This window comes from Roseateles puraquae, from assembly GCF_002205845.1.
In the GTDB taxonomy this organism is placed as follows: Bacteria; Pseudomonadota; Gammaproteobacteria; order Burkholderiales; family Burkholderiaceae_C; genus Pelomonas; species Pelomonas puraquae.
In genome coordinates this window covers 282,226-339,103 of the sequence record NZ_NISI01000005.1, presented here as the reverse complement: position 1 = coordinate 339,103, position 56,878 = coordinate 282,226, and the positions used below count along the sequence as shown (strand labels likewise).

At 69.8% G+C, this 56,878-nt stretch carries 47 protein-coding genes (2 of these 47 running past the window's edge); 25 read left to right on the top strand and 22 right to left on the bottom strand.

Annotation, left to right across the window (positions count from 1 at the left end; genetic code table 11):
• The 12 genes from CDO81_RS14060 to CDO81_RS14005 all read left to right on the top strand — a co-directional run.
• On the top strand, positions 1-46 hold the end of the coding sequence (locus CDO81_RS14060) for a cell division protein FtsI (RefSeq protein WP_088483847.1). The gene continues 491 nt to the left of window position 1, outside the view; the window shows 46 of its 537 coding nt (coding positions 492-537); its start codon lies beyond the left edge, outside the window; it ends in the stop codon at positions 44-46.
• Positions 47-71: 25 nt separating this feature from the next.
• On the top strand, positions 72-770 hold the full coding sequence (locus CDO81_RS14055; RefSeq protein WP_088483846.1) for a flagellar basal body L-ring protein FlgH: 699 nt from the start codon (positions 72-74) through the stop codon (positions 768-770).
• A gap of 122 nt (positions 771-892) precedes the next feature.
• Positions 893-1,657, top strand: coding sequence for a Crp/Fnr family transcriptional regulator (locus tag CDO81_RS14050; RefSeq protein WP_088483845.1), 765 nt, complete (start codon positions 893-895; stop codon positions 1,655-1,657).
• Between the two features lie 169 nt (positions 1,658-1,826).
• Positions 1,827-2,651 (top strand): MipA/OmpV family protein, encoded by an 825-nt coding sequence (locus CDO81_RS14045; protein ID WP_158218279.1) that lies wholly within the window; start codon positions 1,827-1,829, stop codon positions 2,649-2,651.
• A gap of 21 nt (positions 2,652-2,672) precedes the next feature.
• Positions 2,673-3,728, top strand: coding sequence for a sterol desaturase family protein (locus CDO81_RS14040; RefSeq protein WP_088483843.1), 1,056 nt, complete (start codon positions 2,673-2,675; stop codon positions 3,726-3,728).
• 75 nt (positions 3,729-3,803) lie between these two features.
• On the top strand, positions 3,804-4,355 hold the full coding sequence (ssuE, locus tag CDO81_RS14035; RefSeq protein ID WP_088483842.1) for an NADPH-dependent FMN reductase: 552 nt from the start codon (positions 3,804-3,806) through the stop codon (positions 4,353-4,355).
• Positions 4,356-4,488: 133 nt separating this feature from the next.
• Positions 4,489-5,445 carry a sulfonate ABC transporter substrate-binding protein gene (locus CDO81_RS14030; protein ID WP_088483841.1) on the top strand — a complete coding sequence of 319 codons (957 nt, stop codon included), beginning with the start codon at positions 4,489-4,491 and terminating at the stop codon, positions 5,443-5,445.
• On the top strand, positions 5,442-6,383 hold the full coding sequence (locus CDO81_RS14025; protein WP_088483840.1) for an aliphatic sulfonate ABC transporter substrate-binding protein: 942 nt from the start codon (positions 5,442-5,444) through the stop codon (positions 6,381-6,383). The genes CDO81_RS14030 and CDO81_RS14025 overlap by 4 nt, the downstream gene beginning before the upstream one ends.
• Positions 6,380-7,552, top strand: a complete 1,173-nt coding sequence (gene ssuD / locus CDO81_RS14020; protein WP_088483839.1) for an FMNH2-dependent alkanesulfonate monooxygenase — start codon at positions 6,380-6,382, stop codon at positions 7,550-7,552. Before CDO81_RS14025 ends, ssuD begins: the two co-directional genes overlap by 4 nt.
• Before the next feature lie 4 nt (positions 7,553-7,556).
• Positions 7,557-8,321 carry an aliphatic sulfonate ABC transporter permease SsuC gene (ssuC, locus tag CDO81_RS14015; protein WP_088483838.1) on the top strand — a complete coding sequence of 255 codons (765 nt, stop codon included), beginning with the start codon at positions 7,557-7,559 and terminating at the stop codon, positions 8,319-8,321.
• A gap of 1 nt (position 8,322) precedes the next feature.
• Positions 8,323-9,105 (top strand): ATP-binding cassette domain-containing protein, encoded by a 783-nt coding sequence (locus CDO81_RS14010; protein ID WP_088483837.1) that lies wholly within the window; start codon positions 8,323-8,325, stop codon positions 9,103-9,105.
• Between the two features lie 26 nt (positions 9,106-9,131).
• Positions 9,132-10,283 (top strand): serine hydrolase domain-containing protein, encoded by a 1,152-nt coding sequence (locus CDO81_RS14005; RefSeq protein ID WP_088483836.1) that lies wholly within the window; start codon positions 9,132-9,134, stop codon positions 10,281-10,283.
• Positions 10,284-10,287: 4 nt separating this feature from the next.
• On the opposite strand, the gene CDO81_RS14000 is transcribed toward CDO81_RS14005, so the two are convergent.
• A complete protein-coding gene (locus CDO81_RS14000) occupies positions 10,288-10,869 on the bottom strand; it encodes a hypothetical protein (protein ID WP_088483835.1) in 582 nt (193 codons plus the stop codon).
• Positions 10,870-10,969: 100 nt separating this feature from the next.
• On the opposite strand from CDO81_RS14000, the gene CDO81_RS13995 reads away from it, so the two are divergent.
• Entirely contained in the window at positions 10,970-11,308 is a 339-nt protein-coding gene (locus tag CDO81_RS13995) for a thioredoxin family protein (protein WP_241517000.1), read from the top strand.
• A 17-nt stretch (positions 11,309-11,325) separates the two neighbouring features.
• Here the strand turns inward: CDO81_RS13995 and CDO81_RS13990 are convergent, their stop codons facing one another.
• Positions 11,326-12,825 (bottom strand): tripartite tricarboxylate transporter permease, encoded by a 1,500-nt coding sequence (locus CDO81_RS13990; RefSeq protein ID WP_088483833.1) that lies wholly within the window; start codon positions 12,823-12,825, stop codon positions 11,326-11,328.
• Between the two features lie 137 nt (positions 12,826-12,962).
• Between CDO81_RS13990 and CDO81_RS29220 the strand changes: the two genes are divergently transcribed.
• Positions 12,963-13,184: a hypothetical protein gene (locus CDO81_RS29220; RefSeq protein WP_158218278.1), complete on the top strand. Its 222-nt coding sequence runs from the start codon at positions 12,963-12,965 to the stop codon at positions 13,182-13,184.
• Between the two features lie 251 nt (positions 13,185-13,435).
• Entirely contained in the window at positions 13,436-21,952 is an 8,517-nt protein-coding gene (locus CDO81_RS13980; RefSeq protein WP_088483832.1) for a GH36-type glycosyl hydrolase domain-containing protein, read from the top strand.
• A 68-nt stretch (positions 21,953-22,020) separates the two neighbouring features.
• Here CDO81_RS13980 and CDO81_RS13975 read toward each other — a convergent pair whose 3' ends face one another.
• Positions 22,021-22,224 carry a hypothetical protein gene (locus CDO81_RS13975; protein WP_088483831.1) on the bottom strand — a complete coding sequence of 68 codons (204 nt, stop codon included), beginning with the start codon at positions 22,222-22,224 and terminating at the stop codon, positions 22,021-22,023.
• A gap of 131 nt (positions 22,225-22,355) precedes the next feature.
• Between CDO81_RS13975 and CDO81_RS13970 the strand changes: the two genes are divergently transcribed.
• The 3 genes from CDO81_RS13970 to CDO81_RS13960 all read left to right on the top strand — a co-directional run bounded on the left by CDO81_RS13970 (position 22,356) and on the right by CDO81_RS13960 (position 25,572).
• Positions 22,356-23,867 (top strand): glycine betaine ABC transporter substrate-binding protein, encoded by a 1,512-nt coding sequence (locus tag CDO81_RS13970; protein ID WP_162293494.1) that lies wholly within the window; start codon positions 22,356-22,358, stop codon positions 23,865-23,867.
• The gene (locus CDO81_RS13965; RefSeq protein WP_144397247.1) at positions 23,864-24,688 is read left to right on the top strand and encodes a substrate-binding periplasmic protein; all 825 of its coding nucleotides are present in this window, start codon (positions 23,864-23,866) and stop codon (positions 24,686-24,688) included. Before CDO81_RS13970 ends, CDO81_RS13965 begins: the two co-directional genes overlap by 4 nt.
• 95 nt (positions 24,689-24,783) lie before the next feature.
• On the top strand, positions 24,784-25,572 hold the full coding sequence (locus CDO81_RS13960) for a glycoside hydrolase family 19 protein (protein ID WP_088484053.1): 789 nt from the start codon (positions 24,784-24,786) through the stop codon (positions 25,570-25,572).
• On the opposite strand, the gene CDO81_RS13955 is transcribed toward CDO81_RS13960, so the two are convergent.
• Together CDO81_RS13955 and CDO81_RS28820 are read right to left on the bottom strand one after the other, a co-directional pair.
• Positions 25,569-27,851 carry a DEAD/DEAH box helicase gene (locus CDO81_RS13955; RefSeq protein ID WP_088483829.1) on the bottom strand — a complete coding sequence of 761 codons (2,283 nt, stop codon included), beginning with the start codon at positions 27,849-27,851 and terminating at the stop codon, positions 25,569-25,571. The two genes, CDO81_RS13960 and CDO81_RS13955, sit on opposite strands and share 4 nt — an antisense overlap.
• A 30-nt stretch (positions 27,852-27,881) precedes the next feature.
• Positions 27,882-28,058: a carboxymuconolactone decarboxylase family protein gene (locus CDO81_RS28820; protein WP_241516999.1), complete on the bottom strand. Its 177-nt coding sequence runs from the start codon at positions 28,056-28,058 to the stop codon at positions 27,882-27,884.
• A 49-nt stretch (positions 28,059-28,107) separates the two neighbouring features.
• On the opposite strand from CDO81_RS28820, the gene CDO81_RS13950 reads away from it, so the two are divergent.
• Positions 28,108-28,485, top strand: a complete 378-nt coding sequence (locus CDO81_RS13950; protein WP_241516998.1) for a LysR substrate-binding domain-containing protein — start codon at positions 28,108-28,110, stop codon at positions 28,483-28,485.
• 84 nt (positions 28,486-28,569) lie between these two features.
• Here the strand turns inward: CDO81_RS13950 and CDO81_RS13945 are convergent, their stop codons facing one another.
• The 7 genes from CDO81_RS13945 to CDO81_RS13910 all read right to left on the bottom strand — a co-directional run bounded on the left by CDO81_RS13945 (position 28,570) and on the right by CDO81_RS13910 (position 36,650).
• A complete protein-coding gene (locus CDO81_RS13945; RefSeq protein ID WP_088483828.1) occupies positions 28,570-29,211 on the bottom strand; it encodes an RpiB/LacA/LacB family sugar-phosphate isomerase in 642 nt (213 codons plus the stop codon).
• 264 nt (positions 29,212-29,475) lie between these two features.
• Entirely contained in the window at positions 29,476-29,949 is a 474-nt protein-coding gene (locus tag CDO81_RS13935; RefSeq protein WP_088483826.1) for a PaaI family thioesterase, read from the bottom strand.
• Between the two features lie 18 nt (positions 29,950-29,967).
• Positions 29,968-30,759 carry an SDR family oxidoreductase gene (locus tag CDO81_RS13930; protein WP_088483825.1) on the bottom strand — a complete coding sequence of 264 codons (792 nt, stop codon included), beginning with the start codon at positions 30,757-30,759 and terminating at the stop codon, positions 29,968-29,970.
• Positions 30,760-30,774: 15 nt separating this feature from the next.
• On the bottom strand, positions 30,775-32,571 hold the full coding sequence (locus tag CDO81_RS13925) for an acyl-CoA dehydrogenase (protein WP_420893063.1): 1,797 nt from the start codon (positions 32,569-32,571) through the stop codon (positions 30,775-30,777).
• A 128-nt stretch (positions 32,572-32,699) separates the two neighbouring features.
• Positions 32,700-33,875: an acetyl-CoA C-acyltransferase gene (locus tag CDO81_RS13920; protein WP_088483823.1), complete on the bottom strand. Its 1,176-nt coding sequence runs from the start codon at positions 33,873-33,875 to the stop codon at positions 32,700-32,702.
• A gap of 174 nt (positions 33,876-34,049) precedes the next feature.
• The gene (locus tag CDO81_RS13915; protein WP_088483822.1) at positions 34,050-36,143 is read right to left on the bottom strand and encodes a 3-hydroxyacyl-CoA dehydrogenase NAD-binding domain-containing protein; all 2,094 of its coding nucleotides are present in this window, start codon (positions 36,141-36,143) and stop codon (positions 34,050-34,052) included.
• 126 nt (positions 36,144-36,269) lie between these two features.
• Positions 36,270-36,650 carry a hypothetical protein gene (locus CDO81_RS13910; protein ID WP_088483821.1) on the bottom strand — a complete coding sequence of 127 codons (381 nt, stop codon included), beginning with the start codon at positions 36,648-36,650 and terminating at the stop codon, positions 36,270-36,272.
• Between the two features lie 127 nt (positions 36,651-36,777).
• Here CDO81_RS13910 and CDO81_RS13905 point away from each other — a divergent pair, with 127 nt between their 5' ends.
• The 4 genes from CDO81_RS13905 to egtD all read left to right on the top strand — a co-directional run bounded on the left by CDO81_RS13905 (position 36,778) and on the right by egtD (position 41,704).
• Positions 36,778-39,081: a hypothetical protein gene (locus CDO81_RS13905; protein WP_088483820.1), complete on the top strand. Its 2,304-nt coding sequence runs from the start codon at positions 36,778-36,780 to the stop codon at positions 39,079-39,081.
• A 22-nt stretch (positions 39,082-39,103) separates the two neighbouring features.
• Positions 39,104-39,490 (top strand): VanZ family protein, encoded by a 387-nt coding sequence (locus CDO81_RS13900; RefSeq protein WP_088483819.1) that lies wholly within the window; start codon positions 39,104-39,106, stop codon positions 39,488-39,490.
• A 100-nt stretch (positions 39,491-39,590) separates the two neighbouring features.
• Positions 39,591-40,733 (top strand): ergothioneine biosynthesis protein EgtB, encoded by a 1,143-nt coding sequence (gene egtB / locus CDO81_RS13895; RefSeq protein WP_088483818.1) that lies wholly within the window; start codon positions 39,591-39,593, stop codon positions 40,731-40,733.
• On the top strand, positions 40,730-41,704 hold the full coding sequence (egtD, locus tag CDO81_RS13890; protein WP_088483817.1) for an L-histidine N(alpha)-methyltransferase: 975 nt from the start codon (positions 40,730-40,732) through the stop codon (positions 41,702-41,704). The genes egtB and egtD overlap by 4 nt, the downstream gene beginning before the upstream one ends.
• Here egtD and urtE read toward each other — a convergent pair.
• From urtE to CDO81_RS13840, 10 genes are all read right to left on the bottom strand, one after another.
• A complete protein-coding gene (gene urtE / locus CDO81_RS13885; RefSeq protein ID WP_088484051.1) occupies positions 41,682-42,374 on the bottom strand; it encodes an urea ABC transporter ATP-binding subunit UrtE in 693 nt (230 codons plus the stop codon). The two genes, egtD and urtE, sit on opposite strands and share 23 nt — an antisense overlap.
• Before the next feature lie 126 nt (positions 42,375-42,500).
• Positions 42,501-43,334, bottom strand: a complete 834-nt coding sequence (gene urtD, locus CDO81_RS13880) for an urea ABC transporter ATP-binding protein UrtD (protein ID WP_088483816.1) — start codon at positions 43,332-43,334, stop codon at positions 42,501-42,503.
• Positions 43,331-44,377 (bottom strand): urea ABC transporter permease subunit UrtC, encoded by a 1,047-nt coding sequence (gene urtC, locus CDO81_RS13875; protein WP_088483815.1) that lies wholly within the window; start codon positions 44,375-44,377, stop codon positions 43,331-43,333. Before urtC ends, urtD begins: the two co-directional genes overlap by 4 nt.
• Before the next feature lie 121 nt (positions 44,378-44,498).
• The gene (gene urtB / locus CDO81_RS13870; RefSeq protein WP_088483814.1) at positions 44,499-46,040 is read right to left on the bottom strand and encodes an urea ABC transporter permease subunit UrtB; all 1,542 of its coding nucleotides are present in this window, start codon (positions 46,038-46,040) and stop codon (positions 44,499-44,501) included.
• Positions 46,041-46,214: 174 nt separating this feature from the next.
• Positions 46,215-47,468, bottom strand: coding sequence for an urea ABC transporter substrate-binding protein (gene urtA, locus CDO81_RS13865; protein WP_088483813.1), 1,254 nt, complete (start codon positions 47,466-47,468; stop codon positions 46,215-46,217).
• Between the two features lie 257 nt (positions 47,469-47,725).
• Entirely contained in the window at positions 47,726-48,955 is a 1,230-nt protein-coding gene (gene fahA / locus CDO81_RS13860; protein ID WP_088483812.1) for a fumarylacetoacetase, read from the bottom strand.
• A gap of 159 nt (positions 48,956-49,114) precedes the next feature.
• A complete protein-coding gene (gene hmgA / locus CDO81_RS13855) occupies positions 49,115-50,401 on the bottom strand; it encodes a homogentisate 1,2-dioxygenase (RefSeq protein ID WP_088483811.1) in 1,287 nt (428 codons plus the stop codon).
• The gene (locus CDO81_RS13850; RefSeq protein WP_088483810.1) at positions 50,394-50,603 is read right to left on the bottom strand and encodes a DUF2783 domain-containing protein; all 210 of its coding nucleotides are present in this window, start codon (positions 50,601-50,603) and stop codon (positions 50,394-50,396) included. The genes hmgA and CDO81_RS13850 overlap by 8 nt, the downstream gene beginning before the upstream one ends.
• Positions 50,596-52,179, bottom strand: coding sequence for an FAD-dependent oxidoreductase (locus tag CDO81_RS13845; protein WP_088483809.1), 1,584 nt, complete (start codon positions 52,177-52,179; stop codon positions 50,596-50,598). Before CDO81_RS13845 ends, CDO81_RS13850 begins: the two co-directional genes overlap by 8 nt.
• A gap of 3 nt (positions 52,180-52,182) precedes the next feature.
• Entirely contained in the window at positions 52,183-53,151 is a 969-nt protein-coding gene (locus CDO81_RS13840) for an MBL fold metallo-hydrolase (protein WP_088483808.1), read from the bottom strand.
• Positions 53,152-53,219: 68 nt separating this feature from the next.
• On the opposite strand from CDO81_RS13840, the gene CDO81_RS13835 reads away from it, so the two are divergent.
• Complete coding sequence (locus tag CDO81_RS13835) at positions 53,220-53,936, top strand: IclR family transcriptional regulator (protein WP_088483807.1); 717 nt, start codon at positions 53,220-53,222, stop codon at positions 53,934-53,936.
• A gap of 503 nt (positions 53,937-54,439) precedes the next feature.
• Positions 54,440-56,878, top strand: the 5' portion of a protein-coding gene (locus tag CDO81_RS13830; protein WP_158218277.1) for a TonB-dependent receptor. It continues 261 nt past the right edge of the window; the window shows 2,439 of its 2,700 coding nt (coding positions 1-2,439); its start codon is at positions 54,440-54,442; its stop codon lies beyond the right edge, outside the window.

The window sequence follows — 56,878 nt, the reverse complement described above, 5'->3', positions numbered from 1 at the left end:
GATCGCGCCCGTCGTGAAGGCGCTGATCACCGGCTTCGAGACCTGAAGCCCCGTTTTCTGGAGCCCCTGCCATGACCCTCCCGCCTTCCCTGCCGGGCCGCCTCGCGCTGGCCGCTTGCCTGATGCTGGCTGCCTGCGCGTCCGCGCCGCCGAGCCTGGTCACGTTGCCGGTCACGGCCGCCGCCCAGCCGGCGCCGATGTTCCTGGAGCAGCCGCGCAACGGCGCCATCTACCAGGCCCACATGGGCACGGCCACACTCTTCTCGGCGGAGCGCCGGCCCCGCGCGCTGGGCGACACCCTCAAGGTGGACATCGCCGAGACCCTGCGCGCCGCCCAGAAGCACAGCGCCGACACCAGCCGCGACAGCAAGCTCGCCTCCAAGGGCCCGGGCGGCGCCAAAGCCGGCACGGCCCTGGCCAAGCTGATCAACATCGACGCCAGCGCCTCGGGCAGCGACAGCTTCAGGGGCGCCGGCAATGCCGAAACCAGCAGCAGCTTCAACGCCCAGTTGGCGGTCACCGTCATCAATGTGCTGCCCAACGGTCACCTGCTGGTGGCCGGCGAACGCAGCATGGGCCTGAACGGTGGCGTCAGCACGCTGCGCTTCTCCGGCATCGTCAACCCGCGCGACATCGGGCCCGGCAATGTGGTGGCCTCGGCCGACGTGGTGAATGCCAACCTCGAGAGCGTCGCCCAGGGCGATGTGTCAGACGCCGCCTCCCGCAGTTGGCTGCAGCGCGTGCTGGCGCGCAGCCTGTCCATCTGGTGACGTCAAGTGCTTTACACGGCGCGGGCCGGCGTTCATCCGCCGACCACGCGGCCCGCTAACGCCCTACAAGACCGCACCCGCGGCCCGCGCCAGCCGCGCCGACAAGAACCCGAAAGTCGTTGATGAAGAACCGCCGCACCGCCGCGCCCCTGGACGAACACGACACCCGCTGGCTCAGCAGCGCCGAGGTGCGCACCTACCGGCGCGGCCAGCGCATCATCAAGGCCGGCAGCCCGCTCGGCGAGTGGGTCGCCATCAGCCGGGGTGCGGCGTATCTCGTCTCGCAGGTGGCGCCGGGCACGCGGGTCGCGGTGGCGGCACTGTGGCTGGGTGACGTCATCGGCGGCGAATCGCCGCTGGGCAAGCTGGCCGCGCGCTACGACGTGACGGCCCTCGTGGACGTGACCACCATCCACATTCCGCTGGCGCAACTGCAGTCGGCAGACGCCCCGCCCCTGGCCAGCCAGACGGGCGAGCTCTACAACGCCACTGCGAGCCGGCTGCAAGGGCAGATCTCCATGCGCCTGGCCGGCAACGGCCTGCAGCGGCTGGTGAGCGTGATGGCCACCCTCGCCACGGCGCTAGCACCGGATGAGGCGGCCCGGCGCGCCGACCGTATCGCGCTGCCGGTGGCGCAGCGCTGGATCGGGCAGCTGTCGGGCCTGTCGCGGCGGCAGGCGTGGCTTTACCTCGGCCAGTTGCGCGAGCACGGCTGGCTGGTCACCTCGCGCAGCCAGGTCACGCTGGAAGGCCTGCGCGCCTGGCTGGCGCTGATGCCGGAGGTCGAGACCGCCGGCCTGGATTGCATCGCCACCTTGGCGCAATGCCATGAGACGCTGATGCGGTTGAGCGCACGCGCGCTGCAACGGGGCGGACCCGTGGGCTGAAACGGCCCGTGCGCATCGACCCCGCCTTGCGCCAGACTTTCCCGAGCCTGACGCCGCACTGTGCGGGGCCGCCTGCCGGATCGACAAACCTTCGACGGCCCCTACAGTGGCGCCGCCCGGCCCACGCCCCCGGCGGCGTGACGGGCCTGCCATGCCCGCGCCTCGTCCCATGTTCCGCCGTCGCTTGTCCTTGTTGCGCAGTGCGCCGCTGATGCTGCTGGCGCTCGCCGGCTTGGCACGCCACGACGCGGCGCGCGCCGCCGGCAGCCTGTTGCTGCTGGACGACCCGCCCGAAGCCGCCACCTGGCAAGGCGGGCTGTCGGTGCGCGGCTGGCCCAGCGCGCCGGGCAGTGCACGCCAGCGCGAGGCCTTGCTGCCGGCGCTGAGCTACGAATCGCCCGACGGCCTGTTCGCCGCCACCGACACCGGCCTGGGCTGGAACCTGGCCCCGGCGCTGCTCGGCCATGACAGCGCCAAGGCCTGGCAACTCGGCGCACGGCTGTGGCCGCAGTCGGGCCGCTCGCGGCGCGAATCGCCACCGGGCGTGGACCGGCTGGGCTCGCGCCTCATCACCCAGCTCTTCGCCAATGCCCAGCCGGTGCCGGAGCTGCTGCTGCAGTCAGGCTTGTCCTGGGGGAGCGGGCGGCATCACAACGGCAATCAGCTGGAGCTCGGGGCCACCAGTGGCATCCCGGTGGGCGCCGACCTCATCGGCATCAGCCTGGCAGCCACCTATGCCGACGCCGCCCACCTGCGCGGCAGCTTCGGCATCGGGCCGCGCGAGTCCCAAGCCAGCGGCCTGCCGGTGTTCCGACCGCACGCCGGCTGGCAGGACTGGAGCGTGGCGGTGAGTGCCGAGCACAAGTTCTCCGCCGACTGGACCGTCAACGGCCAGTGGCTGCATGCGCACCTTGTCGACCAGGCCGCCGCCTCCCCGCTGGCCCACAGCCACGACCAACCCAGCTTCCTGATCAGTGTCTGGCATCGCTTCTGAGCCCAGACGCCCGTTTTCCGCATGCATGACGTCCTGCTTTACGCGCTGCCGCTGTTCGGCCTGTGCCTGGTGGCCGAACTGGCCTGGGGCTGGTGGCGCGGGCACCAGACCTACCGGCTGGCCGACACCCTCAGCAGCCTCAGCCAGGGTCTGCTGAGCCAGGCGGTGGCGGTGGTCACGCCGCTGTTCCAGACCGGGCTCTACGCCAGCGTGCACCGCCACCTGGCCCTGGTCTCGCCCGGCCTCTGGCATGGCGCTCTCGGTGTGGCGGGCAGCATCGTGTTCTATGACTTCTGCGACTACTGGCTGCACCGCGCCAGCCACGAAAGCGCCCTGCTCTGGGCCGCGCATGCGGTGCATCACCAAAGCGAGCACTTCAACCTGAGCACCGCGCTGCGGCAGGAGAGCTTCTACACGGTGACGGGCGCGCCGTTCTTCCTGCCCATGGCGCTGGCCGGGGTGCCAACCGCGCACTTTGCGCTGGCGGGCACGGTGGTGCTGTTCTATCAGTTCTGGATCCACACCGAGCACATCGGCCGCCTGGGCTGGCTGGACCGCATCGTCTCCACGCCCTCCAACCACCGGGTGCACCATGCCGTGAACCCGGCCTACCTGGACCGCAACTACGGCGCCATCCTCGTGCTGTGGGACCGGCTCTTCGGCACCTTCACCGAAGAGCGCGAACCCTGCGTCTACGGCACGGTCAAGCCGCTGCACAGCTGGCGGCCGTTGGCAGCCGTCGGGCAGGTGTATGCCGAACTGTGGCGGCGCATGCGGGCTACACCGCGCTGGGCCGACAAGCTGCGCGTGCTGGTGAAGTCCCCCGGCTGGGCGCCACCGGGCGTCGCGCTGCAAGCGATGCCCACGGCCGAGCGCCTGGCCCAACCCCGCTTCGACCCGCCGTCGCCGCCCGGCAAGCGCCGCCTCGCGGTGGGCTTGTTCGCGGCGACGGCCGTCGCCAGTGGTGGCTGGCTGGCCATGGCCGATGACCTGCCCCTGCTCGCCAACCTGGCCATCGCCGCCGGCACCACGGCAGCGCTGGCCGTCATCGGATGGCTAATCTCGCCGCGCGCATAAGCAGCGCCGCTTTCCTTCGTTCCTCGAAGGAAGCCCCCTCCGTATCGTGCAAGGCCTGAACCGACACCGGCCGCCATGCACATCACCAGCCTCTCCGCCAGCCCCAGCGAACGCTCACGCTCCGCCTGGCTCACGCAGTTCGCGCTGACCCGCCTGGAAGGCCGCGCCGGCCGACACCACGACATCCTCGTGCGTGCGTTGCCTGCCGAGGCGCTGTTGTCCGCCGACGTGCAGGACCCTGCCATTGCCGCCGCCGTGCAAGCCGTCGAGGCTGCCGAGCTCGTCATCGTCAGCACACCCATCTACAAGGCTGCCTACAGCGGATTGCTGAAGGTCTTCCTGGACCTGCTGCCGCCGGACGCCCTGCGCGGCAAGCTGGTGCTGCCGCTGGCCACCGGCGGCAGCCCGGCCCATTTCCTGGCGCTCGACTACGCGCTCAAGCCCGTGCTGTCGGCTCTGGGCGCGCGCCATGTGCTGGACAGCGTGTTCGCGACTGACGCTCAATTGCGCCGTCATGAGGCTGGCGGCTATGTGCCCGAGCCTGATCTCATTGCCCGGCTGGACCGCGCGCTGGCCCCTCTCACGCCGCGAATGCGGGCCTCGCAGGAAGACACCGCCACCTGTTGACGCGGCACCTCGCTCACCTCACCACCGCTTGTCTCCTCGCCCCCCGTTGCGGGATCGGCGACTTGTCCCGGCGCCGTTCAGGCGCGGATCGGGTGCGCCCTGGCGCCGGGACTTTTTTTGAAGGACGAACAACATGACTCTGCGCTCCCTGCTCCGCTGGACCGCCCCGCTGCTGCTGGCCGCCAGCCTCCATGCCCACGCCGAGACCACCCTGCGCATCGGCTTCCAGAAATCTGCCAGCCTCCTCACCCTGCAGAAGTCCAGCGGCTCGCTGGAGAAGAAGCTCGCGCCGCTGGGCGTGAGCGTGAAGTGGGTGGAGTTCCCCGCCGGGCCGCAACTGCTGGAAGGCCTGAACGTCGGCGCGGTCGACGTGGGCTTCGTGGGCGAGGCGCCGCCCATCTTTGCGCAGGCCGCGGGCGCCCGCTTCGTCTACATCGGCTTTGACCCCGCCGCCCCCGAAGCCGAGGCCCTGGTCGTGCCCAAGGACTCGGTCGTCAAGACCGTGGCCGACCTCAAGGGCAAGAAGGTCGCGCTCAACAAGGGCAGCAATGTGCACTACCTGCTCGTGAAGGCGCTGGAGAAGCAAGGCCTGAAGATCACCGACATCCAGCCCGTCTACCTGCCACCGGCCGATGCGCGGGCCGCCTTCGAGCGCGGCGCGGTGGACGCCTGGGTGATCTGGGACCCCTTCCTCGCCGCGGTTGAGCAGCAAAGCAGTGCCCGCCTGCTGGCGGATGGCCGTGGCCTCGTCAACAACTACGCCTACTACCTGGCCGAGCGCAGCTTTGCCGAGAAGCAGCCCCACGTCATCCAGGCCCTGTTCGAGGACACCCAGGCACAGGCGACCTGGCTCAAGGCCAACCTTAAAGCCGCGGCGGCCGTCATCGCGCCGCTGCAGGGCCTGCCGGTCGAGGTGGTCGAGAAGAGCCTGAGCCGCTACCAGTTCGGCGTGAAGCCGCTGACCGCCGCGGTCGCCGCGGAGCAGCAGAAGATTGCCGACACCTTCCATGCGCTGGGCCTCATCCCCAAGCCCATCCGTGTGGCGGATGCGCTGCCCGGCAACACCAAGCTCGCCGAGGCTGCGCGATGAGCGCCACCACCACTCGCCGCGCCGCGGTCGCCATTCTGGCCACCACCGCGGCCGTCTGGACGCGCGCCCAGACGCCGCCGCAACTGCGGATCGGCTTCCAGAAGGGCAGCTTCAATCTCGCGCTGCTCAAGAGCTACGGCCTGCTGGAGCAGCGCCTGACGGGCACGCGCATCCAGTGGACCGAGTTCCCGGCCGGCCCGCAGCTGCTGGAGGCGCTGGCCCTGGGCAGCGTGGAGATCGGTGCCACCGGCGATGCGCCGCCAGTGTTCGCGCAGTCGGCCGGCAAGGACGTGGTCTATGTGGGCGCCGAGCCGCCCAAGCCCGACAGCTCGGCCGTGCTCGTCAAGCCCGACTCTCCGCTGCGCAAGCTCGCCGACCTGAAAGGCCGGCGCATTGCGTTGCAAAAGGGCAGCAGCGCCCACTTCCTGACCGTGCAGGCCGTGAAGAAGGCGGGCCTCGCCTGGAGCGACATCCAGCCCGTCTACCTGCCGCCCGCCGAGGCGCGCGCCGCTTTCGAGCGCGGCTCGGTGGACGCCTGGGCCGTGTGGGACCCCTACTACGCCGCCGCCGAAATCTCCGGCGAACTGCGCGCCCTGGCCACCAGCCGGGGTCTCAGCAACAACAACACGTTCTACCTGGCCTCCCGCGCCCTGAGCCGTGACGGCGCGCTGCTCAAGACCCTCTTCCAGGCGCTGACCGACACCGATGCCCGCGTGCAGGCCGATCGCCGCGACGCGGTGCAGCGCTATGCCGAATTCGCCGGACTGCCGGCCGCCACCGTGCAGCGCATGGTGGAGCGCCGTGGCGTGGCGCCTGTCGGCCCGCTCACCGCCGCGCTGGTGCGCGAGCAGCAACAGGTGGCCGACGCCTTCACGGAGCTCGGCCTCATTCCCCGCGCCATCCAGGTGGCCGACGCCGTCACACAGGTCAAAGCATGAAGATCTTCTGGTTCATTCCCACCCACGGCGACAGCCGCTACCTCGGCAGCTCACGCGGCGCGCGCGTGGCCGACCATGCCTACTTCAAGCAGATCGCCATCGCGGCCGACAGTCTCGGCTACGAAGGCGTGCTGCTGCCCACCGGCCGCAGCTGCGAAGACTCCTGGGTCGTGGCCGCCAGCCTGATCGACGCGACGAAGCGCCTCAAGTTCCTGGTCGCGCTGCGCCCCGGTCTCGTGGCGCCCGCCCAGAGCGCCCGCATGGCCGCCACGCTGGACCGCCTCTCGGGCGGCCGGCTGCTGGTGAACCTCGTTACCGGCGGCGACCCCGACGAGCTGGCGGGCGACGGTCAGTTCCTGGATCACAGCGAACGCTATGCGCAGTCGGCCGAGTTCATCCGCATCTGGCGCGAGCTGCTGACCCGCTCGCACACCGGCGAGACGCTGGACTTTGACGGCGACCACCTCAGCGTCAAGGGCGGCAAGGTGCTCTACCCGCCCATCAACCGCCCTTACCCGCCGGTGTACTTCGGCGGCTCCTCCGGCCCGGCGCACGACCTGGCAGCCGAGCAGGTGGACACCTACCTGACCTGGGGCGAGCCGCCGGCCGAGGTCGCCAAGAAGCTGGCCGACGTGCGCGAGCGCGCCGCCGCCCGCGGCCGCACGCTGCGCTATGGCATCCGGCTGCACGTCATCGTGCGCGAGACCGAGGACGAAGCCTGGCGCGCCGCGGGCGAGCTGCTCTCGCAACTCGACGAAGCCACCGTGGCCGCCGCCCAGGCCAAGTTCCGCGCGATGGACTCGGTGGGCCAGCGCCGCATGGCCGAGCTGCATGGCGGCCGCTTCAACAAGGCCGACGTGCGCCAGGGGCTGGAGATCTCGCCCAACCTGTGGGCCGGCGTGGGCCTGGTGCGGGGCGGTGCGGGCACGGCCCTGGTGGGCAACCCGCAGCAGGTGGCGGAGCGCATCCGCGAGTACGCGGACCTCGGCCTGGAATCCTTCATCCTGAGCGGCTACCCGCACCTGGACGAGGCTCACCGGTTTGCCGAGCTGGTCTTCCCGCTGCTGCCGCTGGACACACGCGAGAAGCTCACCGCACCGGCGCTCACCGGCCCCTTCGGCGAAGTGGTGGCCAACCACATCGTGCCCAAGGCCGCGGCTGCCAGCTGACGCCATGATCAAGCGCATCACGCCCTGGTTGCTGCCCGCGGCGCTCATCCTGGCCTGGGAACTGGCTTCGCGCAGCGGCCTGCTGTCGGCCCGCATCCTGCCTGAGCCCGCCGCGGTGCTGGCGGCCTTCTGGCAGCTGCTGCGCTCGGGCGAGCTGGCCCACCATGTGGGCGTGAGCGCCGCGCGCGCATTTTCGGCGCTGGCCGTCGGCGGCGGCCTGGGCCTGCTGCTGGGCCTGCTCACCGGCACCTGGCGACAGGCCGAGGCACTGCTGGACACCACGCTGCAGATGCTGCGCAACATCCCGGCCCTGGCACTCATCCCGCTGGTGATCCTGTGGTTCGGCATCGACGAGGCCGCCAAGCTGGTGCTGGTGGCGGTAGGCGTGTTCTTCCCGGTCTACCTGAACACCTTCCACGGCATCCGCAATGTCGACCGCGACCTCATCGAGATGGCACGCAGCTACGGCCTTACGGGCTGGCGGCTCTACACGCAGGTCATCCTGCCGGGCGCCCTGCCGTCCATCCTCGTGGGATTGCGTTTCTCGCTGGGGCTGATGTGGGTGCTGCTCATCGTGGCCGAGACGCTGTCGGCCCAGGCCGGCATCGGCTACCTGACCATGAATGCGCGGGAGTTCCTGCAGACCGACATCGTGCTGGTCGGCATCCTGCTCTATGCCCTGCTGGGCAAGCTGGCCGACGTACTGGCCCGCGCGTTGGAGCGCGCCTGGCTGCCCTGGCACAAGGGCTATGCCGCCACGGGAGATTGAGATGTGGGTGAATGAGTTCGATATCCCCGTGATCACGCGAGAGCCCCGCCCCGAGCCGGTGCCCGAGCCCGCCCCGGGGGCACCAGGCCTGGCACTCACGCTGCGCGGCGTGGCCAAGTCCTTTGGCGCCCGCCATGTGCTGCAGGGGCTGGACCTGGACGTGGCACCCGGCGAGTTCGTGGCGCTGGTGGGTCGCAGCGGCTGCGGCAAGAGCACGCTGCTGCGGCTGATCGCCGGGCTGGATGCACCGACCGCAGGCCACGTGCAGGCCGGCGAGGCGCATGAACGCCGGCTCATGTTCCAGGATGCCCGGCTGCTGCCCTGGAAGCGCGTCGTGGACAACGTGGCCCTGGGCCTGCCCGGGCGCGATGCCCGCGACCGCGCGATGGAGGCTCTGGCGCAAGTGGGGTTGGCGGGCCGCGGCAAGGACTGGCCCGCCACGCTCTCGGGCGGCCAGCGCCAGCGCGTGGCCCTGGCCCGCGCGCTGGTGCACCAGCCGCGCCTGCTGCTGCTGGACGAGCCGCTCGGTGCGCTCGATGCGCTGACGCGCCTGGAGATGCACCGGCTGATCGAGCAGCTCTGGCGCCGCCATGGCTTTACCGCCTTGCTGGTCACGCACGACGTCACCGAGGCGGTCGCCTTGGCCGACCGCGTGCTGCTCATCGACCGCGGCGGCCTGGCGCTGGACGCGACGGTCGCCCTGCCGCGCCCGCGCGCCCGCACGGCGGCCGGCTTTGCCGAGCTGGAAGACCGGGTGCTGCGACACATCCTCGGCGCGGGCTGAACCGCGGTGTCGGGCACACTGGCCCGATGCGACACCTGCTGCTGCCGGCCGCGCTGCTGGCCTTGATCACGGGATGCGCCCCGGTCCCGCAACTGCCCACCGCTCCCCTGGTGCGGGCCGACGCGGCCGTGCAGGCCTTCATCAACGACCGCCAGCTGCCAGGCGCCGCGCTGTGGATCGAGCGCCTGGACCACGGCGCCTACCACCGCGCCTACGGGCAGCGCGCCGTCGAGCCCACGCCCGAAGTACTGGACGAGACCACCGTCTTCGACGCCGCCTCGCTGACCAAGCCCGTGGTCACCGCCACGTTGGCGCAGTGGCTGCGCGAGCGCGGCCAGCTCGACATCGACGCGCCTCTGCAGCGCTATCTGCCCGACTGCGGTGGCCCTGACAAAGCCGGCATCACGCTGCGCCAGCTGCTCACGCACAGCTCGGGCCTGCCGGCCAGCCTGCCCGGCAATGGCGCAGGGGACTGGGTCGGGCCGGCGGCGGCTGAGCGCATCGCCTGCAGCCTGCCGCTGACTGCGGCGCCCGGCACGCGGTTTCGTTACTCCGACGTCAACTTCATCCTGCTCGGCCGCGTCATCGAACGCGTGTCGGGCCAGCCCCTGGCGCCACTCGCCCAGCAGGCGGTGTTCCAGCCCCTGGGCATGCAGGACAGCGGCTATCTGCCGCTGCAGCGCCTGCCGCCCGGGCGCATCGCACCCACCGAGCGGCTGAGCGACGGCCGGGTGCTGCGCGGCGAGGTACACGACCCCACGGCCCGCAAGATGGGCGGCGTGGCCGGGCATGCCGGCCTGTTCACAACGACGGCCGACCTCGCCCGCTTCGCACGCATGCTGCTGCGCGGCGGCCTGGCCGACGATGGCCGTCGCCTGCTGTCCGCCGAGAGCATTGCGCAGCTCACCACCGTGCAGTCGCCGTCCGGCATCCCTGAACAGCGCAGCCTAGGGTGGGACCTGACCTCACCCTACGCCCGACCGCGGGGCACCCTCTACCCGGTCACCAGCTTCGGCCACACCGGCTTCACCGGCTGCGCCTTCTGGCTGGACCCGGCCAGCCGCAGCTTCTATGTGCTGCTGTCCAACCGCGTGCATCCCCAGGCGGGCACCAACGTGCTGCCGTTGTATGGCGAACTCGGCACGCTGGCGGCGCAGGCCGCGGGCCTGGGCCCTTGAACCCTCAGGCGTTGGTGCTGAGCGAGCCGGGGTAGGTGAGCGAGCTGCCGGCGGCCGACACCGAAAAGGTGACGCTGGCCGACGCGCTCTGTTGCATGAGGGAGTTGTAGAGCGACATCACGCCGCCCGGGCTCTTGGCCAGCTGGGCAGCCTGCGAGATGGCCGCACTCTGCTGGATGGTGCTCGACAGCTTGAGGGCGTCCTGCGCCTGGCTGGCGATGCGCTTGGCAAAGCTTGGCTGGCTGGTGTCGGCGGCGAAGAAGGCCTTCACAGCGGCCTTGTCGGCCTCCGACCCCTTGGTCTCGACCGTGCCGTCGCTCTTGACCGTGAACTCCACCGCGCCGCCGAGCTTGACCCCGGCCTTGGCCATGGCGGCGCGCAGGTCGGTCGCCAACGTCTTCTGCGCCGTCTCCAGCGCCTTCGCCGCCGTGGCCGACTTGGCCATGCCGGCCGCGCGCTCCAGCGCCGCCTTGGACACGGTCACGCTGCCCGCCTTGAGCCCGGCGGTCTGCGCCGTCGTGGCCGCCCCGTCGGACGTCTTCGACGACAAATAGTTCAGCAAGGCGTTGTTCAGTGGCGCAACCATGCCCGCATGGTGCCGCCCTGCAGCCGCGCCTAAGGCCGCATCTGCGGCTGATTTCCCGCCCAACTCGGCCCTTGGTGCCGCTCGTGGCACCATGCCACCCATGAGCCTGCTTGTCGCCTGCCTGTGTGCGGCCTGGTGCCGAACCTGCGAGTCCTACCGAGCCACCTTCGAAGCCGCCTGCGCGGAACTGCCGCAGGACGGCCTGCAGGTGCGCTGGATCGACATCGAGGACGAGGCCGATCTCATCGGCGACCTCGACATCGAAACCTTCCCGACCCTGCTGATTGCCGACGACACCGCAGTGCGATTCGCCGGGCCCCTGACGCCGCAGCCCGAGACGCTGCGGCGTGTGCTGCGGGCTCACCTGGCCGACCCCACGCCAGCGCGCGTCGACGCCGAGCACGAGGCCCTCGCGGCGCGGCTGCGGGCGCTGGGCTGAGCGGCGAACGCTGCGCGTCAGGCCGCCACAGGCTCGCCCGCCACTCGCCGGCTGCGCAGGAAGCCCCAGATCTGCCAGGCCACGAACACCCCGATCAAGCCCAGCAATGAGGCGCTGATCGGCCGGGTCACGAACGTCATGAAGCTGCCGCGGCTGAGCAGCATCGCCCGGCGGAAATACTCCTCCAGCATCGGGCCCAGGATGAAGCCGAGCATCAGCGGTGCGGCATCCAGGTCCAGCCGCATGAACACATAGCCCAGCAGCCCGAAGGCGGCGGTGATGTAGATGTCCTGCAGGTTGTTGTTGACGCTGAAGGTCCCGACGCAGCAGAAGAACAGGATGGCCGGGAACAGCACGCTGTACGGGATCTTGAACACCGACAGCCAGTAGCGCACCAGCGGCACGTTCAGCACGACGAGGAAGACGTTGCCCACCCACATGCTGGCCACCAGGCCCCAGAACAGGTCGCCGTGCTGCGAGATCATGTTGGGCCCGGGCTGGATGCCCTTGATGACGAAGGCGGCCATCATCAGCGCCATCACCGGGTTCTCCGGAATGCCAATGCTCATCAGCGGAATGAAGCTGGTGCGCGCAGCCGCCTCATCGGCCGCCGCCTGCCCGGCCACGCCCTCGATGGCACCGCTGCCGATCTCGTCGCGATGCTTGCTGACCTTCTTGTCCAGCGCATACGCCGCAAACTGCGCGATGACCGGCCCGCCCCCGGGCAGGATACCCAGCACAGAACCCACCGCGCTGCCGCGCAGGGCGCTGGGCAGGATGCGCTTGAACTCCGCCCAGGTCGGCATCAGGTGGATGACGCCGCTGAACGGGGTGCGCTCCTCCCGGGCGTCGAGGTTCTTGGTGATCTCGGCAATGCCGAAACAGCCCAGGGCCACGCTGACCAGGCCGATGCCATCGGCCAGGAAGGGCAGGTTGAAGGTGTAGCGCTCCAGCCCGCTGTTCACGTCGGTGCCGATCTGCCCGAGCAGCACGCCCACCAGGCACATGGCCAGCCCGTTGAGCAGGCTGCCCGTGGTCACGAAACTCACGCACAGGAAGCCCAGCAGCATCAGCGAGCAGTAGTCCGCCGGCCCGAACATCAGCGACACCTCGCCCAGGCTGGGTGCCAGCCCCGCCAGCACGAAGATGGCCACCGTGCCCCCGATGAAGCTGGAGATACCGGCGGTGAACAAGGCCAGGCCGGTCTTGCCCTTGAGGGTCATCTGGTAGCCATCGATGCAGGCCACGATGGAGCTCGCATGCGGGATCTTCATCGTGATGGCGCTGACGCTGTCGCCATACTGAGCCCCGTAATAGATGCCGGCCAGCATGATCAGCGCGCCACCCGTCGGGATGGAATAGGTCAGCGGCAGCAGCATGCTGATCGTGGCCAGTGGCCCGAGCCCTGGCAGCAGGCCGACGAGGGTGCCGACGATGCAGCCAATGGCGCAGAACATCAGGTTCTGCCAGGTCAGCGCATGCTCGAAGCCGAAGGCGAGGTTGTGCAACATCTCCATGACGGCAGGCCCTCAGAGCAGCGGCAGGTTCAGGCCCAGCAGCTTCTGGAAGCCGAAAGCCAGCACGATCAAGCCGAGCACGATCTTCAGGTTGCGCGCCCACGAAAGATGACGCCGCCAGCGAGGCGACGAACACCATGAACACGATGCCCGCCAGCATCTTCAAGTGCTGGCTCACCAAGGCGAAGCCGCACAGGGCGAGCAGCAGCAAGCCGATGTTGCGCCAGCGCCAGTCCAGCGGCACGCGCGCCACGAGCCGGGCACGCACCAGGCTCACCACCGCCACCAGCAGCAGCAGCGAGCTGACCAGCAGCGGGAACAGGCCTGGCCCGGCATGGGCGAAGCTCCCGATGGGATAGCGCAGCGCACCGAGGCCAAAGCCCAGAGCCAGCGCCGCCAGGAAGAGGCCGCGCACCAAGTTGCGATCGTTCATGAGATGTCTCCTCTCCCACCACTCTCCGGGCCGCTGAGGCGCGCGGCCACCGCGCTTTCCTGGAGAGGACAGATTGCCGACAGCACGCAAAGATTTGTTGCCGGGTAGGACACCACCGACAGCCGCACGCGCCCCGTGCCGCTGTCATCGCCCGGGGCGGGCACCCACAGTGCGGGCATGACCGCCTCGAACCGTGCCCAGCCCGCTGACTTGACACCGCCCGGCCCTTCGCAGGCCTTTGTTCGTCTGGCCCAAGGCGCTCAGGCGGCCGCCGCGCCGGTCCGGGCGGTGCAGTTCGGTGCCGAGCGGTTTGCCGAGCATGGCCGCAGCCTGGCCGCCGCGCAGCGGGTGGATGACCTCGGCGCGCAGCCGCGGCCCTTCTCGCCTCGGCTGCGCAGCAACCTGAAGGTCTGGGCTGCGGCGCTGGCGGTGCTGTCGGAGGAAGGCCTGCAGGCGGACATCGACCCGGCCCACGCCTGGCTGCTGGACAACGCACGCATCGTGCAGCAGCAGCTCGATGAGGTGCTGCACGACCTGCCGCACAGCTACTTTCAGCGCCTGCCCCGTCTGGCAGACGAACCGCTGCAGGGCCTGCCGCGGGTCTATGGCGTCGCGTGGGCCTGGGTGGCCCATGCGGACAGTGCGCTGGAATTGCCGCTGCTGCACCACTTCCTAGGCGGTCACCACGAAGTCGAGGCGCTGACCCTGCGTGAACTCTGGGCCCTGCCCTCCACCTTGCGCGTGGTGCTGGTGGAAAACCTGCGCCGGCTGGCGGAACGCGCCGCCTGGCGCCACCTCGGACGCCGCGCGGCGCAGCGCCTCTTTGAGGCCCTGCCTCAACTCGATGCCGGCGCGGTGACGTCACAGCTCCGGCAGTGGCAGGCCGCCTGGCCGCAGGACCCCGCCGTGCAGGCACTGGCCCTGCGGCTGCATGAACGACTCACCGACCACGCGCTGGGCCGCCCGGACTCGGAAGAGGACGCCGGCCCCGCCTGGCAAGCCACGCGCGACTGGCTCCAGCAGGCCCTGCCCGACGCGGTGGCCGCCCAGGCTGCCGAGCAGGCCGAAAGCGCGGCCGACCATCAGAGCATCCGCAACGCCATCGGCAGCCTGCGCAACCTGGGCGCTGCCGATTGGGCCGGGCTCTTCGACGAAGTGCACCCGACGCTGCGCGCCCTGAGCAGCATCGACGTCTACCAGCAGGAAGACGAGGCCACGCGGGGCCTGACCCTGCATGCGATCGAGGCCCTGACCGAGCGCCACGGCCTGCCCGAGGCCGCGGTGGCCGAGGCACTGCAGCGGCTGTGCAACGACCCGAGCTGGCCCGACGACGCCGAGGAGACCGCGCCACTGCACTGGCTCAGCGGCCCGGGCTGGCGGCGGCTGCTGGATGAACTTCAACGCAAGCCCACTGCCGGCGAGCGCTGGCGCGCCGCCCTGCGGCGGCATCGCGGCGGGCTCTACCTCGGCAGCCTCGCGCTGCTGCTGGGCATCACGGAAGTCGGCCTGCTGGTGCTGGGGCTCCCGCCCGCGGCGCACTGGCCGATGGTGGTGGCCGCCGTACTGCTGTCGCTGCTGCCGGCCAGCGAGGCCGTGGTGGCCCTGGCCAACCGGCTGATCAGCGAATCGGCCCCACCCGCGCGACTGCCTCGGCTGAACTGGCCCCGTGGCCTGCCGCGCACGGCACGCACGCTCGTCGTCATCCCCTGCATGCTCACGCGGCCGAAGGGCATTGCCACGCTGCTGGCGCAGCTGGAGCGCCACCACCTCGCCAACCAGGAGGACGAAGCCCAGTTCGCGCTGCTCAGTGACTGGGGCGATGCCAAGACCGAGCACCAGCCGCAGGATGAGGCGCTGCTGAACGAAGCGCGCCGGGGCATCGAGGCACTCAACGAGCGCTACGGCAGCGCCTGCGGTGGCCGGCCGCGCTTCCTGCTGCTGCACCGCGCACGCCGCTGGAGCGAGACCGAGCAGCGCTGGATCGGCTGGGAACGCAAGCGCGGCAAGACCGAGGCCCTCATCTCGCAGCTGGCGGGCGAGCCGGCCGAGCGCTGGCCCGACCGTTTCATCGACCTCGGCGAGCTGTCGCAACCGGCGCCGGGCACGCGCCACCTCATCACGCTGGACGCCGACACCGCCCTGCCCCCCGGCGCCTTGCGGGCGCTGGTGGCCGTGGCGGCGCATCCGCTGAACCGGCCTCGCGTGGCCCGCCATGCGCAGGGCGCCGTCACCGTGGTGCGCGGCCACGGCATGCTGCAGCCCCGAATCGCCACGCCGCTGGCCACCGCGGCGGGCAGCTCCACGGTACATGGCACCTGGTTTCACAGCCTGTTCGCCGGCCAGCCGGGGCTCGACCCCTACAGCGCCGCCAGCTCCGAGGTCTACCAGGACCTGTTCGACGAAGGCAGCGCCACCGGCAAGGGCTTGATCGACGTGCAGGCCGCCGCGCAGGTGCTGGCGCACCGGCTGCCCGAAGGCCAGGTGCTCAGCCACGACTTGCTGGAGGGCTCGCTGATGCGCTGCGCCGGCGTCAGCGACGTGGTGCTCGTGGAGGCCGCGCCCATGCATGCCGACGTGGCCGCCTCGCGCATCCACCGCTGGACGCGCGGCGACTGGCAACTGCTGCCCTTCATCACCCAGCCCCGCCGCTGGGGCCTGCGGGCCATTCACCTGTGGAAGATGCTGGACAACCTGCGCCGTTCCCTCGTGCCGCCGGCAGCCTTGCTGCTGCTGGTGGGCTCGTGGCTCGGCGTGGGCCTGACACCGGCCTATGCGCTCGGCCTGGTCTGCGCAGCCTTCGGGGCGGGGCCGCTGATGGGGGCCCTAGCGGCCAGCGCGCCCTCGGGCGAGCCGGTGTCGCTGCCGCGCTTCTACCGCCAGGCCGCGACCGAGCTGGGCCGCGCCCTGGGCGGCATGGCCTGGCACGTGGCCATGCTGCCCCAGGCGACCTGGCTCAGCGTCGATGCCATCGTGCGCGCCCTGTGGCGCCAGCGCGTGAGCCGCCGCCACCTGCTGGAGTGGACCACCGCCGACGCTGCCGAAGCCGCCGCCCGCACCGACTGGCGTTCACTGCTGCAGCAGCACCGGCGCCTGACGCTGGCCAGCGGCGTGCTGACCCTGCTGCTGATGACACCGGCGCTGGTGGGTCGCCCGATCGACTGGCGCATCGCCCTGCCGATGCTCGCCATCTGGGCCCTGGCGCCGCTGTGGATCGGGCTGGCCAGCCGGCCACGCACCCGGCCGCGCCGGGAGGCCATCGGCGATGACGAGCGCCAGTACCTGCTCAGCGTGGCGCGTGACACCTGGCGCTGGTTCGAGCGCTGGGTGACCGCCGACGACCATGACCTGCCGCCCGACAACGTGCAGTTCGACCCCGACGTGGCCGTGGCCCACCGCACCTCGCCCACCAACATCGGCCTGTACCTGCTGTCAGCCTGCTGTGCGCGCGAGTTCGGCTGGCTGCACGACGTCGGCCTGGCCGAGCGCGTCGGACGCACGCTCGACACCCTGGAGCGGCTGCCCCGTCACCGCGGCCACTTCTACAACTGGATCGACACCCAAAGGCTGACGGTCCTGGAGCCGCCCTATGTCTCGGCCGTGGACAGCGGCAACCTGTGCGCCCACCTGCTGGTGGTGGCGTCGGCCTGCGAGGGCTTCGCCCGCGGGGGCGAAGGCATGCCACCGCCGCCGGCCGTCGCCGAGGCCCTGCAGGCCGTCGCGGCGCGCGCCCGGGCGCTGGCGCTGGCGCATGACTTCCGCTGGCTCTACGACCCGCAGCGCCGCCTGCTGCACATCGGCGCGATGGCGGCCCCGGGCTGCGAGCACGGCACCGAGAAGCTCGATGCCAACCATTACGACCTGCTCGCCTCCGAGGCACGGCTGGCCAGCCTGGTGGCCATCGCCAAGGGCGACCTGCCCCCTGCGCACTGGGGGGCGCTCGGCCGCCCCTTCTTCTCGCGTGGCCGCCTCACCGGCTTGAAGAGCTGGTCGGGCTCGATGTTCGAAATGCTCATGCCTTCGCTGGTGCTCGACGAACCCGCAGGGAGCGCACTCGAAGAGGCGGCACGAGCGACCGTGATGGAGCAGATCCGCGCCGGCCGCGCGGCCGGTCTGCCCTGGGGCGTGTCGGAAAGCGCCTATGCGCGACGCGACCAGAGCCTGGCTTACCAGTACGGCCCGCAAGGCGTGGCGGCGCTCGCCCTGCGTGACACGCCGCCGGATGAAGTCGTCATCGCCCCCTACGCCACGCTGATGGCCACCATGGTGATGCCGCGCGCGGCGGTGGCCAACCTGCGGGCGCTGCAGGCCCTCGGCGCCCGCCATGACGGCGGCTTCGTCGAAGCGCTGGACTACACCGCCAGCCGCCAACCCGAGCCGCCGGCTGATGCGCCGACGCCCCAGCGCCGGGAACGCTTCCAGCGCATCGGCACCGCCATGAGCCACCACCAGGGCATGTCGCTCGTGGCCTTGACTGAAGTGCTGTGCGGCGGCGCCCCCCAGCGCTGGGCCGATGCCGAGCCGCGGCTGGGTGCCGTGCGCTGGCTGCTGCATGAGCGCGCGCCGCACCGCGTGCCACCACTGCGCGAGCCCGCGCCCCGCACGGTGCGCAGCGCACCCCGGCGGGCGCGCATCTCGCTGGTCGTGCCGGACCTGCATGGCCGCGCCCTGCCCGCCACCACCTGGCTGGGTCATGCGCGGCTGGGCGCCATGCTGCGAGAGCACGGCGGCGGCACGCTGGTCTGGGGCGAGCCGGGCCAGCCGGTGCTGATCAGCCGCTGGCGCGACGACCTGCCCCAGGATCTGCTCGGTCACCACCTGCACCTGCGCGACCTGGACCTCGCCTGGAACGGCGCACCCGACACCAGCCCATGGCGCTCGCTCACCTTCAAGCCGACACCCGGCCCGCAATGGCGCTACGGCTGCCGGCTGCATCCCGCCAGCGCGCAGTTCACCGCAGAAGGCGAAGGCCTGCACGCCCAGACCGAGGTGTGGGTGGCGGTGGAAGACGATGTGGAGCTGCGCCGCATCACGCTGCGCAACCTCTCGCAGCGGGCGCGCCGGCTGGCGCTGGTGTCGAGCTTCGAGCCCGTGCTAGCGCCGGCGCGTGCCGACCTGGCCCACCCGGCCTTCGGCAAACTCTTCCTGCAGGCCCGCTGGAACCCGGCCCAGCAGGCCCTGCACTGGCAGCGACTGCCGCGCAGCCCCGGCGAGGCGGCCGTGCACGCGATGCATGCGCTGGTGGGCGCCGAGCTGGACGGAGGCGCGCGGCTCGACGCCGTGCGCGCCGCCGCTGACCGGGCCCACTGGCTGGCCCGCGGCGGTGCGCCCGGGCAGCCGGGCGGCGTCATCGCGCATGCCGGCGTGCAGGCCCTGCTCGGCACCGACGTCGCCGGCCTGCATACCGCAGCCGGGGCGCTGGACACCGGCAATGACCCGCTGTCGCTGCTGCACCTGGTCATGCACCTGCCGCCGGGTGCCAGCGTGACGCTCACCTTCGCCACGGCCGCCGCCCACGAGGCGCAGACGCTGGAGCATCTGCTGGACAAGCACCGCCAGCCGGCCTTGTGCGAACGCGCCCTGACGCTGGCCCACACCATGGCCGCAGTACGCACCCAGGGCGCTGCGCTGGCGCCCGGCGCCTGGCGGGCGGGCCTGTTCCTGCAGACCCTGCTGACGGCCCAGGCGGCACGCGACGCCATGCCGGTGCCCGAGACCGGGTTCGAGCGCGACGCCCTGTGGCGCCACGGCATCTCGGGCGACGACCCCATCCTGCTGGTGCGCGTGGCCGATGCCACGGGCGTCGTCATGGTCAGGGAGCTGTGCGCGCTGCTGCAGGCCCAGGGCAGCCCGATGCCGGTGGATGTGGTGGTGCTGGATGCCGAGCCGCCGTCCTATCTCGCGCCCGTGTCGCGCGCGCTGCGCTCACTGGCCGAGCAGCAGGCCCACGCCATGGGCGGGCGCTGCCGGGTGCATGTGCTGGCCGACGAGACCGTCGGGCCCGACACCCGCCTGGCACTCAACCTGCTGGCACGGGTACGCTGGTTTGCCGATGGCCGGCCGCTGGCCCAGCAGCTGGAGCGACTGGGCATCGTGCACGAGCAGGCCGCCAAGGCGCGGCGCGCGGCGGGGGCCACCCGGGTCTCAACCGCGCCGGCCCTGCCGGGACTGCCGGCGCCCGAGCACCGCTTCGACACCGGCAACGGCGCCTGCCGCTTCATGCTGAGCCCTCAGGCGCAGCCGCCGCGACCCTGGGTGAACGTGATCGCCAACGAGCAGTTCGGCTGCCAGGTGTCCGAACGCGGCGCTGGCATGAGCTGGGCCGGCAACAGCCGGCTGCATCAGATCACCCCCTGGTCCAACGACGCCCTGCTCGACTCGCCGGGTGAATGGCTCATCCTGCATTGCCTGGCCAGCGGCAAGGCCTGGCTGCTGGGCCGCGCGAGCGACACGCAGATGGCGGCCCACGTGCCGGGCGCCACCGCGCTGGCGTTCCAGCTGCCAGGCCTGGTGGTGAGGCTGCGGTGGACGGTCGATGCCGAGACGGCCGTCAAGCAGTGCCAGGTGGAGCTGCATGCCGCACCCGGCAAGCCGCCGCGGCCGATGCGGCTGCTGGCAGCGGCCCAGTGGCAGCTGGGCATGGACGGCAACGCGCGGCGCAGCGTGGTCACCCGGCTGGAAAAGCTGCCGGGCGATGGGCCGCTGCTGGCGCTGGGCACGCAGGCCGACGGGCTGAACGGCTTCGGCGGCCACACCGCCTGGCTCGCGCTGCGGCCCCCGCGCGCGGAGGACCAGCCCCGCGAGCAGCTGCCGGCGCTGGCTGATGACGACGCGCTCTGGCCCTGGCCCGAGGACGCCGGTTTCAGCCCCGACCTCAACCTGCCGCGCCCCTGGACGGCCACGCCTGAGGCGAGCGGTGACCGCCGCCTGCTGTTCGACGACGAAGGCCGGCTGGTGGCCCCCCACGCGCTGGACGGCCTCGCCGGCCCGGCCACCGACCCGGCTGCGCTGCTCGCCGTGCCGCTGCGCCTGGAGCCGGGCCATGCCTGGCATGCCACCGTGCTGCTCGGGCATGCGCCGAGCCTGGCCGAAGCCCGTGAACAGGCGGGCCTGGCGTGGCGGGCCGACCCGCTGCAGCGCCTGGCCGGCCAGCGCGACGTCTGGCGCGCGTTGAGCCGACCGGTGCAGGTCGACACGCCCGACCCGGCCTTCGATGCCCTGGTCAACCACTGGCTGCCCGCCCAGGTGCTGGGCTGCCGCATCTGGGCGCGGGCGGGCTTCTACCAGGCCGGCGGCGCCTTTGGCTTTCGCGACCAGCTGCAGGATGCAATGGCCCTGGTGCAGCATGCGCCGCAGCGCCTGGCGGCACAGATCCGCCGGCATGCGGCTCGGCAGTTCCCGCCGGGTGATGTGCAGCACTGGTGGCACGAGCCGGCGGGGGCCGGCGTGCGCACCCATTTCGCCGACGACCGGCTCTGGCTGTCGCTGGCGCTCGCGCTGTATGTGGAGCGCACGGGCGACACCGCGCTGGCCGACGAGACCTTGCCCTTCCTGCACGGCCGGCCGGTGCCCGAGGGGCAGGAAGATGTGTACGAGATACCCGCCATCAGTGACGACCTCGCCACCGTCTACGAACATGCCGCGCGCGCCATCGACGTGAGCCTGCCCGTGGGTGCGCACGGGCTGCCGCTGTTCGGCACCGGCGACTGGAACGACGGCATGAACCGGGTCGGGCCCGAAGGCCGCGGCGAGTCGGTGTGGATGGGCTTCTTCCTGTGCGCGGTGATCGATGCGCTGGAGCCGCTGGCCCGCGCCCGTGGCGACGCGGCGCGTGCCGATCGCTGGCGCGAGGCCCGCAAGGCGCTGGCCGCGGCCCTGGATGCCCACGCGTGGGACGGCCACTGGTACCGCCGCGGCTGGTTCGATGACGGCAGCGTGCTGGGCACGCACAGCGCCAGCGAATGCCGCATCGACCTCATCGTGCAGGCCTGGGCCGTGCTGACGGGCGCGACGCAGCCTGAGCGCGCCGCCCAGGCGCTGGACAGCGCCTGGCGCGAGCTGCATGACCGTGACGCCCACCTGCTGCGCCTGCTGTGGCCGCCGCTGAAAGACCACCAGCCGCCGGCCGGCTACATCCAGGCCTACCCGGGTGGCGTGCGCGAGAACGGCGGCCAGTACAACCACGGCGCCACCTGGGCGCTGATGGCCAGCGCCCATCTCGGCCAGGCAGAGCGCGCCTGGGCCGCGTTCACCGCGATCAGCCCGGCCCACCGGGGCGCCCACGGCGAGCCCTATGGGCTGGAGCCGTTTGCGGTGGCTGGCGACATCGAGACCGCATCCCCGCACGCGGGCCGTGGCGGCTGGAGCTGGTACACCGGCGCCGCCGGCTGGCTGCTGCGCGCCGCGGTGGAGTCGATCTGTGGCGTGAAGCTGGCCGGCGGCGTGCTGCGCGTGCAGCCTTGTCTGCCGCCGCACTGGGCCAGCGCCCGCGTGCGGCTGCAGCAGCAGGGGCGGCGCGTGGAGGTGTTGGTCGAGCGGGCACCGCGCGGTGCAGGCAAGGCGGCGCCGGCTGGACACCAGACCCTGGTGCCCGGCGTGGCACTGCCGCTGGACGCGTCGGCCGAGCCGCTGCGGCTGTGGGTGCCGGTGGCGGAAGGCGTCGCGGCCCGTGGCGTGGAGACGGCGGCCGTGCTGTGACCGCGGGGCGGTTCGCCCCAATGACAACGGCGGCCCGCAGGCCGCCGTCGTCACCGGGCAAGAGCCGATCAGACCACCAGACTCAGCACCGCGGCCATCAGCGTGCTACCCAGCACAACGGTCGTGAACACGCGCTCGCTGATGGCGGCATCCATCGCTTCCAGCGAGCACAGCAGGCGCAAGCGAAGGTCCGACAGGTTGCGGCACTGGCGCAGGTGAAGGTCGAGACTGTCGGTGTGCTGACGCAGCATCGGATCGGTGACGCGGGACATGACGGACTCCTAGTGAACGATGCCGACAACTCTAGGCAGCACCGCTCGCGGTTGCATTCGGACACCGCGGCAACGTCTTGTAGGGCTTGTCCGACATGCGCGGCTTCGCGCGCCTCAGGCACCATGCAGCCATGACGACCCGCCTGCTGCTGCGCCTGGCGCTCCTGTGCATCGCCGCCTGGGCCGGCGTGGCCACGGCGTCCCCCGCGCTGCAGGTGGGCTCCAAGCGCTTCACGGAAAGCTATGTCCTGGGCGAAATCGTCACCCAGACCCTGAGCCGCGCCGGCATCGCAGCGGAACACCGCCAGGGCCTGGGCAACACCGCCATCCTGGCGGCCGCGCTCCAGAAGGGCCAGATCGACCTCTACCCCGAGTACACCGGCACCATCGTGCGCGAGCTCCTGCAGCGCACCGCGCCGGCCGACGCCCAGGCGCCCCTGAGCCAGATCAACGCCTGGCTCGCGCCGCTCGGGCTGAAGGCGGCCGTGCCGCTGGGCTTCAACAACAGCTACGCGCTGGCCATTCGCGAAGCGGATGCCACCCGGCTGCGGCTGGCGACGCTGTCGGACCTGGCACGCCTGGCGCCCGCGCTCAAGCCCGGGCTGTCGCATGAATTCCTCGCACGCGCCGACGGCTGGCCGGCGCTGCAGCGCGCCTATGGCCTCAAGCTCACCCCCGGCGCCGGCCTCGACCACGGCCTGGCCTATGCCGCGCTGGCCCGGGGCGAAGTGGACCTGATCGACGTCTACACCACCGATGCGCAGCTCGCCCGCCAGCCGGTGCGGGTGCTGCGCGATGACCTGGGCTTCTTCCCGCGCTACGACGCGGTGCTGCTGATGCGAACCGGCGTGGATGAGCGCCCTCTGCAGGCCCTCGCCGGCCGCCTGCCCGAGGCCGAGATGACACGGCTCAATGCCGCCGCCGAGTTGGATGGCCGGCCGTTTGCCGACGTGGCGCGCAGCTTTCTCGGCCAGGCGGCGCCCACCGCTGCGCAGGGCTTGACGGCACGACTGATGGCGCCCGACCTGCCGCGCCTGCTGGCCCAGCATCTGCTGTTGGTGTTGGCCTCACTCGCGCTGGCTGTGACAGTGGCCGTGCCGCTCGGCCTGGCCGCTCACCGCCTTCCGCGGTTGGCGGGGCCGGTCATGGCCGCCGCGGGCTTGCTGCAAACGCTGCCGTCGCTGGCCCTGCTGGCCTTCCTGATCGCCTGGGTCGGGCGCATCGGCTTCGTGCCGGCGCTGCTGGCGCTCTTCGTCTACGCCTTGCTGCCCATCGTGCGCAACACACATGCCGGGCTGCAGGCCGTGCCGCGCGGCCTGGTGGACGCCGCCCTGGCGCTGGGCCTGACCCGCGGGCAGACGTTGCGCAGCATCGAGCTGCCCCTGGCCCTGCCCACGCTGATGACGGGGGTGAAGATCGCGGCCGTGACGAACGTTGGCACCGCCACCGTCGCAGCCTTCGTCGGCGCGGGCGGCCTGGGCGAGCGCATCGTGGCCGGTCTGGCCGTCAACGACACCGAGCTGATGCTGGCCGGCGCCCTGCCGGCGGCGGTGCTGGCCGTCCTCGTGCAAATCCTGTTCGACACCCTGGAACGCCGCCTCGCGCACAATCGGCACCACAAGAACAAGGATGTTCAGGCATGAGGACGAGGACTCGACAGGCCATCAGCGCAGTCTGCGCCGCATGGAGCCTGGCCGCCATGGCCCAGGCGAGCGCGACCTGCAGCCGCGCGATGACGGTGCCGCTGGCCGCCATCGGCCTGAGCGTGAGCTTTGAAGACGACGGCTTCGGCGGCGTCTATCCCACCCTGCTGCGCGAGATGAGCGCCCCCACCGGCTGCGAGTTCCAACTGCAGCGCGTGCCACGGGCGCGGCTGCAGAAGATGTTCGAGACCGGGCAGGCCGACCTGCTCATCCCGGCCTCGGTCTCCCCGGCCCGCAACCAGCATGGCGAGTTCGTGCCGCTGGTACAGGTACGCGCCAGCCTCATCACGCTGGGGGGCGACCGTGCCCTGCCCCGCTCGATGACCGAGCTGATGGCGCAGCCGGACTTTCGGCTCGTCGTGGTGCGCGGCTTCAGCTTCGGGCCGGCCTACGACAGCGCGATCACGCAGCTGCGCGCCCGCAAGCGCCTGGTGGAGGAGGCCGACGTGAGCGGCGTGGTGCGCGCCCTGCGCCAGGGCCTGGCCCAGGGCACGGTGATGACCGCCTCCATCCTGATCAGCACCCTCGTGCAGGAGGCCGAGCTCGCGCCGCTGGTCAAGCAGCTGCGCACCGAAGCGCTGGAGGAGCTGGGCTGGTCGGAGAGCGGCGTCTACCTGTCGCGGCAGGCCCTGAGCGAAGCTGACCGCCGCACCTTGCGCGCCGCCTTCCAGCAGCAGGCCCGCGCGGGCCGGGTGTGGCAGCTCTTCAACGATTTCCATCCGCCGGGCAGCCTGGCCGGCAGCATCCGGCCCCTGCCCTGACGCCCTGCCGCCGGCGCCCGCCTCCTTTGCGTTGAGGATGAGCGCCGGGCCGCAATGGCCCTATGGTGCCGGGCACTGACTGCCAGGAGCCCCCCATGTGCATTGCCAAGAGCGTCGGGCTGGCGGCCCGCAACGACGTCGCCGACGTCCGCATCGTCCAGGTCCTGCTCAACCTGAACAGCGAAGCCTGGCGCGCCGACAACCGCCCACCGCTGAGCGTGGACGGCCAGATCGGCCCCAACACCATCGACGCCATCCGCGCCTTCGAGACCCGCGCGATGGGCCTGCGCGAGTCAGACGGCCTCGTCACGCCGGGCGACGCCACCATGGCCCGCCTGCTGGCCGGCCTGCCGCCCGGCCCGACCAAGGACAAGCTTGGCCTGGTCATGCCGCGCGCGATGCCCAAGCGCATCGACCTCTACTACGAACCGCTCGTGAAGGGCATGACGCGCTACGGCATCGACACGCCGCGCCAGATTGCCCACTTCATCGCCCAACTGGCCCACGAGTCGGGCTCGCTGCTGTATGCCGAGGAACTGGCCAGCGGCAGCGCCTACGAAGGCCGCGTCGACCTGGGCAACACCCAGCCCGGCGACGGCCCTCGCTTCAAGGGACGCGGCCTGATCCAGCTCACCGGCCGCGCCAACTACCGCGACTACAGCGAGTTCACCGGCATCGACTACGTCAGCGACCCCAACCGCATCGCACTCGACCCGGTCGCCTGCGTGGACGTGGCCTGCTGGTTCTGGCAGCACAACGGCCTGCCCCCCCTCGCCGAAGCCGACGACGCCCGCGCGGTGACCAAGCGCATCAACGGCGGCTACAACGGCCTGGACGACCGGCTGGAGCACCTGGCGCGGGCCAAGGCGTTGCTGGGGCTCTAACCGTCCGCGTCCTCACCCAGCGGCGCCAGCAGCCGCTCGATCTCGGGCAGGCTGAACTTGGCCAGGGCGGAGCCGTCGTCGTGGCCGAGCAGGCCGTCGGCCAGGGCACGCTTGCGGGCTTGCAGCTCCAGCATGCGCTCTTCAATGCTGCCTTCGGCCACGAGCTGGTAGACGAACACCGGCTGGCTCTGCCCGATGCGGTGCGCTCGCGCGCTCGCCTGGGCCTGCACGGCCGGGTTCCACCAGGGGTCGACGTGGATGACGGTGTCGGCCGCGGTCAGGTTCAGGCCCACGCCGCCGGCCTTGAGGCTGGCCAGCAGCAGCGGCACCTCGCGCGCCTGGAAGCGCCGCACGATGTCGCCGCGCTGAGCGGCTGGCGTCTGGCCGGTAAGGCTCAGGTGGGGCAGCCCGAGCGCCTGCAGTTCGGCGGCGATCAGGTCCAGCATCTCGGTGAACTGCGAGAACACCAGCATCCGGCGCCCCTCGCTGACCAGGTCAGGCAGGTGTACGCGCAGCCAGTCGAGCTTCGCGCGCTCGGTGTGCGGCGCCATGGCCATGCCCTTGACCAGCCGTGGGTCACAGCACACCTGGCGCAGCTTGAGCATGGCGTCGAGCACGCTGATGAGGCTGGTGGGCGTGAAGCCGTCGCGCTCCAGGATGCGGCGCACCAGGTGGTCCGCTGCCACGCGCACGCTTTCGTAGAGCTGCTTCTGATGGCCCACGAGCGGCACGCGGCGCACCAGTTCGGTCAGCGGCGGCAGCTCGGTGGCCACCTCGGTCTTGAGCCGGCGCAGGATGAAGGGCCGAACCCGTGCGGCCAGCAACCGGGCGCGCGGGCCGTCGCGGTTGACCTCGATGGGCTTGCGCCAGTGCCGCGCGAAGCTGCGTGAATCGCCCAGGAAGCCGGGCATCAAGAGGTCGAACAACGACCACAGCTCGCCCAGGTGGTTCTCCAGCGGCGTGCCGGTGAGGGCGAGGTGGTGGCGTACGTTGAGCCGGCGCAAGGCGCGCGCGGCGCGGGCCTGGGCGTTCTTGACGGACTGGGCTTCGTCCAGGATGAGCAGATGCCAGGGCTGCGCGGCGAGCGTGCGCAGGTCGCGCCAGACGAGGGCGTAGGTGGTCAGCACGACGTCGGCATCAGCGAGCTGGGCGGCGGTGCGGTCCGCGCCATGCCAGGTGGTGACGCGCAGGCCCGGGGCGATGCGCGCGGCCTCTTGTTGCCAGTTGAAGAGCAGCGAGGTAGGCACGACGACCAGTGCGGGCTGGTCGAGCCGGCCCGCGGCCTGCTCGCAGACGATGTGGGCGAGGGCCTGCGCCGTCTTGCCCAGGCCCATGTCGTCGGCCAGGATGCCGGCCAGACCTTGCTCGCGCAGATGCTGCAGCCAGGCCAGGCCATGGAGCTGGTAGGGCCGCAGCGCGAGCGCCACGCCGGCAGGCTGGGCCACCGCAGCCGGGCGGCCGGCAGCCAGCAGCTGCTGGCCGATGGCGCGCAGGCCGGCATCGCCGTGGACCGTCCAGCGGCTGCGCTCGTCCTCCTGCAGGCCGCGCAGGCGCTCGGCGTCCCAGGCATCGAGCTTGAGGGGCTTGCCCTTCTCCAGTTCGGCAGGCTTGAGCAGGTCCAGCAGCGCCAGCATCATGAGCTTGAGCGGCGCGGCAGGCGTGTGATAGCGACGGCCGCCGGGGGCGCGCAGCGAGATGACGGCGTCGTCTTCGATGGCGGCGATGGCCACGGCGTCCAGCCAGCGCTTGTCGCGCCGCAGCAGGTTGGCGATCAGCGGCGCCAGGTCCAGCGGCTTGCCTTCGACCTCGATGCCCAGGCTCACCAGCCAGGCGCCGCGGCGGCGCTCCAGGCCCAGGCCCTGCACGCGGCGGCTGGGCTTGGGGGCGGCCTCGTCCACCGCTTCGGTCAGGCCGAGCTGCCAGCCGCTGACGAACTGGCTGTGGTGCGCAAAGCCGGGCTCGGTGCGAACCTGCCAGCCCAAGGCCTGCAGGGCAGGCACCTGCTCGGCGTGGAAGTCGCCGAAGAACTCTTCCTGCGGCGTGGTCCACAACGACGCGCCGCCTAGCGCGGCCGGCGTGCCGCGCCATTGCAACAGCGCGGGGTCCAGGGCCACCAGCCCGCGCTGCACCAGGGCTTGCTCGGCATCGGCATCGCGCTGCGCCAGCGTGGCCACCGTCACCTGCTCACCTCGCGGCCCGAGCGCCCCGCGGGGGCGCAGGCCCAGCAGCCCGTCGCCGCGGGTCAGGGTGCGCAGGGTGAGCTGGGGAGGAGGCGCCATCGCGACAGTCTCGCAGCTTGGCGCCGCAGTTCAGAGCGCGGGAGCGGCGGGAAAGTCGACCGGGATCTGCGTCGTCGAATGCAGGTAGTTGCTGACCACCTTGTCGCCGATGACGACCAGCGTGTCGACCAGGTTCTCCTGCGTCCAGCCGGCGGCAAAGAACGCATCCAGCAGCGCTGCCTCGGCGTGCCCGCGGTCGAGCGCCACCTGCTTCACCAAACGTGCCAGCGCATCGAGCTTGGGGTCGAACGGTGCCGTGCCGCTGCGGCATCCCGACGACCTGCTGGCACACAACTGCATCGTCTACAGCGAACTGGCGCGCGGCAATGCCTGGAGCTTTGTCGCCGGGCCGGGCGCGGGCGCTTCCCCAGGCAGCGTGCACACGGTGCGTGCCGCCGGCAACCTGCAGACCAATGCCAGCGAGGTCATCCGGGCCTCGGTGCTGGCGGGCATGGGCATCGGGTACGCACCGCTGTTTCTCTTCGAGGCAGAACTGGCGAATGGCGAGGTCGAGCGGCTGCTGCCGGAATGGACCGTGCAAGACCTGCCCCTGCATCTCGTGAGCCCGCCGCAGCGCAGGCAGTCTGCCAAGGTCAGGGCCTTCGGCGACCATCTCGTCGCCACGGGCATCTAAAGCGGTCCGCGACCTATTGCGACGCGGCGTGATGCCAGCTGAAAGGGCCCCGCAGGGCCCTTGTGTGCAGCGAGCCGGCAGCGCTCAGCGAGCCAGCACGCCCTTGATGTGCGCGGCGATGGCGTCGTCCTGGCAGTTCGTGAAGAACAGTTCCTGGAACTTCTCGCCCGACACGGCGGCCTTGAGCAGGTCCTGGTCGACGGTCTTAAGCACCGTCAGCATGTCCTTGCACGACGCGGCCTTCAGATCCTTCAGGATGCCGCGGTTCTTGGCCATGATGGCGGCGCGCTCCTTGGGGTAGCCGGCGCCGCGCTCGTTCTCCAGCAGCTTGCGGTAGCAGTCCTGCAGGTTCAGCTCGGCCGCCCAGCCGAAGCCCTTGGCGTAGGGCATGGACATGGCGTTGCCGTCGTTGATCTGGCCAAACAGGAAAGCGTCGGTCGGGTCGATGACCAGGCCGCAGAACACGCCGGGCATGCTGTTGCAGGCCAGCATGGAGCCCATGCCGGTGCCGCAACCGGTGACGACGAAGTCGGCCGCCTTGCTGTTGAGCAGGATGCCGGCCAGCAGGCCGTTCATGACGTAGGTGAGAGAGGCCTTGTCTTCCGGCGTGTACATGCCGTAGTGGTGGACGCTGTGGCCCAGGGGCTCGGCGACCGTCTTGAGCGCGTTGTGAACGATCTCGGACTTGGCGGCCTGGCTGTTCTCGATGATGAGGGCGATCTTCATGGCGGGTGGCTTTCGGGCGAATCTGGAGGTGGGCGAAGGGCCGGGCGGCGGGAGCCAGAGGGCTCCGGTCGCAGGCCGTCATGCCAGGGGCGAGATCCCCGCGAGGGCGCCGGACGGCAGGGTCCGGACGGCCGCCTGGCCAACCGCGCACCCCGGGTTGGAGGTGCAGACGCTGGCGTGATTGTGCACGCTTTCGGAACGCCGTTTCAAATCGGCGCGATCAAAACCGCGCGCGGTGCGCGGCCAGCCGGTCGCCGAGGCCGCTCAGGCCGCCGGCTCGGGCGGCGTGGGCGTGAGCTGGTTCAGCCGCCGGCCCTGGGTGGGCAGGGCCTTCAGGTACTTGAAGGTGCCGGTGGCATGGGCGCAGAGCTTGCCGTCGCCGCCGAACACCGAGCCTTCGCAGAAGGCCATGGTGGTGGAGCGGTGCAGCAGCTTGGCATGGCAGCGCAGCTCGCCCTCGCCAGGGCGCATGAAGCTGGTCTTCATCTCCACGGTCACCACACCGGGGCCCATGCCCGGCTGGTCGCGGTGGATGCTGCGCGCGGCATGCGCCATGGCCACGTCCAGCAGCGTCATCAGCACGCCGCCATGCGCCACCTCCCAGGAGTTGAGATGGCCCTCCTGCAGGTCCACCCGGATCTCGGCCTCGCCGTGGCCCAGGCTGTGCAGCTCGAAGCCGAGCTGCTGCACGAAGGGAATGTGCACGGGGAAGTGGAGCGGGGGCGAGGGGCGGGTCATGTGCGCATTGTCAGGCGGTCAGCCACCGTGCACAGCGCTGACGCCACCGTCCACGGCCAGGATCTGACCCGTGATGTGCTTGCCGGCCCGCGAGGCGAACAACAGCGCAGCGCCCTTGAGGTCGTCGTCATCGCCGATGCGGTTCAGCGGCGCATGCGCAGCCATCTTCTCCTCGCCAACCGCCGCCAGCAGGCCCTTGGTCATCTTGCTCGGGAAGAAGCCCGGCGCCAGCGCATTGACGGTGATGCCGTGCTGGCCCCACTCGCCGGCCAGCGCCCGCGTGAAGTTCACGGCGGCGCCCTTGCTGGTGTTGTAGGCGATGGTCTTCATCGCGCCGAGGTTGCCCGACAGGCCCGCGATGGACGCCACATTGATGATGCGGCCCGACTTGCGCGGGATCATGCTGGCCTTGGCCACGGCCTGGGCGAAGACGAAGAGGCTGCGGATGTTCAGGTCCATGACCTTGTCCCAGGCCTCCAGCGGATGGTCTTCGGCCGGGGCGCCCCAGGTGGCACCGGCGTTGTTAACGAGGATGTCGATCTGGCCGAGGCGCTCCATCGTCTCGGCCACCACGCGGTGCGCTTCCTCGGGCTTGGCCGCGTCGGCCGCGATCCAGCGCGCATCGATGCCGCGGGCCTGCAGGTGGGCCGTGGCCTCTTCCAGGTCGGCGGCCTTGCGCGAGGTCAGCATGATCTTGGCGCCGGCTTCGCCGAGGGCCTCGGCAATCTGCAGCCCGAGGCCGCGCGAGCCGCCGGTGACGAGGGCGACCTGGCCGGTGAGGTCGAAAAGGGCTTGGACTTTCGTGCTCATGTTGTCTCCTGTGATTCAGAACCAGTCGGCCTGCACCTCGCGGCACAGCGGCTCGCGCCGTGCGACGACGTCGAGCCAGGCGCCGATCTTCGGCAGCTCGTAGGCAAAGAAATACCGGGCAGCCGCGCGCTTGCCCTCAGCGAAGGCGCTGTCACCGCTGACAGCCAGCGCCACGTCCAGCCATAGCCAGGCCAGCACGGTGTGGCCGAAGGCCTGCAGATAGGGCACGGCGTTGGCGAGGGCTTCTTCGGGCTCGCCGGTGCTCCACGCCTTCTTGGTGGCGCCGCCCACCTGCGCGAGCGCGGCGGCGAGCTGGTTGGCCTGGGGCGCCCAGCCGGTCTGGATGGCGCGCTCGATCGTCTGCTGCACGCGGGCGGCGAGTGCTGCGAGCGACGCCCCACCCTGCTGCACCACCTTGCGGCCCAGCAGGTCCAGCGCCTGGATGCCGTGGGTGCCCTCGTGGATCATGTTCAGGCGCTGGTCGCGCCAGTACTGCTCCACGGGGAAATCCCGCGTGTAGCCATAGCCACCGAGCACCTGGATGGCCAACGAATTGGCCTCCAGGCACCACTCACTCGGCCAGCTCTTGGCGATGGGGATGAGCACGTCCAGCAGCGCCTGCGCACCGGCGGGGTCGTCGCCGGTGTGCAGCTCGTCGACAAGACGTGCGCAATACAGCTCCAGCGCCAGTCCGCCCTCGACATAGCTCTTCTGCGCCAGCAGCATGCGGCGCACGTCGGCGTGCTCGATGATGGGCCGCTGGGGGCTGGCAGCGTCTTTCCCGGCGGCCGTCATGGGCCGGCCCTGCGGCCGCTGCTTGGCGTAGTCCAGGCTCGCCTCGTAGCCGGCATAGCCGAGCATCACCGCGCCCAGGCCCACGCCGATGCGCGCCTCGTTCATCATGTGGAACATGCAGCGCAAGCCTTCACCCGGCTTGCCCACCAGGTAACCGATGGCGCCCTTGCGGCCGCCTGGCGTGAAGCGGCCTTCGCCGAAGTTCAGCAGGCAGTTGGTGGTGCCGCGGTAGCCGAGCTTGTGGTTGAGGCCGGCCAGTGCCACATCGTTGCGCTCGCCGGTCAGCTCGGCGCGCTCGTTGACGAGCCGCTTGGGCACGATGAACAGCGAGATGCCCCGGGTGCCCGGGATCAGCTTGCCGTCCGGCCCCGGGATCTTGGCCAGCACCAGGTGCACGATGTTCTCGGTGATCTCATGCTCGCCGCCGGAGATCCACATCTTGTTGCCGGTCAGCCGGTAGCGCGGGCCCAGCGGGTCGGTGTCGTCTTCCAACTCGGCGCGGGTGGCGATGTCGGACAGCGACGAGCCGGCCTGCGGCTCGGAGAGGCACATCGTGCCGAACCAGCGGCCCGCGAACTCGTTCTTGGCAAACACCTCGCGCTGCAGCGGCGTGCCGTGGGCCATCAAGAGGCTGGCGTTGCCCGACGTGAGCATGGCGTAGCCGCCCATGGCGACGCTGGCCTTGCTGAAGAAGGCATTGCCGGCCATCTCGATGACGCAGGGCAGCTGCATGCCGCCCACGTCGTAGTCCTGCGCCGCGGCCAGCATGCCGGATTCGGCATAGGCGCGCGTCGCGTCATGCGTGGCCTGAGGCAGGTGCACGCGCTCACCGTCGAAGTGCGGCTCCTGGGTGTCGGCCAGGCGGTTGAAGGGGGCGAACTTCTCGCGGGCGATCTTCTCGCAGGTGTCCAGCACTGCGCCGAAGGTCTCCGGCGAATGCTCGGCGAAGCGCTCACGCGTGGTCAGGTCACCGGCCTTCAGCCAGTCGAACAGCAGGAAATCCAGGGTCTCGCGCATGCGCACTCCCTCATCATTGAGGCAGGGCCAAGCCCTGCCGACTCATCCAGCAGAACCCGCAAATCCGGCTTTGCCGGGCTGCGCGGCTCGCCCCCTTGAGGGGGCCGGCGAAGCCGGTAGGGGGTGGGTTAGATCACTTCGAACACACCGGCAGCGCCCATGCCGCCGCCGATGCACATGGTTACGCACACCCGCTTGGCACCACGGCGCTTGCCTTCGATGAGGGCATGGCCCGTCAGGCGCTGGCCCGACACGCCGTAGGGGTGGCCCACCGCAATCGCGCCACCGTTGACGTTGAGCTTGTCCATCGGGATGCCCAGCGTGTCGGCGCAGTACAGCACCTGCACGGCGAAGGCCTCATTCAGCTCCCACAGGTCGATGTCTGCCACCGTCAGGCCCAGCTTCTTGAGCACCTTGGGCACGGCGAACACCGGGCCGATGCCCATTTCGTCGGGCTCGCAGCCAGCCACCGCAAAGCCCAGGAAGCGACCCAGGGGCTTCAGGTTGTGGGTGGAGGCGTATTGCTCGCTGACCACCGCGCAAGCGCCCGCGCCGTCGCTGAACTGGCTGGCATTGCCGGCGCTGATGACGCCGCCCGGCAGCGCGGTGCGCAGGTCCTTGATGCCCTCGTAGGTGGTGCCCTCGCGCAGGCCTTCGTCGGCCGACACGGTCACTTCCTTGCTCATCAGGCCCATGACCTTGTCGGCCACGCCCATGGTGGTGGTCACCGTGATCATTTCGTCAGCGAACTTGCCGGCGGCCTGGGCGGCGCAGGCCTTTTGCTGGCTGGCCGCGCCGTACTGGTCCATGCGCTCGCGCGAGATGTTGTAGCGCTTGGCCACGTTCTCGGCGGTCTGCAGCATGGTCCAGTAGATCTCGGGCTTGATCTTGAGGAGGGACGGGTCAGCCAGCATGTGCTTGTTCATTTCCTGCTGCACGCAGGAGATGCTCTCCACGCCGCCGGCGATGTAGACATCACCCTCACCCGCGATGACACGCTGGGCGGCCATGGCGATGGTCTGCAGGCCGCTGGAGCAGAAGCGGTTGATGGTGACACCGCTCACCGACACCGGCAGGCCGGCCTTCAGCGCGATCTGGCGTGCGATGTTGGCGCCGGTCGCGCCCTCGGGGTTGGCGCAGCCCATCAGCACGTCCTCGATGGCGCCGGCTTCAATGCCGGCGCGCTCGACGGCGGCCTTGACGGCCCACCCGCCAAGGGTGGCGCCATGGGTCATGTTGAAGGCGCCCTTCCAGCTCTTGGTCAGCGGGGTGCGGGCGGTGGAGACGATCAGTGCGTTGCTCATGTCTTGTCCTAGTCAGTTGGTGCCAGAGCTACTCGCTTCGCTCGGGCGGTCTGGCACTCAATGTCTTCAGCATCGAACAAAGCCACAGAGGCCCATAGACACAGAGAGAACCTCTGAACTCATGAATTCCTCTGTGCCTTTGTGTCTCTGTGGCTGTGTTTATTCAGGCGATGGTCAGGTGAAGCTCTTGCCCTCTGCCACCAGTCGCGCCAGAAGCGGCGCCGGCGTCCAGAACGCGCCGTCGTCCATCGGGTTCTTGGCAAAGCGGTTCATCGCCTGCACGACGTTGAAGAGACCGACCGTGTCGGCGTAGCACATCGGGCCGCCGCGCCAGATCGGGAAGCCGTAGCCGGTCAGGTAGACCATGTCGACATCCGATGCACGCTGGGCGATGCCCTCTTCCAGCAGATGGGCCGCCTCGTTGACGAGGGCGAACACCAGCCGGTGCACGATCTCCTCGTCGCTGATGTCGCGCTTCTTGGCACCAATGGCTTCGCGGTGCTTGGCCAGCATCTCTTCCACCACCGGCGACGGGATCGCGTCACGCTTGCCCGGCTGGTAGTCGTACCAGCCGGCGCCGGTCTTCTGGCCGAAACGGCCCAGTTCGCACAGGCGGTCGGCGCTGGCGGAGTACTTCATGCCGGGCTTGTCGACATAGCGGCGTTTGCGGATGGCCCAGCCGATGTCGTTGCCGGCCAGGTCGCCCATGCGGAACGGGCCCATGGCGAAGCCGAACTTCTCGACGGCCTTGTCCACCTGCTGCGGGCTGCAGCCCTCATCCAGCAGGAAGCCGGCCTGGCGGCTGTACTGCTCGATCATGCGGTTGCCGATGAAGCCGTCGCAGACGCCGGAGACGACCGCCGTCTTCTTGATCTTCTTGCCAATGGCCATCACCGTGGCCAGCACGTCCTTGGCGGTGGCCTTGCCGCGCACCACCTCCAGCAGCTTCATCACGTTGGCAGGGCTGAAGAAGTGCATGCCCACCACGTCCTGCGGGCGCTGGGTGAACGAGGCGATCTTGTCGACGTCCAGCGTCGAGGTGTTGGAGGCCAGGATGGCGCCGGGCTTGGCCACGGCGTCGAGCTGCTTGAACACCGCCTCCTTGACGCCGATCTCCTCGAACACCGCCTCGATGATGAGGTCGCAATCCTTCAGGTCGTCGTAGCTCAGCGTGGTGGACAGCAGCGCCATGCGGGCGGCGTACTTGTCTTCCTTGAGCTTGCCCTTCTTGACCTGGGCTTCGTAGTTCTTCTTGATGGTCGCGACACCGCGGTCCAGCGCTTCCTGCTTGGTCTCCAGGATCGTGACCGGCAGGCCGGCATTCAGGAAGTTCATCGAGATGCCGCCGCCCATGGTGCCGGCGCCGATGACGCCGACCTTCTTGATCTCGCGCAGCGGGGTGTCTTCGGGCACGTCGGCAATCTTGCTGGCCACGCGTTCGGCAAAGAACAGGTGCCGCAGGGCCTTGGATTCGGGCGTGAGCATCAGCGCCGCGAAACCCTCGCGCTCGGCACGCATGCCGTCGTCGAACTTCAGGTTCACCGCACCGGCCACCGCCTCCAGGCAACGCAGCGGCGCCGGGTAGTTCTTGCTCATGCCGCCCACCATGTTGCGGGCGAACTGGAAGTAGGCCTCGGCATTGGGGTGGCGGGCCTTGAGGTCGCGCACCTTCGGCAGCGGGCGCTTGTCAGCCACCTCGGCCGCGAAGGCCACGGCAGCATCCACCACGGCGGCCTCCACGATCTTGTCGAACAGCTTCTGCCCCGGGACCATGGCCAGCATCTGCGCCTCGACCGGCTCGCCACTGACGATCATGTTGAGCGCGGGCTCCACGCCCAGGGCGCGGGGCAGGCGCTGCGTGCCGCCGGCGCCGGGCAGCAGGCCCAGCTTGACTTCCGGCAGGGCGACCTTGGTGCCCGTCTGGGCCACACGGTAATGGCAGCCCAGTGCCAGCTCCAGGCCACCGCCCATGCAGACGCTGTGGATGGCGGCCACCACCGGCTTGCTGCAATTCTCGACGACGCCGATCAGGCTCAAGAGGTTGGGCTCGGCCAAGGCCTTGGGCGAGCCGAACTCCTTGATGTCGGCACCGCCCGAGAAGGCCTTGCCGGCCCCGGTGATGACGACGGCCGCAACGGCGGCATCGGCTTTAGCGCGCTCGATGCCAGCGGCAGCGGCGGCACGGGTGGCAAACCCCAGGCCGTTGACCGGCGGGTTGTCGAGCGTGATCACGGCAACGTTGCCGCGAACTTCGTAATGGGCTGTCATGGGCACGACCTCGGTTGGCGGGCCGTGCCGCGTCTCCTGCAGCCGGCCCAGAAATAGAACGACCGTTCGATTCTAGGCAGCGGCTTTGTCGGGGTCTTGTCCCGGCAGTGACAAGGAGACGCGAGGCTACTCGTCGCGCTTGAGGACTTCGGTGTCCTTGAAGGCGCGCGGCGCTGGCTTGGGCGCGGGCGGCTGCATCTTGGACTCGGCATACAGGCGCGCCGCCTCGGCCGCATCGACGGCGGGCTCGACCACCGGAGCCGGCGCAGGGCGCGGCGCCGGGCGCACGGCCAGGCGCAGCTCATGGTTCTCGCGCTGCAACTGCTCGATCTGCTTGCGCGCCTGCGTCACCTGCTGGCCGGACTGCTGGCGCGCCTGCTCGACATGGTTCAGCCGCTGGCGCTCCTGCTTGAGCTGCGACGACAGCCAGAAGTACACCGCCCCCGCGCCCAGCCCGATCCCGATGAGCGCGCCTCCCAGCAGAGGCATCAGTTGTGCGTTGTCCATGGTCCTCCTGCCTGATTTGTGATCTGTAACTGTACGGGCGTCACCGGCACTGCACACCGCGCCAAGGGTTTCCCAGGAGGGCTTGCGCGCATGGGCTGCATCACGGGCCACGGCTAGAGTGCGGCCCATGCTGATTCCGGTCGTCTACCCGCCCCACGATCCTGCGCCGCCGCCCCGGTTCTCACCGCCGCCCGTGCCGCCCGAGCCCGGCCGCCCACCCGAAGGCCCGCCGCGCCCGGAGGGTGATGTGCCGTGGGTGCTGTACCTGCTGCGGGTCCTGGGGCTGTGCGCCTTCCCGGTCGGCGTGGTGCTGGCCGGGGTGATCGTGCTGCTGAAGGTCGACCAGGCGCGAGAAACGCTGCTCGCGCTGGAGGTTGGCAGCGTGCAGACGGCCGTGCTGGTGCTGGCCTTCGGGCTGTGGCTGCTGCTGTCCTGGTACACCGCCCGGCTGCTGCTGGACCGGCGGTTCAAGCCTGACACCCTGGGCGAGTGCGTGCGCCCGCGCTTCGCCGAGGGGCTGCGCCGCTGGCTGCCGCGCGCGCTGGTGGCGGGCGGTGGGCTGCCGATTGCGGCGTTCTTCCTGATGCAGTCACGTGAACGGCTGATTGGCGTCGTGCTGCTGGGCGTCACCGCCGCGCTGATGCTCTTCGTCTGCAAGCGCCGCGCCTGGCTGCTGAAGCTCGGCAACGAGAGCTGGCTGGCACGCCTGCTGTGCCTGGACGCGCGCCGCGATGCCCTGGCCGCGATGGCCCGCGAGGACCGCATGAGCACGCCGTCGCGCGCGCTGGTGGTGGCGGTGCTGCTGCTGCAGTGGAGCATCTTCGCCGCGCTGCTGGCCTGGCCTGAGGCCACGGCCCGGGCGCTGGGCGCACCCGCGTTGGTGCTGCTCGCGATGGGCAGCTGGACGGTCTTCGGCGGCATCCTGCTGACCTACGTCCCCAAGGCCCTCATCCGCATCCCGCTCACCCCGCTGCCCCTGCTGCTGTTCGTCGCCTTCTCGCCCCTCAATGACAACCACCGGGTGGCCGATCCCGAGCGCAGCGCGGTGGCCCCCGTGGGCTCCCGCAAACCGACCGACGCCTGGCTGCAGCAATGGATGCGGACCGTGGGTGCGGACGGCAAGCGACCCCTCGTGCTGGTGGCCGTGACCGGCGGCGCCTCGCGCGCTGCCTATTGGGGCAGCGCCTCGCTGGCGCATCTGCAGGCGGTGGGCGAGCAGCAAGGCGTGAACTTCGCCGACTCGGTGTTCGCCATCAGCGGCACCTCGGGCGGCGCGCTGGGCGCGGCCACCTTCGTGGCGGCACTGGATGCCCGCCGTCAGGCGGCGAATGCTGCCACCTGCACGCCCTGGAACCTGGTGCGCGATTTCACCGGCCGCGACCACCTCGCCACGCCGGTCGGCTATCTGCTGTATCCGGACTTCGCCCAACGCTTCCTGCCGGTGGCATTCGCGGGCGCTGACCGATCGCTGGCCCTGGAAGAGGTCTGGACCCGCGACTGGCCACGCGCCCTGGCCAGCCAATGCCCGCCGGGCGAGCAACCCGAACCCAACCCTTGGAGCGAAGCCTTCACCGCCCTGCACGCGCGCGCCGGCAAGGCAGGATGGCTGCCGCTGCTGGCCTTGAACACCAGCGCGCTCTCGCGCGGCCAGCGGGTCTATCAGGCGGATTTCCTGATGCCGACCGCGGACGGCATCGACCTGGTCGACCCCACCCTCGGCCTGGAGGTCGACCGCCTCACCCTGGCCCAGGCCGTGCACAACAGCGCCCGCTTCCCCTACATCAGCCCGGCCGCGGCGGTGGTGTTCCAGGAGCCTCACCGGGATGCCGAGCATGACGATGTCGGCCCCGTATGGGACCGCCTGGGCGACGGCGGCTACGTGGAATCCAGCGCCACACTCGCGCTGACCGACCTGCTGCGGGACCTGGAGGCCAGCGGCCGGCTCAAGGCCTGCAAACCCGAGGACGACTGCGCGGCCCAAGGCATCCTCGACCGGGCCCGCGTGCGGCTGCTGCTGCTGGTCAATTCGCCGTCCAAGGTGGAGGACTGGCTCTGCCGCGACGCTCCCACCTCGGCCGACGCGCTGCCGCTGGACGGCCGCCGCTACCGCGCCACGCACATGGGGCTCAATGAGGTCGTCGCGCCCGCCCAGGGCATCCTGAACAGCAACGATGCCCGCGGCCGGGACGCCATGGTCGACCTCATCAAGCGCGTGGGTGGCTGTGGCCAGGTGGCGGAGCTGCGCCTGCCCTTGATGCCCGGCCAGCGCCCGCCCTCGATGAACTGGATGCTCAACAGCGCCTCGCGGGAGCAGATCGACGCCGCGCTGCTGGAAAAGTGGCCCAGCCCCGAAGGCGCCAACGCCCCGTCCGCCATCCAGCTGTCGCAGCAGCTGCGCCAGGCCAGGAACTGGCTGCTGCAGATGAAGTGAACCGTTGGCCCGTCACCCCGCCATGCTCCGATTGATCCACTTCGCCCTGGCGCCCGCGCAGCGCGGGCTCTGGCGGCTGCTGCTGGTGGGGCTCTACCTCGCCATCACCTGGCTGGCGCTGGTCCCCGCACCGCCGGAGGCACTGAGCACCGGCTGGGACAAATCCAACCACCTGCTGGCCTTCGGCAGCCTGGCGTTCACCAGCGTGCGGGCGCTGTGGCCGCAGCCTCGCCGCTGGCCGCTGCTGGTGGCCGTGTTGCTGGCCTATGGCTGCGGCATCGAAGTGGCGCAGAGCTTCCTGCCGCCGCGCAGCGCCGATGTCGAGGATGTGTTCGCCGACGGCCTGGGCATCGCGCTGGGCCTGCTGCTGGCCTGGCCGCTGACGAAAGTGGCCGACGTGCCGAAATGACCCGCGCAGGGCCACCTCCTGGGATCTCCTAGGGATGGCCGCCGTGCTTGTCGTCCTTCGCTGACACACCGTTGGCAGCAGTTTGCGGTACGGTGGGCCCATGCTCTCCGAACTGCTGCGCACCACCCGCGCCCATTCGCTCGCCCTGGCGGCCCCGCTGTCCGATGAAGACGCGCAGCTGCAGTCCATGCCGGACGCGAGCCCCGCCAAGTGGCACCTGGCCCACACCACCTGGTTCTTCGAGACCCTGGTGCTGACGCCCTTCCTGAGCGGCTACCGGGTGTTCGACGAACGCTGGGCGCGGCTCTTCAATTCCTACTACGAAAGCCTTGGCCCGCGCCACGCACGGCCGCAACGCGGCCTGCTGAGCCGTCCGTCGCTGGCCGAGGTCAAGGCCTACCGCGCGCATGTGGACGCGGCGCTCGCGGACCTGCTGCCCGTTGCTCCCCCCGAGGCTGAGGCCCTGATCGAACTCGGCTGCCACCACGAGCAACAGCACCAGGAGCTGCTGCTGACCGACATCCTGCATGCCTTCTCGTGCAACCCGCTGCTGCCGGCCTACCGAGACGCCACAGCAGCCCCGGTCCTGCCGCCGCCACAGGCGTGGCTCGCGCATGGCGGCGGCATCATCGAGGTCGGCCACGCGGGGGCCGGCTTCGCCTTCGACAACGAAGGCCCCCGGCATGCCGTGCTGCTGGCGCCGTTCGAGATCAGCAACCGGCTGGTCACTTGCGGTGAGTACGCCGACTTCATAGACGCTGGCGGCTACCGCGAGCCACTGCTGTGGCTGTCCGACGGCTGGGCCCTGGTGCAGGCCCAGGGCTGGCAGCGGCCCCTGTACTGGCTGGACGACGGCCGGGTGTTCGGCCTGCACGGCGCGCAGCCTCTGGACCCGCAGGCGCCCGTGACGCAACTGAGCTTCTACGAGGCCTGTGCCTATGCCGAATGGGCCGGCGCCCGGCTGCCCACCGAGTTCGAGTGGGAAGCCGCCTGCGCGCTGCAAGGTTTTGCCCAGGTCGACGACCAAGGCTGGCAATGGACCCGCTCCAGCTACGCGCCCTACCCCGGCTTCAAGCCGGCCGCCGGCGCAGTGGGCGAATACAACGGCAAGTTCATGGTCGGCCAGCAGGTGCTGCGCGGCGGCAGCCTCGCCACGCCGAGCGGCCATGCGCGGCCGAGCTATCGCAATTTCTTCCCGCCGGCGGCGCGCTGGCAGTTCAGTGGATTGAGGCTCGCACGATGAAACCCGGAATCGAATGGCGCGCACCGCGTGCCGATGCTGAAGCGGCGCAGTTCGCCGCCGACCTGCATGCCGCCCTGGCGCGCACACCCAAGGCCATCTCGCCCAAGTATTTCTACGACGAGGCCGGCTCCCGGCTGTTCGAGCAGATCTGTGAGCTGCCCGAGTACTACCCCACGCACACCGAGCTGGCCCTGCTGCAGCGCCATGCGCGCGACATGGCCGCCCAGATGGGCCACCGCGTGCAGTTGGTGGAGTACGGCGCCGGTGCGTTGCGCAAGGTGCGCCTGCTGCTGGGCGCCATGCCGCGCGACAGCGTGCAGTTCGTGCCGGTGGACATCTCCGGCCCTCACCTGCTGGGCGCTTGCGACGGCCTGGCGGCCGACATGCCCGGGCTGGACATCCAGCCGCTGGTGGCCGACTTCACCCGCCCGCACAGCCTGCCGCCCTGCCCGGCGGGCGCGCGACGGGTGGGCTTCTTTCCGGGCTCCAGCATCGGCAACTTCACGCCGGCCGAGGCGGACGCCTTCCTGCGCTTGGCCGCCGGCGAGCTGGCGGGTGGCGGCCTGTTGATCGGCATCGACCTGGTCAAGGAGGCAAGCGTGCTGCATGCGGCCTACAACGACACGGCCGGCGTGACGGCGGCCTTCAACCTGAACGTGCTGGAACGGGCTCGCCGCGAGCTCGGCGCGGAGTTCCCGGACGACGGCTTCGAGCACCTCGCGTTCTACAACCCCGCCTACCGTCGCATCGAGATGCACCTGCGCGCGACGCGCCCACTGAGCCTGCAGCTCGACGGCCAGCACTACGACTTCCACGAAGGCGAGACGCTGCACACCGAGCACTCCCACAAGTACACGGTGGCGGGCTTTCAGGCGATGGCGGCGCGCGCGGGGTTCGAGCCCGGCACGGTGTGGACGGATGCGAACGGGTGGTTTGCGCTGCTGTGGCTCAGATCGCCAAGCGTTCCCTGACGCCATCGGACTTCATGTCCGTACCACGGCCGCGCATGACGATCTCGCCGCGTTGCATCAGCAGGTATTGATCGGCCAGTTCCTCGGCAAAGTCGTAGAACTGCTCCACCAGCACCACCGACAGGCCCTTGTCGTGGGCCAGGTGCTTGATGACGCGGCCGATGTCCTGGATGACGTTGGGCTGGATGCCCTCGGTGGGCTCGTCGAGCAGCAGCACCTTGGGGCCCGGGGCGAGCGCGCGCGCGATGGCGAGCTGCTGCTGTTGGCCGCCGGACAGGTCGCCGCCGCGGCGGGAGCGCATCTTGGCGAGCACGGGGAAGAGCTCGAACAGCTCCACCGGCAGCGGCGTGCCGGCCGGCTGGCTGGCCAGGCCCATCTGCAGGTTCTCGATGACCGAGAGGCGACCAAAGATCTCGCGCCCCTGCGGCACATAGCCGAGCCCCGCGCGCACGCGCTGGTGGGTACGCAGCTTGCCGAGTGATTCCCCGGCCAGCGTGATCTGGCCCGAGGTGGTGGGCACCACGCCCATCAGGCTCTTGAGCAGCGTGGTCTTGCCGACGCCATTGCGGCCAAGCACGACAGTGATCTCGCCCGGCTGCAGGTCGAACGTGAGGCCCCGCAGGATGTGGGAGCCGCCGTAGTGCTGGTGCAGGTCCTGGACCTGGAGGATCGGTTGGGTCATTGCGCGGATCTCAGGAAGACAGCCATAGAGACACCGAAGCACACAGAGCGCCGCTCCACCACGAAAGGACCGAGCCTCTCTGTGGCTCTGTGTCTCTGTGGCCGTGTTTTGCCTTCATCGGCCAAGGTAGACCTCGATGACTTTTTCGTCGGACTGGACCGCCGCCATGGTGCCCTCGGCCAGCGTCTTGCCCTCGTGCAGCACGGTGACCGTGCGGTGGGTGGACGCGAGCGTCGCCACGAAGCTCATGTCGTGTTCCACCACCACCAGGCTGTGCTTGCCTTCCAGGCTCAGGAAGAGCTCGGCCGTGCGCTCGGTCTCCTCGTCGGTCATGCCGGCCACGGGCTCGTCCAGCAGCAGCAGCTTCGGGTCCTGCGCGAGCAGCATGCCGATCTCCAGCCACTGCTTCTGCCCGTGGCTGAGCAGCCCGGCCACGCGGTGGCGCTCCTCGGACAGGTGCACGGTGTGCAACAGCTCGTTCAGGCGGTCGTGCTGCTCGCCGGTGAGCCGGGCCCGCATCGCGAAGCGCGCCCGGCGGTCGCCGGCCAGCGCCAGCTCCAGGTTCTCGGCCACGGTCAGGGCCTCGAAGACGGTGGGCTTCTGGAACTTGCGGCCGATGCCCGCGCGGGCGATGGCGGCTTCGTTCATCGTGCGCAGGTCGAGGTTGCTGCCGAAGAAGATGCGGCCGCTGTCGGGCCGCGTCTTGCCGGTGATGCAGTCCATGGTCGTGGTCTTGCCGGCGCCATTCGGGCCGATGACGCAGCGCAGTTCGCCCACGCCGACCGTGAAGCTCAGGCCGCCCAGGGCCTGGAAGCCGTCGAAGGCGACCTTGAGGTCTTCCACATACAGGGCCACGCCCTGGTTGAAGATGGGCTCGCCCGCCGTGGCGATGCGGGTGATGGCGCGAGAGCGGGTCTCGACGCCGGCTTCCAGCAGTTCCGGGGTCATGACTTGAACCTCCGCACCAGCCCCACCAGACCTGCCGGCAGGAACAGCGTCACGGCAATGAAGAGGGCGCCCAGCACGTAAAGCCAGCCCTCCGGCCACCAGACCGTGAACACCGACTTGGTACCGTTCACGAAGAAGGCGCCGAGCACCGGCCCGAGCAGCGTCCCGCGCCCGCCGACCGCAGCCCAGATGGCCATCTCGATGCTGGCCGCCGGGCTCATCTCGCTGGGGTTGATGATGCCCACCTGCGGCACATAAAGGATGCCGGCCAGCGCGCACATCACCGCGGAGATGACGTAGGCGCTCAGCTTGAACGCCACCGGGTCGTAGCCCAGGAAGCGCACCCGCCCTTCGGCATCACGAATGGCTTGCAGGATGCGACCCCAGCGGCTTTGGGTCAGCGCCCGCGCCACGAGGTAGCAACCGATCAGCGCCGCACCGCTGGCCACGCACAGGCCGACCTTCATGCCCGGCGTGGTCAGCGGCATGCCGGCAATGCGCTTGAAGTCGGTGAAGCCGTTGTTGCCGCCGAATCCCGTCTCGTTGCGGAAGAAGAGCAGCATGGCCGCCACCGTGAGCGCCTGCGTGATGATCGAAAAGTACACGCCCTGGATGCGCGAGCGGAAGGCGAAGTAGCCGAACACCGCCGCCAGCAGCGCCGGCACCGCCAGCGCCAGGAAGAGCTGGCCGATGAGCGAGTCGCTCAACGCCCAGTGCCAGGGCAGCTCCTTCCAGTTCAGGAAGACCATGAAATCGGGCAGGTCGGACTGGTACTGGCCGTCGCGCCCGATCTGGCGCATGAGGTACATGCCCATGCCATAGCCACCCAAGGCAAAGAAGAGCCCATGGCCCAGCGACAGGATGCCGCCGAAACCCCAGATGAGGTCCAAGGCCAGGGCACAAATGGCAAAGCACAGGAACTTGCCCAGCAGGCCGACGTAGAACTCGCTCAAGTGCAGCGGGTGTCCGGCCGGGAAGGCGAGGTGCAGCAAGGGCACGAGCAGCATCCCAAGCGCGGTCGTGATGAGGAACAGTCGCTTCATGCCAGCCGCTCCTTGAACACAGCCACAGAGACACGGAGGCACAGAGAGGCTGCGCCGGCGCAACGAGCGAAAGACATGCTCTCTGTGTCTCTGTGCCTCTGTGGCCTGGTTTTGATGGGCTTCATTCCACGGCCCTGCCTTTCAGGGCGAAAAGGCCTTGCGGCTTCTTCTGGATGACGAGCACGAGCAGCATCAGCAGCGCGATCTTGGCGAGCACCGCGCCCTGCCAGCCTTCGAGCAACTTGGACAGCACGCCCAGACCCAGACCGGCGTAGACGGTGCCGGCGAGCTGGCCGACGCCACCGAGCACCACCACCATGAAGGCATCCACGATGTAGCTCTGGCCCAGGTCCGGCCCGACGTTGCCGATCTGGCTCAGGGCGCAGCCCGACAGGCCGGCAATGCCTGAGCCCAGCGCAAAGGCCAGGGTATCGACCCGCGCGGTATTGACGCCCACGCAGGCGGCCATGCGACGGTTCTGGGTCACGCCGCGCACCATCAGGCCGAGCCGGGTGCGCGACAGCAGCAGCGCCATGCCGATGAGCACGACGGCCGCGAAGCCGAGGATGGCCAGGCGGTTGTAGGGCAGTGTCAGGTTGGGGAGCAGCGCCCAGCCACCGGACAGCCACGCCGGGTTCTCCACCGCCACGTTCTGTGCCCCGAAGAGGCTGCGCACCGCCTGCATCAGCACGAGTGAAATGCCCCAGGTGGCCAGCAGCGTCTCGAGCGGCCGGCCGTACAGCCAGCGGATGACGCTGCGCTCCATGGCCGCGCCCACCAGCGCTGCAGCCAGGAAGCTCGCCGGCAGCGCCACCCAGAGGTAGTAGTCAAAGGCGCCCGGTGCCCAGGCGCGGAACGCCTGCTGCACGCTGTAGGTGGCGTAGGCGCCCACCATCAGCAGCTCGCCATGCGCCATGTTGATGACGCCCATCAGGCCGTAGGTGACGGCCAGGCCAAGCGCCACGAGCAGCAGCACCGAGCCCAGGCTCAGGCCCGAGAACAGCAGCTGCGCGCGCTCGCCCCAGGCGAGACGATCGCCAATGTCGGCCACGGCCTTTTGCATGGCGCTCTTGGCCGCCGGGTCGGTCTCGGCGGCGAGTTTCTCGAGCAGCAGCGCCCGGGTGGCGGGGTCGGCGCAGCCGGCGAGTTCGGTGGCGGCGATGCGCCGCTGCGTGGCGTCGGTCGACGACAGCTTGGCACCGGCCACCAGCGCATTGAGCTGGGCACGCAGGCCGGCATCGCTCTCGGCGGCCAGTGCCTTCTCGAACAACGGCAGCTTGGCCGCATCGGCGTCGTCGCGCAATGTCGCCAGCGCCTTGGCGCGAACCTCGCGATCGCTGGACAGCAGATCCAGGCCCGCCAAGGCCGACTCGATCTCGCGCCGCATGCGGTTGTTCAGCATCGGCTCTTCGGCATCGGCCGGCGCAAAGGCGCCCTCGGCGATGACGATCGCCCGGCCGCCCTGGATGCGCACGCGGCCATCCTGCAACGCACGCAGGAAGGGCCCGAGCGACGCATCGCCAGCGGCCAGTGCCTGCTGCAGGGCAGCGACGCGGTCATCGCCTTCGCCGGTGGCGATGCGAGTGGCGAGTTCAGGTGGCAGGGCCCAGGCCGGCAAGACAGCCAGCAGGCCAAGGCACAAAAGCCATCGAATCAGAGTCATGAGGACCACGGGAGATGAAGACGACCACAGAGGCACGGAGACACAGGGGAAGCACAGAGCGGCCGATCAACGAGCCCCGCTTCTCTGAGCCTCTGTGCCTCTGTGGCTGTGTTCGCGCAAGTTCGCAAGAGACCAGTGCCGCGACTTGCGGCCGCACTGGCCCGGGACCCCGGCTTACTTCTTTTCGGGTTCGTCCTTCTTGCCCTTGTTCTCGGGGATGTAGGGGCTCCACGGCTGGGCCTTGACCGGACCGGGGGTCTTCCACACCACGTTGAACTGGCCGTCGGCCTTCACTTCGCCGATGAACACCGACTTGTGCAGGTGGTGGTTCTTCTCGTCCATCTTGGACGTGATGCCCGACGGCGCGGTGAAGGTCTGGCCGGCCATGGCGGCGATGACCTTGTCGGTGTCGGTGCTGCCTGCCTTCTTGACCGCCTGGGCCCACATGTTGATGCCGATGTAGGTGGCTTCCATCGGGTCGTTGGTCAGCGGCTTGTCCTTGTGGCCGGCGATGTTCTTGGCCTTGGCGTAGGCGCTCCACTTCTTGATGAAGTCGTCGTTGGCCGGCGACTTGATCGACATGAAGTAGTTCCAGGCCGCGAGGTGGCCCTGCAGCGGCTTGGTGTCCACGCCGCGCAGTTCTTCCTCACCCACCGAGAAGGCCACGACCGGCACGTCGGTCGCCTTCAGGCCCTGGTTGCCGAGCTCCTTGTAGAAGGGCACGTTCGAGTCACCGTTGATGGTGGAGATGACGGCCGTCTTCTTGCCCTCGGACGAGAACTTCTTGATCTTGGCGATGATGCTCTGATAGTCGGCATGGCCGAAGGGCGTGTAGTCCTCCATGATGTCGGACTCGGGGATGCCCTTGCTCTTCAGGAAGGCGCGCAGGATCTTGTTGGTGGTGCGCGGGTACACGTAGTCGGTGCCCAGCAGCACGAAGCGCTTGGCACTGCCGCCGTCCTTGCTCATCAGGTACTCGACCGCCGGAATCGCCTGCTGGTTGGGCGCAGCGCCGGTGTAGAACACGTTCTTGCTGAGCTCTTCGCCTTCGTACTGCACGGGGTAGAACAGCAGGGAGTTGGTCTGCTCGAACACCGGCAGCACCGACTTGCGGCTCACCGACGTCCAGCAGCCAAACACCACGGCGACCTTGTCCTGCGAGATGAGCTGCTTGGCCTTCTCGGCGAACAGCGGCCAGTTGGAGGCCGGGTCCACGACCACCGGCTCGAGCTTCTTGCCGAGCAGGCCGCCCTTGGCATTGATCTCATCGATCGCCATCAGCACCGTGTCCTTGAGCACGGTTTCCGAGATGGCCATGGTGCCCGACAGCGAGTGCAGCACGCCGACCTTGATGGTGTCGGCCGCGAAAGCGGCGGGAGCGAAGAGGCTGGCACCCACGGCCAGGGCGAGAGCGGAACGGCGAAGCATCGTGAATCCTCCGGGTTGGATGTGAGGTTGAAGTAGCCGAGAGGCATCAGCGCAAGCGCCGTGCCAGCCTGTGCAGTTCGTCACACCCGGTCAAAACCCGGTCTCGCCCCCGCGCACCGCACGGTTGTGGCGAGTTACAGCCCCGATGCGGTGCGCACCGCACCGCGAGCGCCCTGTAGGGCTCAGGCCTCGCACGCAAACGGGCCCCCATGCCCCGGATTGATTCACCTGGCGGCGCCCGGCTGCCCGCCGGCGGCTCAGGTCGCCGGCAGGATCACCCCGTCGCAGGCCCCGAAGCCGATGCGCCTGAAACCCGGTTTCTCGGCATAAGCGCGCAGGCCGAGTTGGTCGCCGTCCTGCAGGAAGGTGCGCTGCTCGCCATTGGGCAGCGTCAGCGGCAGCTTGCCGCCTGCCGTCAGTTCAAGCAAGGAGCCGGCCTCCTCCGGGGCCGGACCACTGATGGTGCCGGTGCCCAGCAGGTCGCCGGGCTGCAGGTTGCAGCCATTGCTGGCGTGGTGCGTCAGCATCTGGGCCAGGCTCCAGTAGGCATGGCGCAGGTTGGACTGCGAGATGCAGGCCGGCTCGGCCATGGCGGGCGTCTTGAGCCAGACTTCCAGCGCGATGTCGAACGCGGCGTTCGCCCGGTGGGCGGGCGAATCGAGGTAGGGCAAGGGCTGCGGATCTTCCGCGGGCCGCGTGAAGGGGATGCGGAACGGTGCCAGCGCCTCCATCGTGACGATCCAGGGCGAGATCGTCGTGCCGAAGTTCTTGGCCAGGAAGGGGCCGAGCGGCTGGTACTCCCAGGGCTGGATGTCGCGGGCCGACCAGTCGTTGAGCAGCGTCAGGCCGAAGGCGTGCTCGTCCGCCTCGTCGATGGAGAAGGGCTCGCCGAGCGCATTGCCAGGGCCGACGAACAGGCCCAGTTCCAGCTCGCAGTCGATGCGCGCGCTGGGCTTGAACACCGGCACCTCGGCATCCGGCGGCTTGACCTGGCCCTTGGGCCGGCGCAGCGGCGTGCCGCTGACCACGATGGAGCTGCTGCGACCGTGGTAGCCGATGGGCACCCACTGATAGTTGGGCAGCAGCGGGTTGTCGGGCCGGAAGAGGCGCCCCACCGCGCGGGCGTGATGGATGCCGGTGTAGAAGTCGGTGTAGTCGCCGATGCGGCAGGGCCGCGTGAACTCGGCCTGGGCCTGCGGCACCAGCGGCACCTCAGGGGCGCCGGCTTTCAAGGTGTCGAACAGCCGGTGCCGCAACGCGCGGCGCTCGATGCTCGGGCGGGCCATCAGCGCGTTGAGGTCGTCGATGCCCCAGGCGGACAGGTCCAGGATCTGGTCGCCGATGCCCACGCCGACGCGCCAGGGCTCCAGCGTGCCGGCGCAGCGGAAGCGGCAGAACGGCAGGTTCTGCAGCGGGAAGTCGGTGGCCGGGTCGTTGGCCGAGGCCACCCAGGACAGGGCGGCAGGGTCGTGTGTGTGGTCGATCATGGTGAGGGTCGCGCGGTGGGATCAGATAGGGCCACAGACGCACAGAGACCAAGCGCCTCATCCACGGCTGACTCGATCACGACCGGCCGCGCGTCGATGCCCGACGACGAGCCTCTCCGTGCCTCTGTGACTCTGTGGCGTATTTCAAGGACTGTGCAGTCAGCCAGGCCGGAACTGGTCAGCCAAGCCTTGCCAACAGGCCGAGTAGGTTTTCTCAAGTGGCGCCTCACCCAGCGCCCAGGCCGTGGGCTTGAGGGGCCAGCGGGTCTCGAACATGAAGGCCAGCGTGGCGTCGAGCTTGTGGGGCTTGAGCTCGGCGTGGCTGGCCTTGTCGAAGGCCTCCTCGTCGGGGCCATGGGGCACATAGCTGTTGTGCAGGCTGGCGCCGCCGGGCTTGAAGCCCTCGGGCTTGGCGTCGTACTGACCCAGCACCAGGCCCATGAATTCGCTCATCACGTTGCGGTGGTACCAGGGCGGGCGGAAGGTGTCCTCGGCCACCATCCAGCGCGGCGGGAAGATGACGAAGTCGACGTTGGCCCAACCGGGTGTGTCGCTCGGGCTGGTGAGCACCGTGAAGATGCTCGGGTCGGGGTGGTCGAAGCTGACGGTGTTGATCGTCATGAAGCGCGCCGTGTCGTAGCGGTAGGGCGCGAGGTTGCCGTGCCAGGCCACGACGTTGAAGGGACTGTGCGGCTGCACTGCGCGCCAGAGCTGGCCACCGTGGCGCTTGACGATCTCGTAAAGGCCAGCGTCGGTCTCATGCCAGGCGACGGGTGCCTCGAAGTCGCGCGCATTGGCCAGGCCGTTGGAGCCGATGGGGCCGAGCTCCGGCAGGCGGAAGGACGCGCCGAGGTTCTCGCACACATAGCCGCGAGCAGGTGCATCCAGCGGGTCGACCTTGAAGGCCATGCCGCGCGGCAGCAGCGCGATCGAGCCGGGCGCGACCTGGAGCCGACCGAGTTCGGTGGTGATGAGCAGGCGGCCCTGCTGCGGCACGATCAGCATCTCGCCATCGGCATTGACCAGCGCCCGCCGCCCCATGGGCCGTGTGGCCACGAAGGCCAGCGCCGTCATGCCGCCCACACCCGGCTCGCCGTTGACGGCGTAGCTGCGCAGGCCGTCGATGAAATCGCCCTCACCCGCGAGCGGCGTGGGCCCCCAGCGCAGCGGGTCAGGCGGCGCGGCTTCGCCCTGGGCGGCACCGCTCTTCCAGCCCGCATGCGGCAAAGCCTCATAGCCACCACAGACCACGGAGGGCTGTCGGCGGTAGAGCCAGGTGCGGTGGTTGTCGGCGCGCGGCGCGGTGAAGGCGCTGCCCGACAGCAGCTCGGCATACAGCCCGTGCGGCGCACGCTGCGGGCTGTTGCGGCCAATGGGCAGCGCGCCGGGCACGGCCTCGCTCTGGTGCTGGTTGCCGAAGCCGGCGAGATAGGTCAGTTCAGTCATGGGGGTTCTGCGCCTGATGCGCGAGCGCGAAGGCCTGCCGCAGCAGCTCGCGGTCGCCGATGTGGTTGCAAAGAATGAGCGCCAGCCGCGCCAGCCAATCCACCGCCGCCTCGTCCCCGAGGCCGGCCTGGGCCGCAATCAGCTCGGCATAGAAGGCATCCGCCTCCGCTCCGAAATTTGGGGTCAGGTTCAATTTATCCATTCGGCCTCCCGAGCGCCCGAGCCCAGGCCCGCTGCACCGCCTCGGCATCGAAGCGATGCCAACGCGCCGCCACAACCGCATCCGGCCGCACCAGCACCACGCTGCCGGGCCGAGCGCCGTAGCGCCGCGCCGCCAGGCCTTCACCGGGCAGCGTCACCACCGGCAGACCGTCCACCGCCGCCGGCCATCCGAAGGCCAGCAGCGTGAAGCGCCCGGCCATCGCCTCGCTGAGCCAACCACCGTCTGCCAGCGGCGCGTCCGGCGCGGGGCAGCCGGGACCGGCACCGCTCGCCCACGCCTCTTCATCGGGCGTGCTGAGCGGCGAGTCGACATGCTCAGTCGGCATCGACAGCCGGCCGCTGTTGACCAGGGCCTTGGCGAAGTCCGCATGCGGCGCGAGATCCAGCGCCGCACGACGCAACCGCCGGCTGAGCGCGCTCTTGGGGCTGATGAAGTCGGTCGCTCGGGTGGAGTGGCCGATGTTGTCGTCAGCTGCCTCCATGCGCTCGAACTCATAAGCGTCCAGCAGCCCCTCGCCCCCCTCGCCCTTGATGACCGCGGCCAGCTTCCAGCCCAGGTTGTCGGCGTCCTGCACGCCGCTGTTGGCCCCACGCGCGCCGAAGGGTGAGACCTGGTGCGCCGCGTCGCCCGCCAGCAGCACCCGCCCAACGCGAAAGCGCTCGGCGCGCCGGCAGGCGAACTGGTAGATGGACGACCAGGCCAGCTCGAAGGGCGCGCCGTCGAGCATGGCGCTCACGCGCGCCCGGATGCGCTCAGGCTGCTTCTCGGCCTCCACATCGGCATCGCGCCCCAACTGGAAATCAATGCGCCAGAGCCCGCCGGCCTGCGCATGCAGCAGCACCGACTGCCCGCGATGGAACGGCGGGTCGAACCAGAACCAGCGCTCCGGCCGCTCCGGGTCCAGCCCGCGCGGGCGGGCGCCGGGCGCGAGCGTCACGTCGGCGATCAGGAAGCGGTCTTCGAACACCTGCCCCGCAAAGCCCAGGCCCAGCAGCGAGCGCGTGGGGCTGCGCGCGCCGTCGCAGGCCACCACCCAGTCGGCCCGCATGTCGAAGATGCCGTCGGGGGTGCGCACATTGAGGGTGACCCCGGTGACGCCCGGCTCCAGGCCGATCAGCTCATGTCGGCCGCGCAGCTCGACGCGGTTGTCCAGTTGCACGGCACGCACCAGCCGGGCCTCGACCTGGTCCTGCTGCAGGTTGACCATGGCAGGCATCTTGTGCCCGTCTTCGGGCAGCAGGTCGAAGCGATAGGCCTCGCGCTCGCCGTGGAAGACGCGCCCGCACTGCCAACGCACGCCGTCGCGGGCCACGGCCTCGCCCACGCCGAGGCGGTCGAACACCTCCAGCGTTTTCTTGGCCCAGCACACCGCGCGCGAGCCACTGCCGATGTGGTCGTTGTCGTCCAGCACCACCACCGGCACATCGCGCTTCGCCAGGTCCAGGGCCAGCGTCAGGCCGACCGGCCCGGCGCCGATGATGACGACCGGGCGGCGCTGCGGCTGGCCGGAGCGCTGCTCCAGGCTTTGGTGGTAGCCGTAGCGTGGCAGGTCCATGGCTCAGGCGCCTTCCAAGGCCTTCCACATCTGGACGTCGCGCTCGGCCGTCCAGATGCGCGGATGGCTCAAGCCGCCGGCTTCGTCATAGGCGCGGGTCACGTCGAAGGGCATGCAGTGATCGAAGATGACCCAGTGCCCGTACTTCGGCCGCAAGGCGGCGATGGTGCGCTGGTACACGGCCTTGAGCTCCTCGCCGGCCCGCACGCCGGCCTGCACCGCGGCGTACAGCTCGCTGACGAAGGCGCGGGTCCCGGCGAGCCCGGCGGCCACCTGCTCGGCCCCCTTCAGCGCCGGGCCGCGGCCGGGCACCAGGGCGGCAGCATCGAGCCGGGCGATGGCGTCCAGCGTGGCCGGCCAGTCAGCGAAGTGCGCATCGCCGCAGTAGGGCGTGGCATCGAACTCGACCAGGTCGCCGCTGAAGAGCACCCGCTCGCCGGGCAGCCAGGCCACCGTGTCGCCTGCCGTGTGGCCGCGGCCGGGAGAGAACATCTCGACCGTCACGCCACCGAGGTCCAGCGTCAGGCGGCCATTGAAGGTGAGCGTGGGCCAGGTCAAGCCCGGCGGCACCGACTCGACATTGCGGAACAACCGCGGGAAGCGGCCAATCTCGCTCGCCTTGTCCTGCTCGCCGCGCTCGCGGATGAGGGCCAGCGTGGCCTCGCTGGCAATGACCTGCTCCAGGCCCTCGGCCTTGAAAGCGCTGGCCCCCAGCACCCGCACCGCGTGGTAGTGGCTGAGCAGCACGTACTTGATGGGCACCTGCGACACCTCACGGATGCGACGGATCACATCCGCCGCCATCACCGGCGTGGCCTGGGTGTCGATCACCATCGCAGCGTCCCGGCCGATGACGATGCCGGTGTTGGGGTCACCCTCGGCGGTGTAGGCCCAGGCGTGCTCGGACAGGCGTTCGAAGGTGACCTTCTTTTCTTCCAGGTCAGCTTGCGAGGCGAAGGCCTTGGTGCTCATGCGTTGTCTCCTTTGGCGCCCGAAATTTAGCCTATTACGAACGAATTCACCAATATAGAATTTTGACCATGGACGACTCCAAAGGCCCGCGAGGCATCCAGAGCATTGAAGTCGGCGGCCAACTGCTGCTGGCGCTCGCCCATCACGGTCGCCCGATGGCGCTGAAGGATCTGGCCCGGGAGGCCGGCATGACGCCTGCCAAGGCCCACCCCTATCTGGTGAGCTTCATCAAGCTGGGCTTGGTTGCGCAGGACGGGCTCTACGGGCTCGGACCGCTGGCCATGCAGCTCGGCCTCATCAGCCTGCAGCAGTACGACCCGGTGCGGCTGGCCACACCGGTGATCGAGACCCTGGCCCTGGCCATCGGCCACACCGTGGCCATCGCCGTCTGGGGCACCCGCGGCCCGACCATCGTGCGGGTGGCCGAAGGGCCGACGCCGGTGCACATCAGCATGCGCCACGGCACGGTCATGAGCCTGGCCGGCACCGCCTCCGGCCGGCTGTTCGCGGCCTGGCGCCCCGAGGAGGCGGCCCACCTCGGCGAGCCCCTGCCCGACGCCGCCACGCTGGCCGAGGTCCAGGCCCAGGGCCTCGCGACCTCACGCGACGGGGTGATTGCCGGCGTCAGCGCCGTCGCCGCGCCGGTGTTCGAGGCTTCGGGGCGACTGGTGATGTCGCTGACGGCCATCGGCCCCAGCGCGAGCTTCGATACCACGCCCACCGGCGGGCCGGCCAGCCAGTTGCGCGAGGCCTCCCGCGACCTTTCCCGCCGCCTCGGCCGCTGACCGGCCCCGGGTTGACCCGGGGTTTGCCGGGCCTGACAGCCTCGCGACAGCCAGTTTTTCAACGGCCCGAGCAAACTTAATTTGCGCGCCGCAAATCCCCTTCAAACTGCCGGGCCGAGTCATTTCAATAATGCCAATTTATTGGCCAAACAGCAGGCGGAGCGATCAAAAATAGCCAATCTGCAATTAAATGATCGACGCGACTGATACATAAATTGCCAGGCCGTCAAGAAATGTAAAGTGCGATTGCCTGTTGGCAATGCGCAGCACGGGGCGAGTTTCCAACAAGGCTTGACTTCCGAAAAGCTGTTTTTCGACAAGCACTTGCGCAACGTCGCCATGACTTATGGCATGGGTTATCCCGGGTTTTAGGGGTTTTCCCGAATCTGTCATTTTCCGCACGGACTCCCAGAATCCGCGCCAGCCAACGCCCAACCGGGCGGACAAATTTCTGGCTGTGCCCTATGGCAAACACCCGCTTGCCACCCCTTTCTGGAGCAGTGATGCATCAACAAACCAAAATCGCCACCGCGGTCCTTCTGGCCGTCGGTGGCTTCAGCGCTTGGGCCCAGCAGGCCGAGCCGCAGCAGATTGAACGCGTGACCGTCACCGGCTCCGCGATCAAGCGCATCGACGCCGAGACGGCAGTGCCGGTCACCGTCATCAAGATGACGGACCTGCGCAATTCCGGCGTCACGTCGGTCGAGCAGATCATGGCCAACCTGACGAGCGTGCAGACCTCGACGAACGCGGCTCAGTCGATCGGTTCGGGTTCGGGTGGCGCCTCCTTCGCCGACCTGCGGGGCATCGGCGCGGACAAGACGCTCGTGCTGCTGAACGGTGAGCGCATCGCCAACAATGCGGTCGACGGCTCGGCGCCCGACCTGAACATGATCCCGTTCGCCGCCATCGATCGCATCGAAGTGCTGCGTGACGGTGCGTCGGCCCTGTACGGCACGGATGCCATCGGCGGCGTCATCAACTTCATCACGAAGAAGAGCTACAACGGTGCCACCGTGACCGTGGGCTACGACTCGCCCCAGCACGGGGGTGGCCGCGCCACCAGCGCCAACGTGGGCTTCGGCTTCGGCGACTTGTCCAGCCAGGGCTTCAACGTGCTCGGCTTCGTGAGCGCCCGCAAGGAAGACGCGATCGCAGGCGACCAGCGCGAGTTCAACAAGCGCATCGTCGGCGGCCTGTCCAACAGCACCGACCCGGCCAACTACACGCAGGACTTCAGCACCCTGTACAACCCGGCGGCCCCGACCTGCACGGGCACGTCGCTGATCCCCGTGGCCGGCGGCACGCAGTGCAAGATCGTCACGCCGAACTTCGTCGACTTCGCACCGAAGTCGCAGACTGCATCCGGCATGCTCAAGGGCACGCTGCGCGTGAACGACTCGCTCGAACTGAGCGCCGAAGCCTTCATGACCCAGAACAAGGTCACGACGCGCATCGCACCGGTGCCCTACGGCGGTTACCTGATGAACCCGACCATGCCCAATGGTCAGCCCAACCCCTACTTCCCGAAGACGAACGTCGATCCGACCTTCGACGACGGCACGGCAGGCGCCCCCGCCTTCAGCCCCTCCAGCGCCTTCGCCAACCCGGTGAACGTGCAGCAGGGCTTCGTCTACGTCTTCTGGCGTGACTTCCCGAACGGCTCGCGCGCTCAGCGCAACGACAACAAGCAAAGCCGCATCGTCCTGTCGGCCGACGGCAACGCCGCCAACTGGGATTACTCGGTCAAGTTCTCCGCCAACAAGAACACCGTCGACCAGAACCTGATCGGCGGCTACGGCGACGGCGACATGATCGGTGAAGGCCTGCTGGAAGGCGTCATCAACCCGTTCGGCGCCCAAAGCGAAGCCGGCACCGCGCTGCTGCAGAAGGCCGCCCTGAACGGCCTGCTGCAAACGGCCACCGGCAAGGTCAACATCTTCAAGGCCACGGCCAGCCGCGAGCTGTCCGACTGGCTGGGTGCCGGCCGTCCGGCCCAGATCGCCATCGGCGCGGAACGCCGTCACGAAGACTTCGACTCGCACGCCAACAAGGACTTCGCCAAGCTGGTCTCGGCCTCGACGGGCCTGGACCCGGAATTCGTCGCCAAGGGCACGCGCAATGTGTCGGCGCTGTACACCGAAATCAACGTGCCGGTGCTCAAGACGCTGGAAGTGACCGGCTCGCTGCGCTATGACAAGTACAGCGACTTCGGCAACACGACCAACCCGAAGCTGTCGTTCCGCTTCCAGCCCAGCAAGGAAGTCCTGTTCCGCGGCTCTGCCTCCACCGGCTTCCGCGCCCCGACCCTGTTCGAACTGTATGGCTCGCAGGCCTACACCAACACGGCCGGCAACGTGAACAACCCGATCAACTGCCCGGGCGGCACGCCGATCGCAGGCGCCTCCGCTGGCGCGAACTGCAACACGCAGTTCCAGGTCCTGACGGGCGGCAACACCAACCTGAAGCCCGAGAAGTCCAAGGGCTACACGCTGGGTGCCGTGTTCGAGCCGATGGCCGACATGAGCCTGGGCATCGACCTGTGGGCGATCAAGATCACCAACTCGATCGCGGCCCTGCCGGAGTCGACGCTGTTCGCGAACTACCAGCAGTTCCAGCAGTACTTCCACTTCGCGCAACCCGGCAACCTGCTGTCCATCACCAGCAACTGCCCCGGCCCGAAGTGCGGCTACGTCGAGCGCCTGAACCAGAACCTGGGCGGCACGAACACCAACGGTGTCGACCTGAGCGCCCAGTACCGCCTGCGCTCCAACGTCGGTCAGTTCGACTTCGCGCTGAACAGCACCTTCGTCAACAAGTACGAGTACCAGGACTACCAAGGTGGCCCCTGGAACCAGAACGTGGGCGTCTACGTCGGCTCTGGCCCGGTGTTCAAGTGGCAGCACAACCTGACGGTGAACTGGGCCTACAACGCATTCGCG

What these genes read in the sequence shown, in the direction of transcription:
- CDO81_RS14055 (WP_088483846.1), top strand. Translation starts at nt 72, where the DNA reads ATGACCCTCCCGCCTTCCCTGCCGGGCCGCCTCGCGCTGGCCGCTTGC.
- CDO81_RS14050 (WP_088483845.1), top strand. Translation starts at nt 893, where the DNA reads ATGAAGAACCGCCGCACCGCCGCGCCCCTGGACGAACACGACACCCGC.
- CDO81_RS14045 (WP_158218279.1), top strand. Translation starts at nt 1,827, where the DNA reads ATGTTCCGCCGTCGCTTGTCCTTGTTGCGCAGTGCGCCGCTGATGCTG.
- CDO81_RS14040 (WP_088483843.1), top strand. Translation starts at nt 2,673, where the DNA reads ATGCATGACGTCCTGCTTTACGCGCTGCCGCTGTTCGGCCTGTGCCTG.
- ssuE (WP_088483842.1), top strand. Translation starts at nt 3,804, where the DNA reads ATGCACATCACCAGCCTCTCCGCCAGCCCCAGCGAACGCTCACGCTCC.
- CDO81_RS14030 (WP_088483841.1), top strand. Translation starts at nt 4,489, where the DNA reads ATGACTCTGCGCTCCCTGCTCCGCTGGACCGCCCCGCTGCTGCTGGCC.
- CDO81_RS14025 (WP_088483840.1), top strand. Translation starts at nt 5,442, where the DNA reads ATGAGCGCCACCACCACTCGCCGCGCCGCGGTCGCCATTCTGGCCACC.
- ssuD (WP_088483839.1), top strand. Translation starts at nt 6,380, where the DNA reads ATGAAGATCTTCTGGTTCATTCCCACCCACGGCGACAGCCGCTACCTC.
- ssuC (WP_088483838.1), top strand. Translation starts at nt 7,557, where the DNA reads ATGATCAAGCGCATCACGCCCTGGTTGCTGCCCGCGGCGCTCATCCTG.
- CDO81_RS14010 (WP_088483837.1), top strand. Translation starts at nt 8,323, where the DNA reads ATGTGGGTGAATGAGTTCGATATCCCCGTGATCACGCGAGAGCCCCGC.
- CDO81_RS14005 (WP_088483836.1), top strand. Translation starts at nt 9,132, where the DNA reads ATGCGACACCTGCTGCTGCCGGCCGCGCTGCTGGCCTTGATCACGGGA.
- CDO81_RS14000 (WP_088483835.1), bottom strand. Translation starts at nt 10,869, where the DNA reads ATGGTTGCGCCACTGAACAACGCCTTGCTGAACTATTTGTCGTCGAAG.
- CDO81_RS13995 (WP_241517000.1), top strand. Translation starts at nt 10,970, where the DNA reads ATGAGCCTGCTTGTCGCCTGCCTGTGTGCGGCCTGGTGCCGAACCTGC.
- CDO81_RS13990 (WP_088483833.1), bottom strand. Translation starts at nt 12,825, where the DNA reads ATGGAGATGTTGCACAACCTCGCCTTCGGCTTCGAGCATGCGCTGACC.
- CDO81_RS29220 (WP_158218278.1), top strand. Translation starts at nt 12,963, where the DNA reads ATGAACACGATGCCCGCCAGCATCTTCAAGTGCTGGCTCACCAAGGCG.
- CDO81_RS13980 (WP_088483832.1), top strand. Translation starts at nt 13,436, where the DNA reads ATGACCGCCTCGAACCGTGCCCAGCCCGCTGACTTGACACCGCCCGGC.
- CDO81_RS13975 (WP_088483831.1), bottom strand. Translation starts at nt 22,224, where the DNA reads ATGTCCCGCGTCACCGATCCGATGCTGCGTCAGCACACCGACAGTCTC.
- CDO81_RS13970 (WP_162293494.1), top strand. Translation starts at nt 22,356, where the DNA reads ATGACGACCCGCCTGCTGCTGCGCCTGGCGCTCCTGTGCATCGCCGCC.
- CDO81_RS13965 (WP_144397247.1), top strand. Translation starts at nt 23,864, where the DNA reads ATGAGGACGAGGACTCGACAGGCCATCAGCGCAGTCTGCGCCGCATGG.
- CDO81_RS13960 (WP_088484053.1), top strand. Translation starts at nt 24,784, where the DNA reads ATGTGCATTGCCAAGAGCGTCGGGCTGGCGGCCCGCAACGACGTCGCC.
- CDO81_RS13955 (WP_088483829.1), bottom strand. Translation starts at nt 27,851, where the DNA reads ATGGCGCCTCCTCCCCAGCTCACCCTGCGCACCCTGACCCGCGGCGAC.
- CDO81_RS13945 (WP_088483828.1), bottom strand. Translation starts at nt 29,211, where the DNA reads ATGAAGATCGCCCTCATCATCGAGAACAGCCAGGCCGCCAAGTCCGAG.
- CDO81_RS13935 (WP_088483826.1), bottom strand. Translation starts at nt 29,949, where the DNA reads ATGACCCGCCCCTCGCCCCCGCTCCACTTCCCCGTGCACATTCCCTTC.
- CDO81_RS13930 (WP_088483825.1), bottom strand. Translation starts at nt 30,759, where the DNA reads ATGAGCACGAAAGTCCAAGCCCTTTTCGACCTCACCGGCCAGGTCGCC.
- CDO81_RS13925 (WP_420893063.1), bottom strand. Translation starts at nt 32,571, where the DNA reads ATGCGCGAGACCCTGGATTTCCTGCTGTTCGACTGGCTGAAGGCCGGT.
- CDO81_RS13920 (WP_088483823.1), bottom strand. Translation starts at nt 33,875, where the DNA reads ATGAGCAACGCACTGATCGTCTCCACCGCCCGCACCCCGCTGACCAAG.
- CDO81_RS13915 (WP_088483822.1), bottom strand. Translation starts at nt 36,143, where the DNA reads ATGACAGCCCATTACGAAGTTCGCGGCAACGTTGCCGTGATCACGCTC.
- CDO81_RS13910 (WP_088483821.1), bottom strand. Translation starts at nt 36,650, where the DNA reads ATGGACAACGCACAACTGATGCCTCTGCTGGGAGGCGCGCTCATCGGG.
- CDO81_RS13905 (WP_088483820.1), top strand. Translation starts at nt 36,778, where the DNA reads ATGCTGATTCCGGTCGTCTACCCGCCCCACGATCCTGCGCCGCCGCCC.
- CDO81_RS13900 (WP_088483819.1), top strand. Translation starts at nt 39,104, where the DNA reads ATGCTCCGATTGATCCACTTCGCCCTGGCGCCCGCGCAGCGCGGGCTC.
- egtB (WP_088483818.1), top strand. Translation starts at nt 39,591, where the DNA reads ATGCTCTCCGAACTGCTGCGCACCACCCGCGCCCATTCGCTCGCCCTG.
- egtD (WP_088483817.1), top strand. Translation starts at nt 40,730, where the DNA reads ATGAAACCCGGAATCGAATGGCGCGCACCGCGTGCCGATGCTGAAGCG.
- urtD (WP_088483816.1), bottom strand. Translation starts at nt 43,334, where the DNA reads ATGACCCCGGAACTGCTGGAAGCCGGCGTCGAGACCCGCTCTCGCGCC.
- urtC (WP_088483815.1), bottom strand. Translation starts at nt 44,377, where the DNA reads ATGAAGCGACTGTTCCTCATCACGACCGCGCTTGGGATGCTGCTCGTG.
- urtB (WP_088483814.1), bottom strand. Translation starts at nt 46,040, where the DNA reads ATGACTCTGATTCGATGGCTTTTGTGCCTTGGCCTGCTGGCTGTCTTG.
- urtA (WP_088483813.1), bottom strand. Translation starts at nt 47,468, where the DNA reads ATGCTTCGCCGTTCCGCTCTCGCCCTGGCCGTGGGTGCCAGCCTCTTC.
- fahA (WP_088483812.1), bottom strand. Translation starts at nt 48,955, where the DNA reads ATGATCGACCACACACACGACCCTGCCGCCCTGTCCTGGGTGGCCTCG.
- hmgA (WP_088483811.1), bottom strand. Translation starts at nt 50,401, where the DNA reads ATGACTGAACTGACCTATCTCGCCGGCTTCGGCAACCAGCACCAGAGC.
- CDO81_RS13850 (WP_088483810.1), bottom strand. Translation starts at nt 50,603, where the DNA reads ATGGATAAATTGAACCTGACCCCAAATTTCGGAGCGGAGGCGGATGCC.
- CDO81_RS13845 (WP_088483809.1), bottom strand. Translation starts at nt 52,179, where the DNA reads ATGGACCTGCCACGCTACGGCTACCACCAAAGCCTGGAGCAGCGCTCC.
- CDO81_RS13840 (WP_088483808.1), bottom strand. Translation starts at nt 53,151, where the DNA reads ATGAGCACCAAGGCCTTCGCCTCGCAAGCTGACCTGGAAGAAAAGAAG.
- CDO81_RS13835 (WP_088483807.1), top strand. Translation starts at nt 53,220, where the DNA reads ATGGACGACTCCAAAGGCCCGCGAGGCATCCAGAGCATTGAAGTCGGC.